The sequence below is a fragment of the Pseudomonas sp. P5_B2 genome, from assembly GCF_056400445.1.
The window spans coordinates 1-48373 of record NZ_JBFULH010000006.1; the positions used below are offsets into that span (position 1 = coordinate 1).

Consider the following 48373-nt stretch of genomic DNA (forward strand, 5'->3'; position numbering starts at 1 on the left):
GCTTTAGCGAGGACTTCGTCCTCSAACGCAGCCTCGCRGGCTCGGCAGCTGCTACAACAAACCCCCAATCAATCCTCTRTTTCAATCCTCTGCAAAAATTCCACCGGATCTGCGCCGCGAYTCCTGATTCACCCCTGTAGCAGCTGCCGAGCCTGCGAGGCTGCGTCCGGCTGCGCAGCAGTCGTCAAGCTTTAGCGAGGACTTCGTCCTCSAACGCAGCCTCGCGGGCTCGGCAGCTGCTACAACAAACCCCCAATCAATCCTCTATTTCAATCCTCTGCAAAAGTTGGAAGGCTTCTTGCAGTAGCCGCTTTGCGCTTGCTTCAGGCGTCAAAAGTTTGCTTTAAAGGAACGGGGAAAACCGGTGGATCGCTCTCAGTTATTCAACAACGCCCGCACAAACGTTGCCGACTTGAGTCGAGGCAATCTGGGTGTGCCGTTGTTGCTGCTGGTCATGCTGGCCATGATGATGCTGCCGGTGCCGCCGTTCCTGCTCGACGTGTTCTTCACGTTCAACATTGCGCTGTCTATCGTCGTGTTGCTAGTTTGCGTCTATGCCTTGCGGCCACTGGATTTTGCGGTGTTTCCGACCATCCTGCTGGTGGCGACGCTGTTGCGACTGGCGCTGAACGTCGCTTCCACGCGGGTGGTGATGCTTCACGGACAGGACGGGCACGCCGCCGCCGGCAAGGTTATCCAAGCCTTCGGTGAGGTGGTGATAGGCGGTAACTATGTCGTCGGTATCGTGGTCTTCGCGATTTTGATGATCATCAACTTCGTCGTGGTGACCAAGGGTGCCGGGCGGATTTCCGAGGTGAGCGCGCGTTTCACCCTCGATGCGATGCCCGGCAAGCAAATGGCAATCGACGCCGATTTGAACGCAGGCCTGATCGATCAGAACCAGGCCAAACTGCGCCGGATGGAAGTCGCCCAGGAAGCCGAGTTCTACGGTTCCATGGACGGTGCCAGCAAATTTGTGCGCGGCGACGCCATTGCCGGCCTGTTGATTTTGTTCATCAACCTGATTGGCGGCATGGCGGTCGGTATCTTCCAGCACAACATGGGCTTCGCCGACGCCGGCAAGGTTTACGCGCTGCTGACGATCGGTGACGGTTTGGTGGCGCAATTGCCATCGCTGCTGTTGTCCACCGCGGCGGCGATCATGGTGACCCGTGCTTCCGGTTCGGAAGACATGGGCAAGCAAATCAACCGTCAGATGTTCGCTTCGCCCAAAGCACTGGCCGTCGCAGCAGGTTTGATGGCGGTGATGGGTCTGGTCCCGGGCATGCCACACTTCTCGTTCCTGAGCATGGCGGCCGTCGCGGCCGGTGGTGCGTACCTGTTCTGGAAGAAGCAGAACGGGGTCAAGGTCCAGGCCGAGCAAGAGGTTAAGCGTCAACAGGAACTGCTGCCTTCGCCGGCTCGTGCCATGGAGACCAAAGAACTTGGCTGGGACGACGTCACGCCAATCGACATGATTGGCCTGGAAGTCGGCTATCGCCTGATTCCGCTGGTGGACCGCAATCAGGGCGGTCAACTGCTGGCGCGGATCAAGGGCGTGCGCAAGAAGCTGTCCCAGGACCTGGGCTTCTTGATGCCGACCGTGCATATCCGTGACAACCTTGACTTGGCACCCAGTGCCTATCGCCTGACCTTGATGGGGGTGATTCTGGCTGAGGCGGAGATTTACCCGGATCGCGAACTGGCGATCAACCCGGGACAGGTCTACGGCACGCTTAATGGCATAACCGCCAAAGATCCGGCTTTTGGGTTGGAAGCGGTCTGGATCGAAATCAGTCAGCGCGCCCAGGCGCAATCCCTCGGTTACACCGTGGTCGATGCCAGTACGGTCGTGGCCACTCACTTGAACCAGATTCTATACAAACACTCCAGCGAGCTGATTGGTCACGAAGAAGTCCAGCAACTCATGCAATTGCTGGCCAAAAGCTCACCTAAATTGGCTGAGGAGTTGGTGCCGGGCGTGGTTTCGCTGTCGCAGTTGCTCAAGGTGTTGCAGGCGCTGCTGGCCGAACAGGTGCCTGTGCGGGACATTCGCAGCATCGCCGAGGCAATCGCCAACAATGCCGCCAAGAGTCAAGATACTGCCGCACTGGTGGCCGCTGTGCGCGTCGGCGTATCCCGCGCAATCGTCCAAAGCATTGTAGGTACTGACTCTGAGCTACCAGTGATTACTCTGGAGCCAAGGTTGGAACAGATATTGCTCAATAGTCTGCAGAAGGCCGGACAAGGCTCGGAAGAGGGCGTTCTGCTGGAGCCAAGCATGGCTGAGAAATTGCAACGTTCGTTGATCGATGCCGCGCAGCGTCAGGAAATGCAAGGTCAACCGGTGATTCTGCTGGTGGCCGGTCCGGTTCGTGCCATGTTGTCGCGATTTGGCCGGCTGGCAGTCCCGGGGTTGCATGTGTTGGCTTATCAGGAAATTCCTGACAACAAGCAAGTGACCATCGTTGCGACTGTAGGGCCCAACGGCTGAGGTAGTGGTGTATGCAAGTTAAGCGTTTTTTTGCCGCCGATATGCGTCAGGCCATGAAACTGGTTCGTGAAGAACTGGGCGCTGATGCCGCCATTATTGGCAATCGCCGGATCGCCGGTGGTGTCGAGTTGACGGCTGCGCTGGATTACAAATTGTCGGCGCTGGCCCCACGTGTTCCGAACATGGAACTCGAGGAAGAGCTGCGCAAGACTCAGTCGCGCATCGTGACTGCCCAGGCCGAGTTGAGCCTGCGTGGCGACGGCGAAACCGAAGGTGACAAGACCAACAATCGCCAGTTGTTCGCCGGCCTGCCACTCACCGCCGCCGAGCCGCTGATCGAACCGACCTACGCCGAACCGCGTCCCGCAGCACCCGCCCCGGCACCTGTCGCCGGTGGCGTTGACCCACGTGCATTCGACTCGATGCGTTTTGAGCTCAACAGCCTGCGCGAACTGATGGAAGTGCAACTCGGTTCGCTGGCCTGGAATCAGCTGCAAGGCAGCCGTCCGGCCCAGGCCAACCTTTGGCGTCGCCTGCAACGCGTCGGCCTGTCCGGCCCGTTGTCCCGCGATTTGTTGGCTATGATTCCTGACATTGATGAGCCCCGTCAGGCTTGGCGCATGTTGCTGGCGCACCTGGCGCAGAAGATCGTCACACCGGAAGTCGAGCCGCTGGAAGAGGGTGGTGTGATCGCCATGGTCGGTCCTGCCGGCATGGGCAAGACCACCACCCTGGCCAAGCTCGCCGCCCGTTACGTGCTCAAGTATGGCGCGCAGAACATCGCGCTGGTGAGCATGGACAGCTTTCGCATTGGCGCACAGGAGCAGCTAAGGACGCTCGGGCGCATTCTCAATGTGTCGGTGATCCACCTCAATCCGGGTCAGTCGCTGGTTCAGGCACTGGAACCGTTGCTGCGCAAACGCGTGGTATTGATTGATACAGCGGGCCTTCAGGCCAGCGATCCGGCACTGCGTATGCAACTCGAAAGTCTGGCCGGGCGTGGCATCAAATCCAAAAATTATCTGGTGTTGGCAACCACTAGCCAGAAACAGGTTCTAACGGCTGCTTATCACAGTTACAAGCGTTGCGGGCTCGCTGGCTGCATCCTGACTAAACTGGATGAAACGGCAAGTCTGGGCGAGGTGTTAAGCCTGGCGATCAGTCACGAATTACCGGTGGCTTACCTGACTGACGGCCCGCGGATTCCGGATGATTTGCATCTGCCGCGTCGTCATCAGTTGGTCAGCCGCGCCGTCAGCGTGCAAATGCAGGAAGAGCCCAGCGAAGAAGCCATGGCTGATATGTTTGCTGATATTTACCACAGCCCGACCAAACAGGTCGGCTAAGGTAGTAATGAACAGTTTTTGTACCTACATCGATGGCCTGCCATGCATTGTTCCTTTAGCGAACGCGCAGCCAGTAATGTGGCCTCCGTCTATGCAAGACAAGGTAAAGAAATAACATGGGCAGCATGCATCCCGTACAGGTGATCGCGGTGACCGGCGGCAAAGGTGGCGTCGGCAAGACTAACGTGTCAGTGAATTTGTCACTGGCCCTGGCCGAGCTCGGCCGTCGCGTCTTGTTGTTGGACGCTGACCTGGGTCTGGCGAATGTCGACGTCCTGTTGGGACTGACACCCAAACGGACCCTGGCCGACGTGATCGAAGGCCGCTGTGAGCTGCGCGACGTTCTGTTGCAGGGGCCAGGCGGTATTCGAATCGTTCCGGCGGCGTCCGGCACACAGAGCATGGTTCACCTGAGCCCGGCTCAACACGCCGGCCTGATTCAGGCCTTCAGCGATATCGGCGACAACCTCGACGTCCTGGTGATCGACACGGCTGCGGGTATTGGTGACTCGGTCGTCAGTTTCGTTCGTGCAGCGCAAGAAGTTTTGCTGGTGGTCTGCGACGAGCCGACTTCGATCACCGACGCCTACGCGCTGATCAAATTGCTTAACCGCGATTACGGCATGAACCGCTTCCGCGTCCTGGCCAACATGGCCCAGAGCCCGCAAGAAGGCCGTAACCTGTTCGCCAAGTTGACCAAGGTCACCGATCGCTTCCTCGACGTCGCCCTGCAGTACGTTGGTGCGGTGCCTTACGACGAAAGCGTGCGCAAGGCGGTGCAGAAGCAACGTGCCGTTTATGAAGCCTTTCCGCGCTCCAAGTGCGCCCTGGCGTTCAAGGCCATCGCGCAGAAAGTCGATACCTGGCCATTGCCTGCCAACCCGCGTGGGCACCTGGAGTTTTTTGTCGAGCGCCTCGTGCAGCAGACCGCGGGACCCGTTTTATGACATCCAGTGGCTACAACCTCTACAAGATGTCGGCACGTGACGCGCAGTACGAGCTGATCGAGCGTTACGCGCCACTGGTCAAACGCATTGCTTACCACTTGCTGGCCCGTCTGCCGGCCAGTGTTCAAGTTGAAGACCTGATTCAGGCCGGGATGATCGGCCTGCTTGAAGTGTCGACCAAATACGACGCCAGCAAAGGCGCCAGTTTCGAGACGTACGCGGGCATACGAATCCGCGGCGCCATGCTCGATGAAGTGCGCAAGGGGGACTGGGCGCCGCGTTCGGTCCACCGAAATACCCGCATGGTCAGCGACGCAATTCGCTCTATTGAAGCTAAAACCGGCCGTGACGCTAAAGATCACGAGGTTGCGGCCGAACTCCAATTGAGTCTCGACGATTATTACGGGATTTTGAACGACACCCTGGGCAGCCGCTTATTCAGTTTCGACGATCTGTTGCAGGACGGCGAACACGAAGGGCTGCACGAGGATGGCGCGAGTGCTCATCTCGAGCCGTCACGCGATCTGGAAGATGAACGCTTCCAGGCGGCGCTGGCGGACGCGATTGCCAATTTGCCGGAGCGTGAGCGACTGGTGTTGGCGCTGTACTACGACGAAGAGTTGAACCTCAAGGAAATCGGTGAGGTCCTGGGGGTCAGCGAATCGCGGGTCAGTCAGTTGCATAGCCAGTGCGCGGCCCGTTTGCGGGGGCGTTTGGGGGAGTGGCGAGCGCGCTGAAGGCAGTGTGGGGACACTGCGAACGAGGCTGGTGCGGTTTTGAACGGCACCGGTCGCGATCTGTTGTGCTCCAGACAGTCATCCAATGCATTGCCGGTTTGAATGAAATGGCGTGTCCAGGTGCTGGGCGCGTTTAAGACTGCTTGGAGGTCGAATTGGACAAGAACATGAAAATCCTCATCGTTGATGACTTCTCAACGATGCGGCGAATCATAAAAAACCTGTTGCGTGACCTTGGGTTCACCAACACGGTCGAAGCCGATGATGGCACTACTGCCATTCCGGTTCTCAACAGTGGAAGCATCGACTTTCTGGTAACGGACTGGAACATGCCTGGCATGTCCGGTATCGACTTGCTGCGCCACGTGCGCGCCAATGAAAAGCTCAAGAACCTGCCGGTGCTGATGGTAACTGCTGAAGCCAAGCGCGAGCAGATCATCGAAGCGGCCCAGGCTGGTGTAAATGGCTATGTCGTCAAACCCTTCACGGCCCAGGCGTTGAAAGAAAAAATCGAGAAGATTTTCGACCGCATCGGTTGATCCACTGCGCCACGGGGGAGCTATGGAGCATAAAGAGTCTTCACTGGGCGATTTCGAATCGACCCTGAAAAAACACGCAGTGGAACTGGTCGAGAGCCTTGAAAAAGGCAGGTTCGGCGACGCTGTGCAATTGATCCATGAGCTCAATCAGACCCGTGACCGCGGCCTGTACCATGAAGTGGGCAAGCTCACTCGCGAGCTGCACAGTGCGATCGTCAATTTCCAGATTGACCCGAACATGCCGCAAGCCGAGGAAGTGTCCCAGATCACGGACGCCACTGAGCGCCTGGGGTACGTGGTCCAGCTGACCGAGGCCGCGGCCAACCGCACCATGGATCTGGTGGAAAACGCCACGCCGCTGGTCAACAGCCTGAGCCAGGAAGCCCTGGCGTTGAGCACGGACTGGAGCCGGTTCATGCGTCGCGAAGTGGGGGCGCAAGAGTTCCGTGAACTGGCCCGCCGGGTCGATGGTTTCCTGACTCGCAGCACCGAAGACAACCGGACGGTGTCGAGCAACCTCAACGACATCCTGCTGGCTCAGGATTACCAGGACCTCACCGGTCAGGTGATCAAGCGCGTGACCCAATTGGTCACCGAAGTCGAAAGCAACTTGCTCAAGCTCGTACTCATGGCCAGCCAGGTAGACCGCTTTGCGGGTATCGAACATGACCGTGCATCGATGCTGGCCGAAAAAGATCCGCAAAAACATCTCTCTCAGGGTGAAGGTCCGCAGATTCATGCCGATAAAAGAGAAGACGTTGTGTCCGGTCAGGACGATGTGGACGATTTGCTATCCAGTCTTGGATTTTAGGTTAGACCTTTAGGAGCACCCCCTTAATGAGCTTCGGCGCCGATGAAGAGATCCTTCAGGATTTCCTGGTTGAGGCCGGCGAGATTCTAGAGCAGCTGTCCGAACAGCTGGTCGAGCTGGAAAGCCGACCGGATGATGCGGACTTGCTCAATGCAATTTTTCGCGGTTTTCACACTGTAAAAGGGGGCGCCGGCTTCCTCCAGCTCAACGAGCTGGTGGAGTGCTGCCACATCGCCGAGAACGTGTTTGACATCCTGCGCAAGGGTGAGCGTCGCGTTGATTCGGAACTGATGGATGTGGTCCTTGAAGCGCTGGACGCGGTGAACAACATGTTCAGCGAAGTCCGCGAGCAAAGCCCGATCACCGCTGCGACACCTGAATTGCTGGCGGCTCTGGCCCGTCTGGCCGAGCCGCAATCGGCTGATGAACAAGCACCGGTGGCTGAAGTGGCACAGGCAACTGCCGCTGACAGTGAATCGGACGACATCACCGACAGCGAGTTCGAACAACTGCTGGACTCGCTGAATGCTATCAAGGCTGAGGCCGAAGCGCCGGTGACTGCGCCAACGCCGCTCAACAATGCCGCTGCCAGCGATGAAATCACTGATGCCGAGTTCGAGTCGTTGCTCGATCAGCTGCACGGTAAAGGCCAGTTCGTTGTTGATGCCGTGGTCGCCGCACCCGCCGCACCCGCCGCACCCGCCGCTCCCGTTGCCCCGAAAGAAGCAGGCGACAGCTGCGACATTACCGACGACGAATTTGAAGCACTGCTCGACCAACTGCACGGCAAAGGCAATTTTGCGGTGGATGCGCTGGAGTCGGCCATTGCTTCCGTGTCGGCACCGGCCGCACCGACAGCAGCCGCAGCGGGCAGCGATCTGATCTCCGATCAGGAGTTCGAAGCGCTGCTCGACGAATTGCACGGCAAAGGCAAGTTCAGCGAAGTCGGGACAGTTTCTGCCATCTCCTCCGTCGCGGCGCCAGTCGCAAAGGCGGTCGCACCGGCAGCGGTTGCCAAGGCGCCAGAGCCAAAAGCGCAAACGCCCAAACCGGTCGCCGCCGCTGCCCCGGCCCGAGCTACGGCCGCGCCGCCACCGGAAAAGCCGGCCAGCGAAGCCGAGACCACCGTTCGGGTCGATACCGCGCGTCTCGATGAAATCATGAACATGGTGGGCGAGTTGGTGCTGGTGCGTAACCGTTTGGTTCGCCTGGGTGCCAACAGCGCTGATGAGGCCATGTCCAAGGCTGTGTCGAACCTTGATGTGGTGACGGCTGACCTGCAAACCGCTGTCATGAAGACCCGGATGCAACCGATCAAGAAGGTGTTCGGGCGCTTCCCGCGTTTGGTCCGTGACCTGGCTCGCCAGCTCAAGAAAGAAATCAACCTGGAACTGGTCGGCGAAGAAACCGACCTCGACAAGAACCTAGTCGAGGCTCTGGCTGACCCGCTGGTCCACTTGGTGCGCAACGCGGTCGACCACGGCATCGAATCGCCGGAAGAACGCGAAGCCTCGGGCAAGTCCCGTGGCGGCAGGGTGGTTCTCGCGGCGGAACAGGAAGGCGACCATATCCTGCTGTCGATCTCCGATGACGGCAAAGGCATGGACCCGCACGTCCTGCGTTCGATCGCGGTAAAACGCGGTGTGATGGACAAGGACGCAGCGGATCGCTTGAGCGACACCGAGTGCTACAACCTGATTTTCGCGCCAGGGTTTTCGACCAAAACCGAAATTTCCGACGTGTCGGGTCGTGGCGTGGGCATGGACGTGGTGAAAACCAAGATTTCCCAGCTCAATGGTTCAATCAACATCTACTCGGCCAAGGGCCAGGGCTCGAAGATCGTCATCAAGGTCCCGTTGACCCTGGCGATCATGCCGACGCTGATGGTCATGCTCGGCAACCAGGCGTTTGCGTTCCCGCTGGTGAACGTCAACGAGATCTTCCACCTCGACCTGTCGACCACCAACGTGGTGGACGGCCAGGAAGTGGTGATCGTGCGCGATAAGGCGCTGCCACTGTTTTATCTCAAGCGCTGGCTGGTCCGCTCCGCCGCTCACGAAGAGCAGCGCGAAGGTCATGTGGTGATCCTTTCGGTGGGCACGCAGCGGGTCGGCTTTGTCGTCGATCAGTTGGTGGGCCAGGAAGAAGTGGTCATCAAGCCATTGGGCAAAATGCTTCAGGGAACCCCGGGCATGTCGGGCGCCACCATCACTGGTGACGGCCGTATTGCGCTGATTCTCGATGTTCCGAGCATGCTCAAGCGTTACGCCACGCGGCGTATTTGATTCTGGTGGAGCGGGGCGACTGAGCCTCGCTCCGTCTAATGGAGAGTTTATGGCTGTCAAAGTCCTGGTGGTGGACGATTCGGGGTTTTTCCGCCGCCGCGTCTCGGAAATTCTTTCAGCGGATTCGAATATCCAGGTCGTCGGTACGGCGACCAACGGAAAAGAGGCGATCGATCAGGCCCTGGCCCTCAAGCCGGACGTGATCACCATGGACTACGAGATGCCCATGATGGACGGCATCACGGCTGTTCGACACATCATGCAGCGCTGCCCGACGCCGGTGTTGATGTTCTCGTCGCTGACCCACGAAGGCGCCCGGGTCACCCTCGATGCACTGGACGCCGGCGCCGTCGATTTCCTGCCGAAGAATTTCGAAGACATCTCCCGTAACCCGGAGAAGGTCAAGCAACTGCTGTGCGAGAAGATTCTGAGCATTTCGCGCAGTAACCGTCGTGCCAACACCTACAGCGCACCGGCCCCTTTCGCCGCGCCAGCGCTAGCCCCGGCACCTTCGCCAGTGCCTTCAAACATCAGCAGTTACGGCAGTAGCGCACCGTCGCGTCCAGCGCCGGCACCGATACCGACGCGCACGCATGCGCCGGTGTCGTCCGGACCATCGTCGCCCGCCCCGAAACGCAAAGCCTACAAGCTGGTGGCCATCGGCACGTCCACTGGCGGTCCGGTTGCGCTGCAACGCGTCTTGACCCAGTTGCCGGCCAACTTCCCGGCACCGCTGGTGTTGATCCAGCACATGCCGGCGGCGTTCACTAAAGCCTTTGCCGAACGCCTGGACAAGCTCTGCCGTATCAGCGTCAAGGAAGCCGAGGATGGCGACATCCTGCGTCCTGGCCTGGCGCTGCTGGCCCCGGGTGGCAAGCAAATGATGATCGACGGCCGTGGCGCGGTGAAAATCCTGCCGGGCGACGAGCGTCTCAATTACAGACCGAGCGTGGATATCACTTTCGGTTCGGCTGCCAAGTCCTACGGCGACAAAGTTCTGGCGGTCGTACTGACCGGGATGGGCGCCGACGGCCGCGAAGGTGCTCGCCTGCTCAAGCAGAGCGGCAGCGCGATCTGGGCACAGGATGAAGCCAGTTGCGTGATCTATGGCATGCCAATGGCCATTGTCAAAGCCGACCTCGCAGATGCGATCTACGGGCTGGAAGATATTGGCAAGCACTTGGTCGAGGCGTGTATCTGATGGATGTTTTAAGCCTGATCGGCATCATCATGGCGTTCGTCGCCATCATTGGCGGCAACTACCTTGAAGGCGGCCACCTCGGTGCGCTGGCCAACGGTCCGGCAGCGCTGATCGTCCTCGGCGGGACCATCGGCGCAGCCTTGCTGCAATCGCCGATGAGCGCTTTCAAACGTGCCATGCAAATTCTCCACTGGATTCTGTTTCCGCCACGCGTTGACCTGGCCGGTGGCATTGATCGCGTGGTGAGCTGGAGCCTGACCGCCCGCAAGGAAGGTTTGCTCGGCCTGGAAGGGGTGGCCGATACCGAACCCGACAGCTACTCGCGCAAAGGCCTGCAACTGCTGGTTGACGGTGCCGAACCGGAAGCGATTCGCAGCATTCTGGAAGTGGATTTCTACACCCAGGAAAGCCGCGACATCGAAGCCGCCAAAGTCTTCGAAAGCATGGGCGGCTACGCGCCGACCATCGGCATTATCGGTGCGGTGATGGGTCTGATTCATGTCATGGGCAACCTCGCCGATCCGACCCAACTGGGCAGCGGTATTGCCGTGGCCTTCGTCGCCACCATTTATGGCGTGGCCAGTGCCAACCTGGTGCTGTTGCCGATTGCCGCCAAGCTCAAGTCCGTCGCCTTGCGCCAGTCGCGGTACCGCGAAATGTTGCTGGAAGGGATCCTGTCGATCGCCGAAGGTGAAAACCCTCGCTCCATTGAGTTGAAGCTTCAGGGCTTCATGGATTGAGGGGGGAAATGAACTATGGCTCGTCGCAGGCGACCTGAAGAACATGTAAACCATGAGCGCTGGCTCGTTTCCTATGCTGACTTCATCACGTTGCTGTTCGCGTTTTTCGTCGTCATGTACTCGATCTCGTCGATCAACGAAGGCAAGTACAAAGTCATCTCGCAAGCGTTGATCGGGGTCTTCACCGACGCTGATCGCTCCCTCAAGCCGATCCCGGTTGGCGAAGAGCGGCCAATGACCGTGACGCCGGCCAAGCCCTTGGTAAAAGACAGTGAGCAGGTCGATGCTGGCGTCGCCGGTGCCAGCGACCCGCTGAAAAGTATCGCTGATGACATTAGCGCTGCGTTCGGCGACCTGATCAGCTCAAACCAGATGACCGTGCGTGGCAACGAGTTGTGGGTCGAGATCGAGCTCAATTCCAGCCTGTTGTTCGGCAGCGGCGATGCCATGCCCAGCGATATTGCGTTCAACATCATCGACAAGGTGGCCGGGATTCTGAAGCCGTTCGACAACCCGATTCACGTCGAAGGCTTTACCGATGATCGGCCGATCCGCACCGCGCAGTACCCGACCAACTGGGAGCTTTCTTCGGCCCGTTCGGCGAGCATCGTGCGCATGCTGGCGATGCAGGGCGTCAATCCTGGGCGTCTGGCCTCCGTGGGTTACGGCGAATTCCAGCCGGTGGCCAACAACGCGACGGCAGAAGGCCGCGCGCGCAACCGTCGTGTAGTGCTGGTGATTTCGCGCAATCTTGATGTACGCCGCAGCCTGACCGGTACGGGTACCGCTCATGCGCAACCGGATGCCGCGTTGAAGCGGGCTGGCACACAAACTGCACCAACCCCGGTCAAGTCGCCGGGACGAGAGAGCGCCGTCAATTCTCCGTCACCCGCATTAACACGTTGAGCTATTTCTCGGTCGACCCTGTCGACCGGGCGGAACCTTCGAATGAGAGTCTGGGCAGTTGCCAATCAAAAGGGTGGTGTTGGTAAAACCACTTCCTCTATCGCTTTAGCCGGTCTGCTGGCCGAGGCGGGCAAACGCGTGGTCGTGGTCGATCTCGATCCGCATGGCTCCATGACCAGCTACTTTGGTTACGACCCTGACAGCCTGGAACACAGCAGCTACGACTTGTTCCTGCACAAGGGCAGCGTGCCGCAAGGTTTGCCCGGGCAGTTGTTGTTGCCCACCAGCCACGAAAGCATTTCGCTATTGCCCTCCAGCACCGCGTTGGCAACGCTTGAGCGTCAGTCGCCGGGGCAGAGTGGTTTGGGCCTCGTCATCGCCAAGAGCCTGGCCCAGTTGTGGCAGGACTTCGATTACGCCGTGATCGACAGCCCGCCATTGCTCGGCGTACTGATGGTCAATGCCTTGGCGGCGAGCCAGCAGTTGGTGATCCCGGTACAGACCGAGCATTTGGCCGTCAAAGGCCTGGAACGCATGGTCAACACCTTGGCGATGATCAACCGCTCACGCAAGCAAGCGCTGCCGTTCATCATCATTCCGACCTTGTTCGACCGCCGCACCCAGGCTTCCCTCGGAACCTTGCGGGTGCTGCGCGACAAGTACCCGGAAGAAATCTGGCAAGGCTACATCCCGGTCGACACTCGCTTGCGGGATGCGAGCAGGGCAGGGCTTACCCCTTCGCAATTCGACGGCAAGAGCCGCGGTGTTCTCGCTTATCGTGCACTGCTCAAGCAGTTGCTGGCGCATCAATCTGTTGCGCAGGTGGCTTGAGATGAACCTTTCTTGCGGGGTGCTGAAATGAATCGCCCGGTGAAAATCACCTCTCGCCCGCAATTGGCGCTCCAGACTTACCTGGACAGCTTGCTGCAGGACGCGACCGAGGAACTGGCGCCGCTCATCGAGGCGCTAGTCGAAGTGGGCGAGCCTGGAAGTATCCTCGACGAGTTTCAGGCGGCGGTGCTCGAAGAGCGGGCTCGCGATGCGCGTCCCGTGGTGGTTGCAGCCCCTGTGATTGCCCCAGTGATTGCGTCCGAGGCCAAAGCGCCAGCGCCTGTCATGGACGTGTCGGCACCTGTCCTCACGCCGGTTTCTACCGTCGCGCCATTGTTGAAAACGTTGGTGCTACCAGTCGTCAACGTTCATTTGCCACCGAGCAACACACCGCCTCCGGTGGACACCGACGGTCGTCCATCGTGGGCCGCCGAGCCCTTCGAATGCCTGTTGTTCGACGTCGCCGGCCTGACACTGGCGGTGCCATTGGTGTGCCTGGGTTCGATTTATTCTTTGGCCGGTCACGAGCTGACACCGCTGTTCGGTCAGCCGCAATGGTTCCTCGGGATTCTGCCAAGCCAGGCCGGCAACCTGAAAGTACTGGATACCGCGCGTTGGGTCATGCCCGACCGCTACCGCGATGACTTCCGTCAGGGCCTGCAATACGTCATTTCGGTTCAGGGTTATGAGTGGGGGCTGGCGGTGCATCAGGTCAGCCGCTCGTTGCGCCTGGACCCCAACGAAATCAAATGGCGCAGCCACCGTGGTCAACGGCCATGGCTGGCGGGCACCGTGATTGAACATATGTGTGCATTGCTCGACGTTTGCGCACTGGCCGAGCTGATCGCCAGTGGCGGCGCAAAGCACCTGGGCAGTATTAAAAAACCAGCTCACAAACCAACATGAAAACACGCAGCGGCATTGACTGCCGACGCACAGAACAGACACCGCCAGGGCGGTTTTTTTGAGGGGTCAGGGTATGAATGATAAGGCGACGGCTGCAAAGGGTTCCGAAGATCCGATCCTGCAATGGGTAACCTTCAAACTGGACAACGAAACATACGGCATCAACGTGATGCGCGTTCAGGAAGTCCTGCGCTACACCGAAATCGCCCCGGTCCCGGGTGCTCCGAGCTACGTGCTGGGCATCATCAACCTGCGCGGTAATGTGGTCACCGTGATCGATACCCGCCAGCGTTTCGGCCTGATGAACGCCGAGATCAGCGACAACACCCGTATCGTCATCATTGAAGCCGACAAGCAAGTGGTCGGGATCATGGTCGATAGCGTTGCCGAAGTGGTTTACCTGCGTCAGTCGGAAATCGAAACCGCACCGAACGTCGGTAACGATGAATCCGCGAAGTTCATTCAAGGCGTGTGCAACAAGAACAACGAATTGCTGATCCTGGTCGAGCTGGACAAGATGATGAGCGAAGAAGAATGGTCGGATCTGGAGAACATCTGATTGATTCTTGAGGTTGCGGTCATTGTCCTGTTCCTCTTCTGGGCAGGCACGCTAGCGATGTTTCTGGCGTACATACGCGGTCAACGATTGATCGCCGCACAACAGGCTCAGGGCAATGCGCTACGGGACCAGCGCATCAAAGACCTGGCCAAACGCGTGGACGACTACCAGAGCGGCAATGTGCGCATGGGTGAAGACCTGTACGAACTGCGCGCGGTGGTCAGCCCGTTGCCGGACAAACTGACTCGACTGGAGCAGCGCGACCCAACGAGCCTGTCGTTTGCCCAGGCGGCGCGATTGGTGGGAATGGGCGCTACGGTTGATGAACTGACTCAGTCCTGCGGGTTGACCCAGGCTGAGGCGGAGTTGATGCGCAAGCTGCACAAGAACTGAAAAAATCCAAACATCGCAGCCTCGTTCCACTCGACAGCTCCTACGAGGCGTACGCCATTCCAATGTAGGAGCTGTCGAGTGAAACGAGGCTGCGATTTTTTGCATTCAACAAAGATTCAATAATCATCCCCGCGATCGGTGACGTCCTTCTCAACCATCACCCCCTCAGAATCATGCCCCGCTGGAAACTTGCCCTTCAAATTCCACGCAAACGCAATAATCTCGGCAATCGTGCGGTACAACTCCTCCGGAATACTTTCGCCCAATTCCATCTTTGCCAGCAGACGCACCAGCTCGGGGTTCTCGTAGATCGGCACTTCATACTCGCGGGCGATCCGTAAAATTTCTTCAGCCAGCGCTTCGTCACCCTTGGCCGTGAGGGTAGGTGCGTGGCTGCCGTCGTATTTGAGGGCAATGGCCTGGCGTGGGGCGTTGGGGTTGCTCATGCGGTTTCGTCGACCCAGCGTTGTTCGAGGCGGGTTTGCGGGCCTTGGGGTGGTTTGCCGAGGTGGCAGTCGAGATCGCCGACATTCAGACCCGATGCGAGCAGGCGTTCGCGCAGTGCCGCCAGATTATTTTCGATCAGGCTCGCGGTGTAGGGGCGTTCGGCCCAGAGCTGGCTGGACAGGCTGCCCTTGATCAGCTGCGCCTGAATCTGCAGCGGGCCCAGCGGTTCCATGTCGAACGCCAGGTCGACGCGCCACAATTGCTGTTTCGGCTCATGTTCGTCGCGACGTTCGTGCGGTTGTTCTTTCTCGGGGGCTTCTTCGCGCTGGAATTTGAGCTGCAACGGCACAATGTCCTGCAGGTTGCGCATCGGGATTTCCAGCTGCCAGGTGCTGAGCAGGCGACCATCGTCTGTCACGCCGGTTTGCTCCAGGCTCGACAGTTGATGGCTTTGCAGGCGCGAAACGGCGGCCGCTGCCAAACGCAGCAAGTGTTCCAGATCACCTTCGCCGTCATGGCTTTGCAGCAGGCGCTCGGGCAGCGGGAAACTGCTCGGCAGCGGTTTGGCGCTGACCTGGCCAAGCATGCCGAGGGCGCTGCGCACAAAGCTCGGCATCGACTGCACCAGCGTATTGGCGGCGATGATTGCGTTCAGGTTGGTATTGGCCGGCAGACCCTGTGTCAGTTGTGCGATCAGTTTGAGCAGGTCGCCCTTCATGTCTGGTGTCAGCGTCGGGTTTTGTCCGTTCAGCAGTTTCGCCTCGAGGAACAGGCCGCAATTGGCCAATGCCTGAGCCAGGCCTTTGGACGTGCTCAGTTGCTGAACGTCTGGCAGGCCTGCGAGCAACTTATCCACGACAACGCGCAGGTCGCGGGAGGTCTGATCCGTCTGCGGCAGGTTTTGCAGGACATTGAGCAAGCCACCCATAGAACCCTGGCGACTTTGTTGATTAACCAATTGCTGCGTCACCGCCAACTGTTCCTGACGGCTGCTCAATGGGACGAATTTCAGCGTCTGGGTGTCCTGCACCAACGCGCTCAGCAAAGTGCCGATGCGCAGAGGCGTCGGGCTGTCGATGCTCAGTGTGCTGCCGCTCAGTACCGTGTTCAGCAAGCTCACCATCGAGCGGAAAACCATCGGTTGCCCCGGCACCTGTGGCAGCACCTGCGAGGTCAGCACTTTGCCTTGCAGCAAGGTGCCGGCCGGCAACTGCGCCGTGTCGATGCGGGTAAGGGTGGCGACGCTTGTGGCGATGGCCTGTTGCACGGTGATTGCCAGATTGCTCGCCGACGGTTGGGTGATTGCCAGACTAGTGCCTTGGGGCAGCGGTTGAGTGCTAGTGGCTTGGACCGTGGTTTGGCGACCACTGTCGAGGGTGATTTTGAGCAACAGTTGAAAGACCCGGTCCGTCTGCTTGAGTGACAGCACTTCAGCCTTGGCGGTCTGGCCGGCAGAGATCAGGCCCTCCATCGGCGTCAGCAACTTCAGCGGGTCGCCACTCACCCCCAACGGCCGCGAAGGGGCGGGCGTGGTCTGCGGCAGAGGGAGGATGTTCATTTCGCCTGTCATACGCGGTCACAACCTGAGGAAATTGCACTCTTTAGAGTAGGGCATGGCATGTATAATGCCGCCCGTCTTCGGGGAGTAGCGAAAACATTGCAATAGTTTGACGCAGCTCTCTAGAACAAGCCGCCAATGTATCTATGCTGCATCTCTTTAGCGGCCGCTTCGCCGCCGACTTGAACCGCAAAAGGCCCGTGATCCCTTGACCAGCCCTGTCCTGCAAACCGTTGCCCTCGCTTGTGAGCGAGACCTTCGGCTGCTCTTCGAAAATCTCGATTTGAGACTGGCCAGTGGCGAAATGGTGCAAATCAGCGGCCCTAACGGCAGTGGCAAGACCAGCTTGTTGCGTCTGCTGTGCGGCCTGATGCAGCCGACCGCCGGTCAAGTGCTGCTTAACGGCCAACCACTGCATGAACAACGTTACGAATTGGCGCGCAATCTGCTGTGGATTGGTCATGCCGCCGGCATCAAGGAACTGCTGACCCCCGAGGAAAATCTCAGCTGGCTCTGCGCCCTGCATCATCCGGCGTCCCATGAAGCCATCTGGCAGGCATTGGCGGCTGTGGGGTTGCGCGGTTTCGAGGATGTTCCTTGCCACACCCTGTCTGCCGGCCAGCATCGTCGTGTGGCGCTGGCGCGGCTGTACCTGGACAGCCCGCCGCTGTGGATTCTCGATGAACCGTTCACTGCGCTCGACAAACAAGGCGTGGCACAACTCGAAGAACACCTGGCCGCACACTGCGAGCAGGGTGGCATGGTCGTGTTGACTACGCACCACACGCTGACCCGGATGCCCGCCAGCTACCGCGACATTGATCTAGGGAATTGGGCCGTATGAGTGTTTTCGGCCTGTTGGTCGCCCGTGAGGCCCGTTTGTTGTTCCGCCGTCCAGCGGAACTGGCCAATCCGCTGGTATTCTTCGCCATCGTGGTCGCGCTGTTCCCGTTGGCGGTCGGCCCCGAGGCTCAATTGTTGCAAACCTTGTCTCCGGGACTGGTGTGGGTTGCGGCGCTTTTATCGGTTTTGCTCTCGCTGGACGGGCTTTTCCGCAGTGATTTCGAAGACGGCTCCCTTGAACAGTGGGTCCTTTCGTCGCACCCTCTGCCTCTTCTGGTTTTGGCCAAGGTACTGGCACACTGGGCTTTCTCTGGTTTGGCACTGGTTTTGCTCGCGCCATTGCTGGCATTGATGCTCGGTCTGCCTGCCGCTTGTCTGCCGGTGTTGCTGCTTTCTTTATTGCTGGGTACACCGGTGTTGAGCCTGCTCGGTGCGGTGGGCGCAGCCCTGACGGTGGGATTGAAGCGCGGTGGCCTGTTACTGGCGCTGCTGATCTTGCCGCTGTACATCCCGGTGTTGATTCTTGGCAGTGGCGCCTTGCAGGCGGCCTTGCAAGGCATGCCGGCGACCGGTTATCTCCTGTGGCTTGGTAGCCTGACCGCCCTGGCGATAACCCTGACACCTTTTGCAATAGCTGCTGGCCTGAAGATCAGCGTCGGCGAATAATGAGGTCTGGTTAAAATTTAACCAGTAAAGACCCAGCTCTTCACAGCGAAGGGCAACCGTGATGGAAACAGTATGAACTGGACGTGGTTTCACAAGCTCGGCTCGCCCAAATGGTTTTACGGCATCAGCGGCAAACTGCTGCCCTGGCTGAGCGTCGCGGCGTTGCTGCTGATTGGCGTGGGTGTCGTTTGGGGCCTGGCCTTCGCGCCGCCTGATTACCAGCAAGGCAACAGCTTTCGCATCATCTATATCCACGTTCCCGCCGCGATGCTGGCGCAGTCCTGCTATGTGATGCTGGCCGTGTGCGGCATCGTCGGGCTGGTCTGGAAGATGAAACTGGCCGACGTCGCCCTGCAATGCGCGGCCCCCATCGGTGCCTGGATGACCGCCGTGGCGCTGGTCACCGGTGCGATCTGGGGCAAACCGACCTGGGGTTCGTGGTGGGTCTGGGATGCACGACTTACGTCGATGCTGATTCTGCTGTTTCTGTACTTCGGTCTTATTGCGCTGGGCAACGCCATCAGCAATCGTGACAGCGCCGCCAAGGCCTGCGCGGTGTTGGCGATTGTCGGCGTGATCAACATCCCAATCATCAAATATTCGGTGGAGTGGTGGAACACCCTGCATCAGGGCGCGACTTTCACCCTCACCGAAAAACCGGCGATGCCGGCCGAGATGTGGCTGCCATTGCTGCTGACGGTGCTGGGCTTCTACTGTTTCTTCGGCGCGGTCTTGTTGCTGCGCATGCGCCTTGAAGTGCTAAAGCGCGAAGCGCGCGCCAGTTGGGTCAAGGCCGAAGTACAAAACAGTCTGGAGGCCGCTCGATGAGTTTTGCTTCATTCGGCGACTTCCTCGCCATGGGCCATCACGCCCTGTATGTCTGGTCAGCCTACGGCATCTGCCTGACGGTGCTGGTCCTCAACGTGGCGGCGCCGATCCTGGCCCGCAAGCGGTATCTGCAACAAGAGGCGCGTCGTTTGCGCCGGGAGAACGGCAAGTGAATCCGCTGCGCAAAAAGCGTCTTATCATCATTCTCGCGATTCTGGTCGGTGTCGGCTCTGCCGTCGGCCTGGCCCTGAGTGCCCTGCAGCAGAACATCAATCTGTTTTACACCCCGACCCAGATCGCCAACGGCGAAGCGCCACTAGACACGCGCATCCGTGCGGGCGGCATGGTCGAGAAAGATTCGCTGAAACGCTCCGGCGACTCGCTGGACGTGAAATTCATCGTCACCGACTTCAATAAATCCGTGACCATCACCTATCGCGGCATCCTTCCGGATCTGTTCCGCGAAGGGCAGGGTATTGTCGCCCTGGGCAAACTCAACGCCGACGGCGTGGTGGTGGCCGACGAAGTGCTGGCCAAGCACGATGAAAAGTACATGCCGCCGGAAGTGACCAAGGCCCTGAAAGACAGTGGCCAGTCGGCGCCTACACAAGCCAAAGAGGGTTAATTGATGACGTCCGGAATCTTTATCCCTGAGCTTGGCCACCTGGCCATGATCCTGGCGCTGTGTTTCGCGCTGGTTCAGGCCGTGGTGCCACTGCTGGGTGCCTGGCGCGGTGACCGCTTGTGGATGAGCCTGGCCCAGCCGGCCGCATGGGGGCAGTGTGCTTTTCTGGTGTTCGCCTTCGGTTGCCTGACGTATGCGTTCATGACCGACGACTTCTCGGTCGCCTACGTCGCCAGCAACTCCAACAGTGCCTTGCCGTGGTACTACAAATTCAGTGCAGTGTGGGGCGCGCACGAAGGTTCGTTGCTGCTCTGGGCATTAATTCTTGGTGGCTGGACCTTCGCGGTATCGGTGTTCTCCCGGCAGTTGCCGCAAGTCATGCTGGCGCGGGTACTGGCCGTGATGGGCATGATCAGCACTGGTTTCCTGCTGTTCCTGATCCTTACCTCCAACCCGTTCAAGCGCATCCTGCCGCAAATGCCGAGCGACGGTGCTGACCTCAATCCGTTGCTGCAAGACATTGGCCTGATCGTTCACCCGCCGATGCTGTACATGGGTTACGTCGGTTTCTCGGTAGCCTTTGCCTTCGCCATCGCGGCGCTGATGGGCGGTCGACTTGATGCCGCATGGGCTCGCTGGTCGCGTCCGTGGACCATCGTTGCCTGGGCGTTCCTCGGCATCGGCATCACCCTCGGTTCGTGGTGGGCCTATTACGAACTGGGCTGGGGCGGCTGGTGGTTCTGGGACCCGGTCGAAAACGCTTCCTTCATGCCTTGGCTGGTGGGCACTGCGTTGATTCACTCGTTGGCGGTCACGGAAAAACGTGGCGTGTTCAAGAGCTGGACCGTGTTGCTGGCCATTGCCGCATTCTCGTTGAGCTTGCTCGGTACGTTCCTTGTGCGTTCCGGCGTGCTGACCTCGGTCCATGCGTTTGCGTCCGACCCTGAGCGCGGTGTGTTCATCCTGATCTTCCTGCTGTTTGTGGTCGGCGGTTCGCTGACGCTGTTCGCCCTGCGCGCACCGGTGGTCAAGAGTCAGGTGGGCTTCAACCTCTGGTCCCGGGAAACCCTGCTGCTGGGCAACAACCTGGTGCTGGTGGTGGCGGCTTCGATGATCCTGCTCGGTACCTTGTACCCATTGATTCTGGATGCGATGACCGGCGCCAAGCTGTCAGTCGGCCCACCATACTTCAACGCGCTGTTCATTCCGTTGATGGCGTTGCTGATGGTGGTGATGGCGGTCGGCATGCTGGTGCGCTGGAAAGACACCCCGGTCAAATGGCTGATGAGCATGCTCACCCCGGTGTTGCTGGGCAGTGCTGCATTGGCTGTGGTTGCTGGTGTCGCTTACGGCGATTTCAACTGGGCAGTCATCGCGACCTTCATGCTCGCGGCCTGGGTGTTGTTGGCCGGAGTGCGTGACATTGTCGACAAGACTCGCCACAAAGGTCTGATCAAAGGCTTGCCGACCCTGACCCGCAGCTATTGGGGCATGCAGATCGCTCACCTCGGCATCGCCGTGTGCGCCCTTGGCGTCGTGCTGTCGAGCCAGAACAGTGCCGAGCGAGACCTGCGCCTGGCGCCAGGCGAGTCGATGGATCTGGGCGGTTATCAGTTTGTGTTCGAAGGCGCCAAGCACTTCGAAGGCCCGAATTTCACCTCCGACAAAGGCACCGTCCGGGTGATCAAGGGCGGTAAGGAAGTCAGCGTGTTGCATCCGGAAAAACGCCTCTACACCGTTCAGAACTCGGTGATGACCGAAGCCGGGATCGATGCCGGTTTCACCCGTGACCTCTACGTCGCCCTCGGCGAACCGCTGGGTGATGGCGCCTGGGCCGTGCGCGTTCACGTCAAACCGTTCGTGCGCTGGATCTGGTTCGGCGGTCTGTTGACCGGCTTCGGCGGGTTGCTGGCGGCGCTGGACCGGCGTTATCGGGTCAAGGTGAAAAGCCGCGTGCGTGAAGCACTGGGCATGACGGGAGCCGCTGCATGAGACGTTGGTTGATGCTGTTGCCTCTGGTGATTTTTCTGGTGGTGGCTGTTTTTCTGTATCGCGGGCTGTATCTGGATCCGGCCGAGTTGCCTTCGGCGATGATCAACAAGCCGTTCCCGGAGTTTTCCCTGCCGAACGTGCAGGGCGACAAGACCCTGAGCAAGGCTGACATTCTGGGTAAACCAGCGCTGGTCAATGTCTGGGGCACCTGGTGCATTTCCTGCCGGGTCGAGCACCCGGTGCTGAACAAACTTGCCCAGCAGGGCGTGGTGATTTACGGCATCAACTACAAGGACGTCAACGCTGATGCCTTGAAGTGGCTGGAGGAGTTTCACAACCCCTACCAGCTGGACATCCGCGACGATGCCGGTTCCCTTGGCCTGAACCTCGGCGTGTACGGCGCGCCGGAAACCTTCTTCATCGATGCAAAAGGTGTCATCCGCGACAAGTTTGTCGGCGTGATCGACGAGCAGGTCTGGCGCGAAAAACTGGCCGCCAAGTATCAGTCGCTGGTCGATGAGGCCAAGCCATGAAGCGCTGGATAGCAGCTGTGGTATTGGGCTTGAGCATGGCCGGCGTGGCGCATGCCGCCATCGACACCTACGAGTTCGCCAAAGAAGGTGATCGCGAGCGTTTTCGCGAGTTGACCAAAGAACTGCGTTGCCCCAAGTGCCAGAATCAGGACATCGCCGATTCCAACGCGCCAATCGCCGCCGACCTGCGCAAAGAGATCTTCCGCATGCTCGGCGAGGGCAAGGACAATCAGCAGATCATCGACTTCATGGTCGACCGTTATGGTGATTTTGTCCGCTACAAACCGGCACTCAACGCCAAGACGGCACTGCTCTGGTTCGGCCCCGCCGGCCTGTTGCTGGGCGGTTTCGTGATCATCGCCGTGATCGTCCGCCGTCGTCGCGTACAACGCGCTGCAACACCGGACGCGCTTTCTGCCGAGGAGCGTGAGCGCCTCGACCACCTGTTGGATAAAAACCAAGAATGATTGATTTCTGGCTCGCTGCAGGTCTGCTACTTCTGGTTGCCCTGAGTTTTCTGTTGATCCCGGTTCTGCGTGGTCGTCGCGCGCAACTTGAAGAGGATCGTACTGCCCTGAACGTCGCGCTGTATCAAGAGCGCGTGGCTGAGTTGCAGACTCAGCAGGAAGAGGGCGTTCTCGATGCCGCGCAAATGGACGCCGGCCGCGCCGAAGCAGCCCGTGAGTTGCTCGCCGACACCGAAGGCGTTGCAGCGCCGCGAGTGACTCGCTTGGGCAAGCCATTGCCATTGCTGGCGGCGGTATTGGTTCCGGTGCTCGGACTTGGCTTGTACCTGCATTTCGGTGCCAGCGACAAAGTCGAACTGACCCGCGAATTCGCCCAGGCGCCACAGTCGATGGAAGAGATGACCCGTCGTCTGGAACGCGCCGTCGCCGCTCAGCCAGACTCGGCTGAGGGCCTGTATTTCCTCGGTCGCACGTACATGGCTCAGGACCGTCCTGGCGACGCCGCGAAGATCTTCGAACGCACGGTTAACGTGGCCGGTCGTGAACCGGAACTGCTCGGCCAATGGGCTCAAGCCCAATACTTCGCCGATGGCAAAAAGTGGTCGGACAAGATTCAGGCGCTGACCGACGAGGCTTTGAAAGCCGATCCGAAAGAAGTCACCAGTCTGGGCCTGCTCGGTATCGCGGCGTTTGAAAGCCAGCGTTATCAGGACGCCATCGACTATTGGAATCGCCTGCTGGCGCAACTGCCGCCCGACGACAGCTCCCGTGGCGCACTGGAAGGCGGTATCGCCAAGGCCACCGAGAAGCTTGAAGCCAGCGGTGGCAAGGTTGCCCAGGCACCCGCGGCCAAACCTGCAGCGTTGCTGAAAGTCACCGTAGACCTGGCGCCCGCGCTCAAAGCCAAGGTCCAACCGGGCGACAGCGTATTCATCTTCGCCCGCGCCACCTCGGGCCCGCCCGCGCCGCTGGCGGCCAAACGCCTGACCGTGGCCGACTTGCCGGTGACTGTCGAACTGGGTGATGCCGATGCCATGATGCCGCAGTTGAAACTGTCGAACTTTCCTGAAGTCCAACTGGTTGCGCGCGTCTCCCGTGCCGGCCAACCGACTGCCGGAGAATGGGTCGGTCGCAGCCAGCCTCTGGCCAGCAGCACCACCGCGCCGCAGACACTGACCATCGACAGCCCGGATAAATAACAGGAAAACGCCACATGACCGCTATTGCTCGTATCACCCTGCTCAGTCTGGTTTTGGGGTTAAGCGCATGTGCGGTCCAACCGCCGGAGCCCACGTCGCCGCCACCGATTCCGCCGTCGCAGCCACGACCTACTCCGTCGCCAACACCCACTCCGGGCAAACCGGGCACCCCAGCCAAGCCCGCCAAACCGATGCCACGCACCTCCGCCAGCTTCGCGCCGCCACCGGGTGGCAACAGCCATTGGGATGCCAAGCTCGGCGTCTATGTGCTGGAGGATCAGACCAACACCTTCTACCGCCAGCGCACCTACTACCGCTGGAACAACGGCTGGAGCCGCTCGATCAGCCCGGACGGTCCGTGGGAAGACACGGATATACATGGCGTGCCGGGTGGGTTGGGGCGGCAATTCGGGCAGTAACTTTCAGCACAGAGTAAGGCGACCCTCGGGTCGCCTTATGTTTATGCGCTGATCTGGCTGTTGCATGACGGTAACGTACTGGCCCCTGTGATAAATGCACTGCGCATCAAACAGCTATGCCTTGTAACCGTCGTAGATATTGTTCCAACACTTTGTCGTTGAATTCGGTTTCGGTGATTCCACTTCGCTTATCCCAGATGTAAGTGTTTTGATAAAGTTCCATAACTGATTTGCCTTCGTACATGTCATCTTTAAATAACCCAAGCAAAGCCTTCTGCAACAAATGGGGGAGGAGGGGTTGGACGTTCCGGCGCCGACATCAGTGAGCACGCATCGGGATCATCCGGAATTTGCAGGCAGAGGATGGGGAATGTTGAAAATTTGATTGAAGCGATTGCCGTTACATTGCATCTCCAGCAGGCGCGCTCCCACAGGTTTGGCGATAACCTGCGAGAGCGAACTGGGTTCTGGGTGGTGTTCCGACGATGTTTTAAAAGCTTAAGCCGTCGCCAACGAAGCCTTCTGCGACACACTCAAAAACCGCAATAACGCCAACAGTGGAAACGCACTGCCGACAATCACGATCCACAGCCAGCCGCCATGTTCATACACCGCGCTGGCCACCGACGAACCGAACGCGCCGCCGATGAAGATGCTGGTCATGTACAGCGCATTGAGGCGACTGCGGCTTTTGGCGTCGAGGGCGTAGACCGCGCGTTGGCCGAGGACCATGTTCATCTGCACGCAGAAGTCGAGAACCACGCCGGTCACGGCAAGGCCGATGACGCTGTAGAGCGGATGGATGAATGCCGGCAAAAAACTAAGACTGGCGAACAGCAGGGCCAGCAAGGACGCGATGCGGGTATGCCCGGCATCGGCCAGTCGCCCGGCAATGGGTGCTGCGATGGCGCCGATGGCACCGACCAGGGCGAAGATCGCGATCTGGGTTTGCGACAGGCCATGATTGCGTGCGAGCTCCAGCGGCACGGCGGTCCAGAACAGGCTGAATGTGGCGAACATGCAACCCTGGTAGAACGCACGCTGACGCAATACCGGTTGTTGGCGCAACAGCGTCCACAGCGAACCCAGCAGCTGCCCATAAGACGCGCTGTGATCAGGCTGGCGCTTGGGGATGGTCAGCGCGAGCACGATACTGATCGCCGCCATCAACGCTGCCGCAATCATAAACATCGCACGCCAGCCGAAGTGGTCAGCTACCACGCTGGACACTGGTCGAGCCAACAGAATGCCTAGCAGCAAGCCGCCCATGATCCCGCCGACCACGCGGCCACGAGATTCTTCCGGTGCGAGGTGCGCGGCCAGGGGAATCAGGATCTGCACTGACACCGAACTGAAACCCACCAGCACGGAGATGAGCAAAAATAAGTTGGGCTGATCGGTGAACGCAGCGCCCAGCAAACTCGCAATCGCCACCACGGTGGTGATGATCATCAGTCGGCGGTTTTCCAGCAAATCGCCCAGCGGCACCAGGAAGAACAACCCCAGTGCATAGCCAATCTGGGTCAGCGAAACAATCAGGCTGGCCATGGTGCTGGACAGGCCGATGTCCGGCGCGATCAGGCCTATTATCGGCTGGGCGTAGTAAATATTGGCCACAATGGCGCCGCAGCAGAAGGCGAAGAGCAACACCATGCCTTTGGTCATTGTCGCCGTGCCGTGGGGCACCTGAGTCGCTGGTTTCATAACGGGTCGCTCTGAACAAAAGGGAATGCGCGAAGGCTAAGCGGTAAGCCCAAACGGCGGAAAAGTGATTGGAATGATAATAATTATTCCATTGCGGAATGGGTGACGTGGGGCGAGAGGAGAGCCTTGCGTCGGGATAAAGAGCTTGGATGATACATTCACTTACATCGTGTTCGATAGCGTGCTTATGTTCTCACTTCACGTTTCACTACCGGAAGGCACTGCCATGAATGCAATGTTCCATCACCTGATTCGCGGCGCTTCAGCCCTGACACTGATGACCTTGTTAACAGCAGGCCTGGCCCAGGCCGCCGACGCGCCGGGCATGCGTATTGGCGTTCGTGGCGAGATCACCGGAGTCAGCCCTGACGTGTTGAAAGTCCACGCCAGCAGTGGCGAAAACGTAGTCATCAACCTGACCAACGACACCAGGATCCGCGCCGTCACACTGGCCAATATCGAAGACATCAAACCTGGCAGCTACATCGGCACGGCCGCCGTTCCTCAGGAAGATGGCACCCTCAAGGCGCTGGAAGTCCACGTCTTTCCACCGGAACTGGCCGGTAGCGGCGACGGGCATCGGCCGTTTGATTTGGTCAAGGGCAGCACCATGACCAATGGCAGCGTCGGCGATCTGGTGGTCAGCAATGGCCGGGTGCTGACGGTTAACTACAAGGGCGGGCAGCAGAAGATTCTGGTGCCGGAGGATGTGCCGATCGTTAACTTGGTACCAGGGGATCGCAGCCTGCTGAAGGTGGGGGTGAAGATCGTGACGTTTGTGACGCAGAGTGCCGACGGGACGCTGACCGCGCAATCGATCTCGGCCGGCAAGGATGGCGTGACACCACCGATGTAAAGGCCAGTCAAAATCCCTGTGGGAGCGAGCCTGCTCGCTCCCACAGGGGGGCTTCGGTGAACATGGGGTTTGTGTTTGGGCATAAAAAAGGCGACCTGCTAAGGTCGCCTTTTTCATTTGGCTCAGGAATTACTGACCGGCGTAGATCTGATCAAAGATCCCACCATCGTTGAAGTGGGTCTTCTGCACCGTGCGCCAGTCACCAAAGGTCTTCTCAACCGACAGGAAATCCACTTTCGGGAATCGATCGGTGTACTTGGCCAACACCGCCGGGTCACGTGGACGCAGGTAGTTTGCCGCCGCAATCTCCTGACCTTCCGGCGACCACAGGTACTTCAAGTATTCCTCGGCTGCTGCGCGAGTGCCTTTCTTGTCGACCACTTTGTCGACCACCGACACTGGAGGCTCGGCTTCGGCGGAAACGCTTGGGTAGATCACTTCAAACTGGTCACGACCAAACTCGCGGGCAATCATTTCCGCTTCGTTTTCGAAGGTCACCAGTACGTCGCCGATCTGGTTGGTCATGAAGGTGGTGGTGGCTGCACGGCCCCCGGTGTCCAGCACCGGGGCTTGTTTGAACAGCTTGCCGACGAAGTCCTTGGCTTTGTTTTCATCCCCGCCATTCTTCAGCACATAACCCCAGGCCGACAGGTAGGTGTAGCGGCCATTGCCGGAGGTTTTCGGGTTCGGCACGATCACCTGAACGCCATCCTTTAGCAGGTCAGGCCAGTCTTTCAGGGCTTTCGGGTTGCCCTTGCGCACGATGAATACAGTAGCGGAGGTGAATGGCGCGCTGTTGTCCGGCAAGCGCGTGACCCAGTTCTCCGGGACCAGTTTGCCGTTGTCCGCCAGGGCGTTGATGTCGGTGGCCATGTTCATGGTGATGACGTCAGCCGGCAGGCCGTCGATCACTGAGCGCGCCTGTTTGCTCGAACCGCCGAAGGACATCTGCAAGGTGATGTTTTCGTTGTGATCGGCTTGCCAGTGTTTCTGGAAAGCCGCGTTGTAGTCCTTGTAGAAGTCGCGCATCACGTCATAGGAAACGTTGAGCAGGGTCGGTGCGGCCTGGGCCATGCTGGTCAATGCCAGGCCGGCGGCCAGAAGTGAGGCGCCAAAGAGTTTTTTCACTGCGCAGTCCTTGTTCTAATTCAAAAGTGAGGCAATTTGCCAGCGACTATATCTGGATGGGCATAGGCCTTTAAAGATTAAAAAGCTCTTTGCTTATTCCATTTTCTTAAATAGTGCATTGCCGCATCGCGAGCAGAATGCCGCGCCGTGTTCATGGTTGTTTTTCCTGCACACGGGGCAGTCATGCTGTAGCTGTTCGCCGCGCATGGCGTTGGCCAGTTCGGCGGTGAAAATACCGGTGGGCACGGCGATGATCGAGTAACCGGTGATCATCACCAGCGACGAAATCACCTGTCCCAACGGCGTCTTCGGCACGATGTCTCCGAAGCCCACGGTAGTCAGTGTGACAATCGCCCAATAGATGCCTTTGGGAATGCTGGTGAAGCCGTGTTCCGGGCCTTCGATTACGTACATCAGCGTGCCGAACACCGTGACCAGGGTGCAGACGGTGACCAGGAACACCACGATTTTCTGTTTGCTGCCGCGCAATGCCGACATCAGATAGTTGGCTTGCTTGAGGTATGGACTGAGCTTGAGTACACGGAAAATCCGCAGCATGCGAATGATCCGGATAATCAGCAGGTACTGTGCATCGGCGTAATACAGCGCGAGGATGCCGGGCACGATGGCCAGCAAATCCACCAACCCATAGAAGCTGAACGCGTAGCGCCATGGCTTGGGGGAGCAATACAGCCGCAGGATGTATTCGACAGCGAAGACGAAGGTAAAACCCCACTCGATATACGCCAGCACATCGGCGTAGTTCTGGTGAATGGAATCGATGCTGTCGAGCATCACGATGATGATGCTGGCAAGAATGATCAACAGCAGGGTGCCATCGAAACGCCGACCCGCCTTGGTGTCACTCTGGAAAATCATGACGTAAAGGTCTTCACGCCAATTTTTGTTGCTGTTCATGGAAAACGCCTGAACCGGGAATCAACGCAGCCTAGGTTGATTCTCCCCAGGAGCGCAAGGCGCACGGGCCCCCGTCGCTTTGCCGAGCACTTGAGCAGCCGTACGGATCAGCCAGCAAGCGAGGATAAAGGGCGCGGTCAGCGTGGGCAGACCGATCGCGGCAAACATTGGCGTCAGCAGCAGCGCAAATGCAATGCCGGCCAGTGGCAGCCATGGCTGCTGGCGCTGCGCGCTGAAGGCGAGGGCGGCGAGCACGGCGTTATAGCTACCGAGGCCAAGCAGGCCGGTGTAGAAATCGTGGTGCAGCAGGCTCCAACCCATGCCCGCAAGAGACGCCAACAACGCCCAGCAGAATGCGCGACGATCAGCGATCAGCAAACCGGCAGCAATCAATGCACCGGCCAGCGGATGACCGAGGAACATCACCTGGCCGAGACCTTTGAGGGGGGCGGCGAGCATGTTCAGCGTGTTGATTTCGATCAAGTGCGCCTGGGTCGAGGGCGTGGCGAAACACAGCAGCAACCAGCTCAGCCCCACGAAGGGCGCGGTGTAGGCGGGCAGGTATTGGCTGACACGGGCACGCTTGAGCCACTGTTGAGTGAGCATCGCGCTCAGCCCGCCGCAGGCAATGATTACCAGCGGCAGCACAGCGGACCACGGGAAATACAGGCTCAGCAACAAGCCGAGCAAAACCCCGTTGTAACTGAACAGCCCGGCCTGGCGATCAGCCTTGGCGTAGCCGCGACGTTGCGCGGTAAGCAACCCGGCGACGCCACCCAGCAGCGCCCCGCCGAGCAACGCCGGCGCGGTAAACAGAATGGCCAGCAGACACAGCAGACCAAACAGCGGATGGCGCTGGAGGAAGATCTGGCTGAAGCCGTTGAGCAGGGCCGTCGCCCAGTCGGGGCAGTGGGTGTTGAAGTKATTGGCAGGCATGGTAGGTCTGGAAGTCAGTGAAACCGGGTCGCCGGCATCGCCAGCAGGCTGGCTCCCACACTGAATCTCTGTTCAGTCCTGATTTCGTGATCGACACAAAACCAATGTGGGAGCCAGCCTGCTGGCGATGAGGCCGGTAGGGGCGCTCTAGATCAACGTCTCGATGCGCAGTGAGTTAGTCGATCCCGGCTGCCCAAACGGCACACCTGCGGTGATCAATAAGGTGTCGCCACGCTTGGCCATGCCCTGGGCCTGGGCAATCTCCAGCGCCGTAGAACACACCTCGTCCACCTGCCGCAGCCGGTCATTGACCACCGAGTGCACGCCCCACGCTACGGTCAGGCGACGAGCGGTTTGCTGGTTCGGGGTCAGGTTGAGAATCGGCACCGTCGGCCGCTCCCGCGCCGCACGCAAACTCGAGGTGCCGGACTCGCTGTAGTTCACCAGCACCGCCACCGGCAGCACATTGCTGATACGACGAATCGCACAGCTGATCGCGTCGGAAACTGTCGCTTCGGCTTTCGGTCGGCTCACGTCCAGTTGCGTCTGATAGTCCGGGCCGTTTTCCACCTGGCGGATGATTTTGCTCATCATCTGCACCGCTTCCAGCGGGTATTCACCGGACGCGGTTTCTGCCGACAGCATCACCGCATCCGCGCCTTCGGCAACGGCGTTGGCTACATCGGTAACCTCGGCGCGGGTCGGGGCCGGGGAGAAGCGCATCGACTCCAGCATCTGCGTTGCCACCACCACCGGTTTGCCGAGCTGACGACAGATGCTGATGATGTTTTTCTGAATCTGCGGCACGCTTTCGGCCGGCACTTCAACACCCAAGTCACCGCGAGCGACCATGATCGCGTCGCTCAATTCTGCGATTTTCCGTAGATGAGTCACCGCCGATGGCTTCTCGATTTTCGCCATCAAAAACGCTTTGTCGCCGATCAGTTCGCGGGCTTCGCGAATGTCTTCCGGACGCTGCACAAACGACAGCGCGACCCAGTCCACACCCAACTCCAGACCGAAGCTCAGATCGCGGCGATCCTTGGCGGTCAGCGGGCTTAGCTCCAACACTGCTTGCGGCACGTTCACACCTTTGCGGTCCGACAATTCGCCGCCATTGAGTACGGTGGTGTCGATGGCGTCGGAGTACTTGGTCACCACGCGAAGACGCAGCTTGCCGTCGTCCAGCAGCAGGTCCATGCCTGGCTCCAGCGCCGCGATGATTTCCGGGTGAGGCAGGTTGACGCGGCGCTCATCGCCGAGTGTCGGGTCCAGGTCCAGACGCAGGGCCTGACCACGATGCAGTTGCACCTTGCCTTCGGCAAACTTGCCGACCCGCAGTTTCGGGCCTTGCAGGTCCATCAGAATGCCCAACGGATAATTCAGCTGGCGCTCGACTTCACGAATCCACTGGTAGCGCTGCGCATGGTCAGCATGATCGCCGTGGCTGAAGTTCAAGCGGAAAATGTTGACCCCGGCCTTCACCAGTTCGCGGATGTCGTCGATGCCTTCGGTGGCAGGGCCGAGGGTGGCGAGGATTTTAACCTTCTTGTCAGGCGTCATGTTTAGGGCTCTCGAGAATCAGGATGGCGCGGAAGTCGTTGACGTTGGTGCGGGTCGGCTCGGTGACGATCAAGGCGTCCAGCGCCTCGAAATAGCCGTAGCCATTGTTGTTGTCGAGTTCATCGCTGGCGCTCAGACCGAGGGCGGCGGCTCGGGCGTAGCTGTCGGGGGTCATGATCGCGCCGGCGTTGTCTTCGGAGCCGTCGATGCCATCGGTGTCACCGGCCAGGGCATAGACGCCGGACAGGCCTTTGAGGCTATCGGTCAGGCTCAGCAGGAACTCGGCGTTGCGCCCGCCACGGCCGTTGCCGCGAACGGTGACCGTGGTTTCACCGCCAGACAAAATCACGCAGGGCGCTGCCAACGGCTGGCCATGCAAGACCACTTGCCGCGCAATGCCGGCGTGAACCTTGGCCACTTCCCGGGACTCGCCTTCCAGATCACCGAGGATCAGCGGACTGAAACCGGCTTGCCGCGCTTTCACTGCGGCCGCTTCAAGCGACTGTTGCGGACGGGCGATCAATTGGAAATGACTGCGCGCCAGGCTCGGATCGCCGGGCTTTACCGTCTCCGAGTCCGGGCTTTGCAGCCAGTTGCGCACCGAGACCGGGACCTCGATGCCATATCGTTTTAGGATCGCCAGCGCTTCAGCCGAAGTGCTGGGGTCGGCCACGGTCGGGCCGGAGGCGATGACCGTGGCGAGGTCGCCCGGCACATCGGAAATCGCATAGGTATAAACAGTCGCGGGCCAGCAGGCTTTGCCGAGGCGCCCGCCCTTGATCGCCGAGAGGTGCTTGCGTACGCAGTTCATCTCGCCGATGGTTGCGCCGGATTTGAGCAGCGCTTTGTTGATCGATTGCTTGTCGGCCAGGGTGATACCCGCCGCAGGCAGCGCCAGCAGGGCAGAGCCGCCGCCCGAGAGCAGGAAGATCACGCGGTCGTCTTCGGTCAGGTTGCTGACCAGTTCAAAGACACGCTTGGCGACAGCCTGACCGGCCGCATCCGGCACCGGATGGGCCGCTTCGACCACTTCGATTTTTTCGCACGGGGCGCCGTGACCGTAACGCGTCACCACCAGACCGCTCACTTCACCCAGCCAGCAACGCTCGACCACCTGAGCCATGGCGGCGGCCGCTTTGCYGGCACCGATGACGATCACCCGACCGCTGCGGTCTTTGGGCAAATGGGCTTCGAGGACTTGCTGCGGATGGGCGGCGTCGATGGCTGTGGCGAACAGCTCGCGCAGGAATTGTTGCGGATCGACCGACATGGCGGGCTCCCGGAATTCTTGTTATTGGGGTTGGAGCAACTCGGGTCCTTGTGGGAGCCAGCCTGCTGGCGATTCAGGCGCTGAGGTCTATCAGACACACCGCGTTGATTTCATCGCCAGCAGGCTGGCTCCCACAGTGGATTGGTGCAGGGCTTACTTATCGCGAATCGAGAAATTCGCCATGTGTTCCAGTCCCTTGATCAGCGCCGAGTGGTCCCAGTTGCTGCCACCGATGGCCGCGCAAGTGCTGAACACTTGCTGGGTGTTGGCGGTGTTCGGCAGGTTGATGTTGAGCTCCTTGGCACCTTGCAGGGCCAGGTTCAAATCCTTCTGGTGCAGGCTAATGCGGAAGCCTGGGTCGAAGGTGCCTTTGATCATGCGCTCGCCGTGCACTTCGAGGATCTTCGAGGAAGCGAAACCGCCCATCAGCGCTTCACGCACCTTGGCGGGATCCGCGCCGTTTTTCGAGGCGAACAGAAGGGCTTCGGCCACTGCCTGAATGTTCAGTGCAACGATGATCTGGTTTGCCACTTTCGCGGTTTGACCGTCACCGTTACCGCCCACCAGAGTGATGTTCTTGCCCATGGCCTGGAACAGCGGCAGGGCGCGTTCGAAGGCATCGGCATCGCCGCCGACCATGATGCTCAGGCTCGCAGCCTTGGCACCCACTTCACCGCCGGACACCGGCGCGTCGAGGTACTGCGCGCCTTTTTCATTGATTTTGGCGGCGAACGCTTTGGTGGCGGTAGGCGAGATCGAGCTCATGTCGATGACGATTTTGCCTTTGCCGACACCAGCTGCAACGCCGTCGGCGCGGAACAGCACGTCATCGACCTGTGGGGTATCCGGCACCATGACGATGATGAATTCGGCTTCTTGCGCGACTTCTTTCGGGTTGGCAAGGGCGACGGCGCCAGCGGCAATAAGGTCAGCAGGCGCGGCGTCGTGGTGAGCCGACAGGAACAGGCTGTGACCGGCTTTCTGCAGGTTCAACGCCATTGGGTGGCCCATGATGCCGGTGCCGATAAATCCGATTTTAGCCATGAGAAATTCCTCTTTTTTTTATTGCTGCTTCAAGCAAATAGGGGGAGTGCTTCTATGTGGGAGCGAGCTCTGTGGCGAGGGGGCTTGCCCCCGTGGGGTTGCGAAGCAGCCCCAAATCTCTGACGCATTAAAGATTTTGTGAGTGCTACGCACTCAAACGGGGGCAAGCCCCCTCGCCACAGTTCGCTCCCATAAGGGATGTTGTGTCAGATCGCGTTGTGGGTTTTCAGCCAGCCAAGACCTGCTTCCGTGGTGGTCAGCGGCTTATATTCGCAACCCACCCAGCCCTGATAACCGATGCGGTCCAGGTGTTCGAACAGGAAGCGGTAGTTGATTTCACCGGTGCCCGGTTCGTTGCGCCCTGGGTTGTCGGCCAACTGGATGTGGTTGATCTCGCCCAGGTGCGCGGCCATGGTGCGGGCCAGGTCGCCCTCCATGATTTGCATGTGGTAGATGTCGTATTGCAAGAACAGGTTGGCGCTGGCGACCTGTTCGCGAATCGACAGGGCTTGCGCCGTGTTGTTCAGGTAAAAGCCAGGGATGTCGCGGGTGTTGATCGCTTCCATCACCAGTTTGGTGCCTGCCGCTTGCAGCTTGTCGGCCGCGTACTTGAGGTTGGCGACGAAGGTATTTTCCACGGTGGCATCGTCGACGCCTTGTGGACGAATACCGGCCAGGCAGTTGATCTGGGTGTTGCCCAGCACTTGTGCGTAAGCAATCGCCAGATCGACACCAGCGCGGAACTCTTCAACCCGGTCCGGCAGGCACGCAATACCGCGCTCGCCCTTGGCCCAGTCACCGGCAGGCAGGTTGAACAGCACTTGAGTCAGACCGTTGGCATCTAGCTTGGCCTTGATCTCGGCGGAGCTGAAGTCGTAGGGGAACAGGTACTCGACACCACTGAAACCGGCCTTGGCGGCCGCTTCGAAACGGGCAAGAAAATCCTGCTCAGTGAACAGCATGGACAGGTTGGCTGCGAAACGCGGCATGGTGGTCTCCCGTTTTAAGTTCTCGTTCCCACGCTCTGCGTGGGAATGCCTCTTTGGACGCTCTGCGTCCGTTTGGGACGCGGAGCGTCCCGGGCTGCATTCCCACGCAGAGCGTGGGAACGATCATCAATCCAGCAACGAAATCGCGGTAGGTGCGTCGTTGCCGACCAGCGCCAGGTCTTCGAATTCGTTGATGGCGTTGATCTCGGTGCCCATGGAAATGTTGGTCACGCGCTCCAGAATAATCTCGACGATCACCGGCACCTTGAACTCTTCGATCAGCTCCTGGGCCTTACGCAGGGCAGGCTGGATCTGACTTGGTTCAAACACACGCAGTGCCTTGCAGCCGAGGCCTTCGGCCACCGCGACGTGATCGACGCCGTAACCGTTGAGTTCCGGAGCGTTCAGGTTGTCGAAGGACAGCTGCACGCAGTAGTCCATGTCGAAACCGCGCTGAGCCTGACGAATCAGCCCCAGGTACGAATTGTTTACCACAACGTGGATGTACGGCAGCTTGAACTGCGCGCCCACTGCCAACTCTTCGATCATGAACTGGAAATCATAGTCGCCCGACAGCGCCACGACCTTGCGAGTCGGATCAGCCTTGACCACGCCCAGTGCCGCCGGAATGGTCCAGCCCAGGGGGCCGGCCTGACCGCAGTTGATCCAGTGCCGCGGTTTGTACACATGCAGGAACTGCGCGCCGGCAATCTGCGACAGACCGATTGTGCTGACGTAGCAGGTGTCTTTGCCGAACACCTGGTTCATCTCTTCATAAACGCGCTGTGGTTTGACCGGCACGTTGTCGAAGTGAGTCTTGCGGTGCAGGCTGGCTTTGCGCTGCTGGCAGTCTTGCAGCCAGGCGCTGCGGTTCTTCAGCTTGCCGGCGGCTTGCCATTCACGAGCGATTTCGATGAACACGGTCAGCGCGGCGGCGGCGTCGGAGACGATGCCCAGGTCCGGGTTGAACACGCGGCCGATCTGGGTCGGTTCGATGTCGACGTGAATGAATTTGCGGCCTTCGGTGTACACATCGATCGAACCAGTGTGGCGGTTGGCCCAACGGTTACCGACACCCAGCACCAGGTCGGACTTGAGCATTGTCGCGTTGCCGTAGCGGTGCGAGGTTTGCAGACCGACCATGCCGACCATCAGCGGGTGATCGTCCGGAATGGTGCCCCAACCCATCAGGGTCGGAATGACTGGAATGCCCGTCAGCTCGGCGAACTCGACCAGCAAGTCGCTTGCGTCGGCATTGATGATGCCGCCACCCGCCACCAGCAACGGACGCTCGGCCTGATCGAGCATGGCCAGGGCCTTCTCGATTTGCACGCGGTTCGCAGTCGGCTTGGCCAGCGGCAGGGGTTGGTAAGCGTCGATATCGAATTCGATTTCCGCCATCTGCACGTCGAATGGCAGGTCGATCAGCACCGGGCCGGGACGGCCGGAGCGCATTTCATAGAAGGCTTTCTGGAACGCGTAAGGCACCTGGCCCGGTTCCATGACGGTGGTTGCCCACTTGGTCACTGGCTTGACGATGGCGGTGATGTCGACGGCCTGGAAATCTTCCTTGTGCATACGGGCGCGGGGAGCCTGGCCGGTAATGCAGAGTATCGGGATCGAGTCCGCCGAGGCGCTGTAGAGCCCGGTGACCATGTCCGTACCGGCAGGGCCGGAAGTGCCGATGCACACGCCAATGTTGCCGGCCTTGGTGCGGGTGTAACCCTCGGCCATGTGCGAGGCGCCTTCAACGTGGCGAGCGAGGACGTGATCGATGCCACCGACCTTCTGCAAGGCGGAGTACAGCGGGTTGATCGCGGCGCCCGGGATGCCAAAAGCGGTATCAACCCCTTCACGGCGCATCACCAGAACGGCGGCTTCGATTGCTCTCATTTTGCTCATTGTTTTGTGCCTCTTACGTTTTGTAATTGTATACAAGTGGCTTTGCGCAGAGTGTATTCACGGCGGACGGCGCAGGTCAATCCATTTTCTCAAGCGCTTGTTTCATTCGTCTGAAGCCCAATCCTGTGTGGCTTTTCGTCGCATGTGGCGCTTTTCGATAATTATTGTATACAAAAAAATAACTCATTGTGTTCTATTTGTTGCATCGGTCTGCGGCACAACGGCGCAGTCCAACGGCTTTCCGAAAAACAAAATGAGGACGGCACCATGAGCGCTTTAACCTTGAAAGTCGCAGTCAACCTGATCAATCAGGCCATCTCTGCAGGGCGTGCAATCTCGGCGGCTCCATTGACCATTGCGGTACTGGATGCCGGTGGGCACCTGATCACCCTGCAACGCGAAGACGGCGCCAGCCTGCTACGCCCGCAAGTCGCCATCGGCAAAGCCTGGGGCGCTATCGCGCTGGGCAAAGGCTCGCGTTTACTGGCACTGGATGCGCAACAACGCCCGGCCTTTATCGCGGCCCTTAATAGTCTGGGGCAGGGGAGCGTAGTGCCGGCACCGGGTGGTGTGCTGATTCGGGATCAGGACGGCAACGTGCTGGGAGCGGTGGGGATTAGCGGTGATCTTTCGGATGTGGATGAGCAATGTGCGATCAATGCGATCGAGGCGTTGGGGCTGACGGCGGATGCTGGGGTGACTGCTTGATTATTGGGTGAATGATTGACCGCTTTCGCGAGCAGGCTCACTCCCACATTTGACCGCGTTCTACACTTGAAACTCGGTCAAATGTGGGAGCGGGCTTGCTCGCGAAGACGACGTGACTGACACATCAAGCTAAAGGTTTACTCCACTCTTATGCACTCACCGGTCTAGCCTTCTCATATCTTACTTATGAGGGGGGCAAAGGAATGCCTGAGCTGTCTGCTTCACATCGCCTGCGGATTGGTCGTTTTGCTGAACAGAACCGGATCTATCATCTGACTGCCAACACACTCAAGCGCGAACCTGTCTTCAGGGACTACGTATTGGGCAGGAAGGTTGTGCTCCAATTCAGGCAAGTTCAGGAGCAAGGCTTCGCCGATACCTTGGCTTTCGTCGTGATGCCTGACCATTTTCACTGGTTAATACAACTGCACCGAGGTTCACTCGGGGAGTTGATGTGCCAAACCAAATCGCTGAGCGCGCGATCAATCAATGTGGCGACAGGTAGAACGGGAAGCCTGTGGCAGCAGGGTTTCCATGATCATTCGCTGCGACAGGAAGAAAGTCTGGTCAGAATTGCGAGGTATGTCGTAGCTAACCCATTGAGGGCGAGACTGGTTGAAAAGTTGGGCGACTATCCGTTGTGGGATGCGATCTGGGTTTGATTTTAAACCGCGTCGCCCCCTTCGCGAGCAAGCCCGCTCCCACATTTAACTGAGTTCCAACCTGAGGACGCGGTCGAGTGTGGGAGCGGGCTTGCTCGCGAATGAAGCGCCGTGGTTTAACGATCCGGCTCACAACCCTTGAGCACCAACCGAATGATCGTCTGCGCCGCCGCCTCGTAATCAGCCTCATCCAGCTTGGTTTTTCCGGTAATGGCTGTGATCTGCCAGTCAAAGTCGGCATAGGTCTGGGTCGCGGCCCAGATGCTGAACATCAGGTGGTTGGGGTCAATGCCGGCGATCTGGCCACGGTCGATCCAGGTCTGGATGCAGTCGATGTTGTGTCTGGCCTGAGCGTTGAGCTGTTCGACCAGGTCAGGGCTCAAGTGTGGGGCGCCGTGCATGATTTCGCTGGCGAACACCTTGGAGGCGAACGGCAGGTCGCGTGAGATGCGGATTTTCGAGCGAATGTAGCCGCTCAGCACTTCGCTGGGTTCACCGTCGGCGTTGAACGGCGTCGAGGCCTGCAGAATCGGCTCGATGATACTTTCCAGGACCTCGCGGTAGAGGTTTTCCTTGGATTTGAAGTAGTAGTAGACGTTGGGCTTGGGCAAACCCGCCTTGGCCGCGATGTCACTGGTTTTGGTCGCAGCGAAGCCCTTGTCGGCAAATTCCTCACTGGCGGCACGCAGGATCAGTTCTTTGTTGCGCTCGCGGATAGTGCTCATAAACCAGGGGGTTCCTTGCCTGTTCTGGCGGTTGCGCATGGTATCACCGGCTTCGCGCGGCGCTCAAGAATGCCCCGTGCGGCGTGCCGGCGCGCTATGCTGCATGGCATTCATTGAAGAAGGACACCTGATTCATGGCAGGAAGCAGTTTGCTGGTGCTGCTCGACGACATCGCCGCGGTACTCGACGATGTGGCGTTGATGACCAAAATGGCCGCCCAAAAGACCGCTGGCGTGCTCGGTGACGATCTGGCGCTCAACGCCCAGCAGGTCAGCGGTGTGCGTGCCGAGCGGGAAATCCCGGTGGTCTGGGCTGTTGCCAAGGGCTCGTTTCGCAACAAACTGATCCTGGTGCCCTCGGCATTGGCGATCAGCGCGTTCATTCCGTGGCTGGTCACGCCGTTGTTGATGGTCGGCGGCGCGTACCTGTGTTTTGAAGGTTTCGAAAAACTCGCGCACAAATTCCTGCACAGCAAGGCTGAAGATCAGGCCGAGCACGCTGAGCTGGTTGAAGCGGTGGCCGATCCAGCGGTCGATCTGGTGGCCTTCGAGAAAGACAAGATCAAGGGTGCGGTGCGTACCGACTTCATCCTGTCGGCAGAAATCATCGCCATCACCCTCGGCATCGTGGCGGATGCGTCGCTGACCCAGCAAGTCATCGTGCTCTCGGGCATTGCCATCGTCATGACCATCGGCGTGTATGGCCTGGTGGCGGGCATCGTCAAACTCGACGACCTCGGTTTGTGGTTGAGCCAAAAGTCGCGCCCGTTGGCCAAAAGCATCGGCGGCGCGATTTTGCGAGCGGCACCGTACTTGATGAAAAGCCTGTCGGTGATTGGGACTGCGGCCATGTTCCTGGTGGGTGGCGGAATCCTGACTCACGGCGTACCGGTGGTTCATCACTGGATCGAAAGCGTCAGTGCCGGGGCGGGCGGTGCCGGGTTTATCGTGCCGACATTGGTGAATGCAGTGGCGGGAATTATCGCGGGGGCGGTGGTATTGGCGGGTGTACTGGCTGCCGGCAAAATCTGGAAAGCACTAAAACACTAGAACCTGGCACTATCAAAAGGTGGGAGCGAGCCTGCTCGCGATGAGGCCCTAACATTCAGCATCTATGTTGACAGTTAAATCGCTACCGCGAGCAGGCTCACTCCCACAAGGGATTTGTGATGTGGCTGGAATGTAAAAAGGCCATCGACTCGCATCGAATGGCCTTTTTTGTTGCCGCCGGATTTACTCGGCGACCTGCAACTTGCGCGCCTCGGTGTACACGAACCGTACTTTCTCGTACTCGAACGGGGAGTTCAGCTGACCATAACGGAAGTTGGTCTGGTTGCGTTTGTCGATGCCGCGCAGGATCCAGACTTCAGGATGGTTGGAGCTGACTTCAGCCACGTTCAGGAAGTTGATCGCCGTGTCTATGGTGAAGTCCACCGCCAATCCGCTGGTGTCACGGATGTTGGACGGCCCGAGGATTGGCAGAACGAAGTAGGCACCGCCCGGCACACCGTAGAACCCAAGCGTCTGACCGAAGTCTTCGTTCTGGCGCGGCAGGCCCATGGCGGTCGCCGGGTCCCACAGGCCGGCGATACCGATGGTGGTGTTGAGTAGCAGACGCGCCGTGGTTTCCAACGAGCGCTTGCCTTTGAACTGCAACAGGCTGTTCACAAGGTTCGGCACATCACCGATGTTATTGAAGAAGTTGCTGACACCGGTGCGCAGGAAGCTTGGCGTGATATAGCGATAACCGTCGACTACAGGCAGGAACACCCATTGATCGAAGCGGTAGTTGAAGTGGTAAACCCGACGGTTCCACTCTTCCAGCGGGTCGTAGACGGCCAGTGCGTTGAGTGTCGAGCGTTCGAACTCGCGCTGATCCAACCCTGGGTTGAATTTGAGTTTGCTCAGCGGCTCCTTGAAGCCGTCACTGTCGACCACAACAGGCGCATTGGCTTTGCTGTTGTCGGCATTGGCAACGCCTGCACAGAGTAACGCAGCGATTAGCAGGAGGTATTTAGCCACGGAAGAACTCCAGCATGGCGTCGCTGTTGACGCGATAGTTAAGGTTGCCGCAATGGCCGCCGTATGGATAAACGGTCAAGCGATTACCGAAAGTCTTGCGCAGGAAGCCGAGGTCGCCAGGGCCAAGGATCACGTCGTCGGCGTTGTGCATCACTGCAATTTTCGGGCTGTTGTGCAGGTAGTCCTTGAGGGCATAGAGGCTCACCTGGTCGATCAGTTGCAGCAGGCTGCCGCCGTCGGTGCGGGCACGCCACATCGGGATAACCTGTTCTGTGATGTAGCAGTCGAAGTCGCACTGCAGTGCACGCTTGAGAAACGGCGTGAGGCTGGTGCCTTCGGTGATCGGGAATTTCGGTGGCGTAATCAGGCCGCGACGGTTGATCAGGTCCGAGGTGAAGGCGATGTCGGCCGCCGAGAAGCGGAACGACGTGCCGATCGCCATGGCCATCTGTTCGTTGGTCAGCTGCTCCTTGGACTGCATGAAGTCATAGAGCAGGGCATCGTTGAGGTCGATGTAGCCTTTCTCCTGGAAGTAGCGGGTCAGTTTGTTCAACACCAGCTCATAGAAAGTGGTGCTGCTGTTGATGCCCTTGACCTCCGTCTGCACCAGCTTGTCCAGGTTGTTGATCGAGGTGTACAAGTTGACCGGCGGGTTGAGCAGCAAGACTTTCTTGAAGTTGAAACTGCGGCGTGTCTCGTCCAGGTGCGCGACAAACGCCGCGTCCAGTGCACCCAGGCTGTAACCGGTCAGGTAGTAATCGGTGACGGGCAGTTTCGGGTTTTGCGCCCGCACGGCCTGCATCACCCGATACAAGTCTTCGGCGTCTTCCTTGGTGACGCCCGGAGTGGCAAAACGTGAAGCGGCGCTGATGAAGTCGAAACTGGTCGGCGATGACAGTTGCACCACATGGTAGCCAGCCTTGTAGTAGAGCTTTTTCAGGTATTCATTGAGGGTGCTGTCAAAACGTGCACCGGTGCCGGCAATCAGGAAGATGAGCGGTGCGGCTTTATCTTGCGTAGCGATGCGGTAAGTCAGCTTCTTCACCGCCCAAAAGTTTTCTGGCAGTTCGAATGCACGCTCCGGGCGTACCGTGAGGCTGCGATCCTCCTGATCGATGTCGGCGTCCAGCGGCAATTCCGGGCGCAGGTTTGGAGGTGTCGTGGCGATGGTCGCCTCGAACGGGTTAGTTAAGGGGTAGCCATAACTGGCGGCGTCGACATCGACCGCCAGTGCGGACGCACTCAATATAAGGCCGCCGAAGAGGGCGGCGAAGCGCAAGGAACGGAGCATGACTAGATCCCTTAGAAGAAGGTGCCGAATGAAGTTCGCAGGCTATGACCATCGGGGTTGCGCCAAAGTGCCACGCATCGGCACCAAAGAGGCTTATTTCCGGTAATAGTAGCTGGACGATACACTTAGCAGTGATTTCGTGACCAGTTTTATGTTGCTCACGTTTGCATACTGTTGTCGGGAGATTAAGCTGGCGGCCGTTTTCGCCTATTGGAGTGCTTCATGTCCCGCCGTCTGCCCGTGGTTTTGTTGCTCGTATTGCTGCCTTTATGGCTGGCCGCCAGTTACGGCGCGCGTTATGGCTTCATGGAGGATGCGCAGTGGGTGGGCCTCTGCGTGGACGAGGCAAGCCGCTGGGAATGTGCGGTTCGTTCAAACCTGGGCTTGATGATTCACTTCAACCTGTTGGGTTGGGCGGCGATTGCGGCAGCCGCGCTTGGCTTCGTGCTGCCGGGCCGGGCAGGGTGGTGGCTGGCGGTGCTGGCGCTGGTGTTCGGATTTCCGGCGTTGGCGTTGTACAACACGACGCTGGCTGTTTTTGCGGTGGTGATTGCGGGGTTGCGACTGGTCCGGGAAAGCCGCGTCGCCTGATAGTCAGCCTTCGCGAGCAAGCCCGCTCCCACATTTRATCTTTGGCGTACACAGATTATGCGTTCACCGAAGATYAAATGTGGGAGCGGGCTTGCTCGCGAAGAGGCCAGCAGCTTCGCCGAAGATTATCCTTTGCGAACCCGCAAACTGCGCCACAACGCCGCCACCATCAGCATACTCACCAACGCCCAACCCCACGCCTGCTGGTTTTGCAATCCTTCACGGTACAGCTGTGGCGCAATGCTTGCGCCAATAATGAAGCTCAGCAACGCAATCTCCCGACGTGGCACGTTCACCGGGCGGCACAGGTAAACCATTGCCGGCAGGATGAATGCCACGCTCGGGAAGCTGCGATAACGCGGATCGAGCACCAGTTCCAGCATCATCACCGCCGCGGCAAAACCCGCTGTCGCGAGCAGCCAGCCAGCCCGGCGCTCCAACGCGTTGAATGCCCGCCCACGCCAACCGGCGCGAGCGCTCAACGTCAGCGCTGCATGAGCCAGCACCAACAGATTCAAAGCTGTCAGCAGCGCCACCCACAACCATTCGCTGGCAAACCGCGTGGTAACTCGGGCCAGATCACCCCAGGCTCCAATCGAGCAAGCCGCCAGCGCGCCGAGCAGTGGCAGCACCAGCGCCGCGCGAGTGCTGCGAACGCGTCCGCCGAGGATCAGCGTGCCGAGGAAAATCAAGCCACCCACCGCCAGCCATTTCGACCAGTACGGCACGTTAGTCACCGGACCTGCCAATACACCCTTGTCCTGACGATCGGCGTCGAACAGTCCCCAGTAACCACCGACCGCACCTTCACTGGCGCGTTTCCATGGCTGGTCGAAGGCTTCGATCAGGTTGTAATGCCAGCCTTGCTGCTCAGCCATGGCGACAAAGCCGCGAATGAATTTGGCTTCATTGACCCGGCTCGGCAGGGCGGTCTCGCGTTGACGGCCTTCGCTCGGCCAGCCGGTTTCCCCGATCATCACGTCTTTGGGCGCGAACTTGTTGCCGAACTCCTGACGCACTTGGGCCACATGTTGCAAGGCCGCGTCGATGTTCGAGGGATCATCTTCCCAGTACGGCAGCAAGTGGATGGTCAGGAAGTCCACCGCCGGAGCGATTTCCGGGTGCTTGAGCCAGAACTCCCAGACGTCGGCGTAAGTGACTGGCTGTTTAACCTGGCTTTTGACCTTGTTGATCAGCTTGGCCAGTTGTGCACCGGTGACCTCTTTGCGCAGCAGGGTTTCGTTGCCGACGATGACCGAGGTCACGACATCGGCGTTGGCATTCGCCGAGGCGATCAGCAGATCAACCTCTTTCTCGGTGTCGATCGGGTTGCTGTTGACCCAGGCGCCGATCATCAGTTTCAGACCGTGCTTGCGTGCCAGATCAGGGATGGCCTCCAGACCGGTCATGGAATAGGTGCGGATGCATTCGAAGCTTTTGGCCAGCAGCGCAAGGTCGGCATCCATACGCTCCGGGCGCAATTTGAACGGCTGATCGAACGGTGATTGGTCCTTGTCGAACGGGGTGTAGGAGGCGCATTGCAGTTTGTGCGTTGCGCTGGCCACGTCCGGCAGAATCACCGGTTGACCGAGGCCGTACCAGAAGCCGCCGAAGGCAAACAGCCCCAGCAGGCAGGCGAACAGATAAGCAAAAAAAGGAAAGCGTGATGTCGCGGGCATGGTCAGGGCGTCTGGGAGCAAAGCCGCGCATGTTACCTGCATTTGCCGCAGATCAGGTGCCCTGCATAACCTTGACATGCAAAGTTCGAGCGGATTGGCCGAGGTGTTGGCGCTGCTCACGAACTATGGCGTTCTGATGTCGTTTCTCGGTGCCTTGAGGTCGCTGGTAGAGCAGGTCGCGGTTGTCGTCCGGTTGATTATCGACGCATCAGTGCTCTCATGGATAAATCACGCTGATGTTCGAGTTTGCGGTGGGCGTGATGGGGGCGCTGTGCACCATAACTATACGTTGACGCGACTCGGCATCCGTCGAGCGCAGCACTTTCGGGGAAGTAACGATGAAGATGCGACGACTTTTAGGCGCAGGTGCCGCTCTGGTGCTTGCGATCGGCTCCACCATGGCCAGTGCCGAGACCAAGACCCTGAGCATTGGTTACGTTGACGGCTGGTCCGACAGTGTCGCGACGACTCACGTAGCGGCAGAAGTGATCAAACAGAAACTGGGTTATGACGTGAAGCTGCAAGCCGTTGCTACCGGGATCATGTGGCAGGGTGTAGCCACTGGCAAACTCGACGCCATGTTGTCGGCCTGGCTGCCGGTGACGCACGGTGATTACTGGACCAAGAACAAGGATCAGGTGGTCGATTACGGTCCGAACTTCAAAGACGCGAAAATCGGTTTGATCGTGCCGGAGTACGTCAAGGCCCAAAGCATCGCCGATCTGAAAACCGACGACAGCTTCAAAAACCGCATTGTCGGCATCGACGCCGGTTCAGGCGTGATGATCAAGTCCGAACAGGCCATCAAGGACTACGACCTGACCGGGTATCAACTCAAAGCCAGTTCCGGCGCCGGCATGATTGCCGAGCTGACCCGTGCCGAGAAGAAAAACGAATCCATCGCGGTGACCGGTTGGGTGCCGCACTGGATGTTTGCGAAGTGGAAACTGCGCTTCCTGGACGATCCGAAAGGCGTTTATGGCGCCGCTGAAACTGTAAATAACATCGGTAGCAAAGAACTCGCCACCAAAGCGCCGGAAGTGGCCAAGTTCCTGAAAAACTTCCAGTGGGCGTCGAAAGACGAAATTGGCGAAGTCATGTTGGCGATTCAGGACGGCGCCAAGCCGGACGCTGCGGCGAAAGATTGGGTGGCCAAACACCCGGAGCGTGTTGCCGACTGGATCAAATGATTTGAACTGACGCGTCTGTTCAGCACCTCTCAAGGCCCCTTCGCACTCAAGCCAAGGGGCCTTTTGCTTTTCTGTAGGAGCCTGGCTTGCCAGCGATCGCGGTCTCAAGATCGCCATCGCCGGCAAGCCGGGCTCCTACAGGGAACAAAACAGTAATGGCGTTCTAAGACTAAGGTCGTCTGGAACCTGTCCCGCAGCCGCATAGAGTGGATAACGTTCCAACATTAATCTGTGCTGCGAGGATAAAAACAATGAACGACAGCATTTACCTCTCGATTCAAAACAGCCCGCGCTTCAAGGAGCTGGTCAGTAAGAGGGAGCGATTCGCCTGGATACTTTCGGCGATCATGCTTGGGCTTTACTCCGGATTCATCCTTTTGATTGCTTACGGGCCGCAAATACTGGGGGCGAAAATCAGCCCTGAGTCTTCGATTACCTGGGGGATACCGATTGGTGTCGGGCTGATTCTCTCGGCCTTTATCCTGACTGCAATCTACGTACGACGCGCCAATGGCGAATTCGACGACCTGAACAATGCGATTCTCAAGGAGGCTCAGCAATGATCCGGCGTCTAATGGCTCTATTGAGCGTTGCAGCATTCGCACCAGGGGCCTGGGCGGCTGACGCCTTGACCGGTGCAGTGACCAAACAACCGCTGAACATCCCTGCGATCTTGATGTTCGTGGCGTTCGTTGGCGCGACTTTGTACATCACTTACTGGGCCTCCAAGAAAAACAACTCGGCCGCCGACTATTATGCGGCGGGCGGCAAGATCACCGGTTTCCAGAACGGTCTGGCGATTGCCGGTGACTACATGTCTGCGGCGTCGTTCCTGGGCATTTCCGCTCTAGTGTTCTCTTCCGGCTACGACGGCCTGATCTACTCGATCGGCTTCCTGGTGGGCTGGCCGATCATTCTGTTCCTGATCGCCGAGCGCCTGCGTAACCTGGGTAAATACACCTTCGCCGACGTGGCGTCCTACCGCCTCGGGCAAACCCAGATCCGCTCGCTGTCCGCTTGCGGCTCGCTGGTGGTGGTGGCGTTCTACCTGATCGCGCAAATGGTCGGTGCCGGCAAGTTGATCCAGCTGTTGTTCGGCCTCGACTACCACGTCGCGGTCATTCTGGTCGGTATCCTGATGTGCATGTATGTGTTGTTCGGCGGCATGCTGGCGACTACATGGGTGCAGATCATCAAGGCTGTGCTGTTGCTGTCCGGTGCTTCGTTCATGGCGCTGATGGTGATGAAGCACGTCAACTTCGACTTCAACACATTGTTCTCCGAGGCGATCAAGGTTCACCCTAAAGCTGAGGCGATCATGAGCCCGGGCGGTCTGGTGAAAGATCCGATCTCCGCGTTCTCCCTTGGCCTGGCACTGATGTTCGGTACTGCTGGCCTGCCGCACATCCTGATGCGCTTCTTCACCGTGAGTGATGCGAAAGAAGCTCGCAAGAGCGTGCTGTATGCAACCGGCTTCATTGGCTACTTCTACATCCTGACCTTCATTATCGGCTTCGGCGCGATCTTGCTGGTCAGCACCAACCCAACTTTCAAAGACGCGGCTGGCGCGCTGTTGGGCGGCAACAACATGGCGGCGGTGCATTTGGCCAACGCGGTGGGTGGCAGTATTTTCCTCGGCTTCATCTCGGCGGTAGCATTTGCGACCATTCTGGCGGTTGTTGCCGGTCTGACCCTGGCCGGTGCATCGGCGGTGTCTCATGACCTGTATGCCAGCGTAATCAAGAAGGGCAAGGCCAACGAGAAAGACGAGATTCGCGTCTCGAAAATCACCACCATCGCTCTGGCGGTGCTGGCGATCGGTCTGGGCATTCTGTTCGAAAGCCAGAACATCGCGTTCATGGTGGGCCTGGCGTTCTCCATCGCGGCAAGTTGCAACTTCCCGGTGCTGCTGCTTTCCATGTACTGGAAGAAGCTGACCACCCGCGGTGCGATGATCGGCGGCTGGCTGGGGCTGATCAGCGCTGTTGGTTTGATGGTGCTTGGTCCAACCATCTGGGTGCAGATCCTGCATCACGAGAAGGCGATCTTCCCGTATGAATACCCAGCACTGTTCTCGATGGCGATTGCCTTTGCCGGTATCTGGTTCTTCTCGATCACTGACAAGTCGGCCGCTGGTGTCAAAGAGCGCGCGCTGTTTTTCCCTCAGTTTGTTCGTTCGCAGACTGGTTTGGGGGCGAGTGGGGCGGTTTCGCACTAAGGCTTCAAGTCTGGTTATGTAAGCTGCCTTAAAACAGAAATGCCCCGGTCGAGAGATCGGGGCATTTTTTATTGGGCGGTTATCGGACGCTGTATGGCGTTTCCTGTATCGGGTGTACATATCCGTTTCTGCGGTAACGGCGATTGGCGGTTTCGCTCTTACAGTGAGTCCCTTTTCCAAACGCCGAAAAGGAACCAAAAGGCTTTGCCCTTCCATTCGGTGCCTCGCTTAGGCTCGGCATGCCCTCACTCCGGCATTGCTCCGGGGGCCCGCCGCCATCGGCCATCCATGGCCGGGGGCGGCTACCGCGGCATCCTTGCGGCGGTGCCCCTCCGCAACGCCTGCGTTCGGCCTCTGGGAAAGGGGCAACAGATCAAGATCAAGATCAAAAGCCGAAGCAACAGCAACGGCAACGGCAAGATCAACAGCTTCGCGAGCAAGCCCGCTCCCACAGTTGGACAGGGTACATCCCTGAGAGATTGGTCGGCTGTCAGGCCGCCTTCGGTGGCAGGCCAGCTCCCACAATGGCCCGGCGTACGCCCTGGCTTCTCACCACTCATCAGGCCGAGTGTTAGCTCGCCTGCAGCTTTTGATGTTGAGGCACCGCCCCCTCGAGAGGCCGAGTGGAGGTTCTGCGCAGTGGGCATCCCGGCAAGAATGCCGGGTTAGCCGCCCCCGGCCATGGATGGCCGATGGCGGCGGGCCC

47 protein-coding genes are annotated in these 48373 nt (G+C 59.1%); 32 read left to right on the forward strand and 15 right to left on the reverse strand.

Annotation, left to right across the window (positions count from 1 at the left end; all coding sequences use genetic code 11):
* The first annotated feature begins 364 nt into the window (after positions 1-364).
* From flhA to AC1DRJ_RS01740, 14 genes are all read left to right on the forward strand, one after another.
* On the forward strand, positions 365-2494 hold the full coding sequence (gene flhA, locus AC1DRJ_RS01675; protein WP_477800516.1) for a flagellar biosynthesis protein FlhA: 2130 nt from the start codon (positions 365-367) through the stop codon (positions 2492-2494).
* 11 nt (positions 2495-2505) lie between these two features.
* On the forward strand, positions 2506-3840 hold the full coding sequence (flhF, locus tag AC1DRJ_RS01680; RefSeq protein ID WP_477800517.1) for a flagellar biosynthesis protein FlhF: 1335 nt from the start codon (positions 2506-2508) through the stop codon (positions 3838-3840).
* Positions 3841-3956: 116 nt separating this feature from the next.
* Positions 3957-4787 (forward strand): flagellar synthesis regulator FleN, encoded by an 831-nt coding sequence (gene fleN, locus AC1DRJ_RS01685; RefSeq protein WP_477800518.1) that lies wholly within the window; start codon positions 3957-3959, stop codon positions 4785-4787.
* Positions 4784-5524 carry an RNA polymerase sigma factor FliA gene (fliA, locus tag AC1DRJ_RS01690; protein ID WP_477800519.1) on the forward strand — a complete coding sequence of 247 codons (741 nt, stop codon included), beginning with the start codon at positions 4784-4786 and terminating at the stop codon, positions 5522-5524. The genes fleN and fliA overlap by 4 nt, the downstream gene beginning before the upstream one ends.
* A 167-nt stretch (positions 5525-5691) precedes the next feature.
* Entirely contained in the window at positions 5692-6063 is a 372-nt protein-coding gene (locus AC1DRJ_RS01695; RefSeq protein WP_477800520.1) for a chemotaxis response regulator CheY, read from the forward strand.
* 22 nt (positions 6064-6085) lie between these two features.
* Positions 6086-6874 carry a protein phosphatase CheZ gene (locus AC1DRJ_RS01700; protein WP_477800521.1) on the forward strand — a complete coding sequence of 263 codons (789 nt, stop codon included), beginning with the start codon at positions 6086-6088 and terminating at the stop codon, positions 6872-6874.
* Positions 6875-6900: 26 nt separating this feature from the next.
* Entirely contained in the window at positions 6901-9159 is a 2259-nt protein-coding gene (locus AC1DRJ_RS01705) for a chemotaxis protein CheA (RefSeq protein WP_477800522.1), read from the forward strand.
* Between the two features lie 49 nt (positions 9160-9208).
* The gene (locus tag AC1DRJ_RS01710) at positions 9209-10360 is read left to right on the forward strand and encodes a protein-glutamate methylesterase/protein-glutamine glutaminase (RefSeq protein ID WP_477800523.1); all 1152 of its coding nucleotides are present in this window, start codon (positions 9209-9211) and stop codon (positions 10358-10360) included.
* A complete protein-coding gene (locus AC1DRJ_RS01715; RefSeq protein WP_477800524.1) occupies positions 10360-11100 on the forward strand; it encodes a flagellar motor protein in 741 nt (246 codons plus the stop codon). Before AC1DRJ_RS01710 ends, AC1DRJ_RS01715 begins: the two co-directional genes overlap by 1 nt.
* Before the next feature lie 15 nt (positions 11101-11115).
* Positions 11116-12006, forward strand: a complete 891-nt coding sequence (gene motD, locus AC1DRJ_RS01720) for a flagellar motor protein MotD (RefSeq protein ID WP_477800525.1) — start codon at positions 11116-11118, stop codon at positions 12004-12006.
* A 42-nt stretch (positions 12007-12048) separates the two neighbouring features.
* Positions 12049-12837 carry a ParA family protein gene (locus AC1DRJ_RS01725; protein WP_477800526.1) on the forward strand — a complete coding sequence of 263 codons (789 nt, stop codon included), beginning with the start codon at positions 12049-12051 and terminating at the stop codon, positions 12835-12837.
* A gap of 27 nt (positions 12838-12864) precedes the next feature.
* On the forward strand, positions 12865-13743 hold the full coding sequence (locus tag AC1DRJ_RS01730; protein WP_477800527.1) for a CheW domain-containing protein: 879 nt from the start codon (positions 12865-12867) through the stop codon (positions 13741-13743).
* Between the two features lie 73 nt (positions 13744-13816).
* A complete protein-coding gene (locus tag AC1DRJ_RS01735; RefSeq protein ID WP_154849665.1) occupies positions 13817-14302 on the forward strand; it encodes a chemotaxis protein CheW in 486 nt (161 codons plus the stop codon).
* Complete coding sequence (locus AC1DRJ_RS01740) at positions 14303-14695, forward strand: DUF2802 domain-containing protein (protein WP_477800528.1); 393 nt, start codon at positions 14303-14305, stop codon at positions 14693-14695. It abuts the gene before it with no gap.
* Between the two features lie 116 nt (positions 14696-14811).
* On the opposite strand, the gene AC1DRJ_RS01745 is transcribed toward AC1DRJ_RS01740, so the two are convergent.
* A complete protein-coding gene (locus AC1DRJ_RS01745) occupies positions 14812-15141 on the reverse strand; it encodes an EscU/YscU/HrcU family type III secretion system export apparatus switch protein (protein WP_477800529.1) in 330 nt (109 codons plus the stop codon).
* Complete coding sequence (gene fliK, locus AC1DRJ_RS01750; RefSeq protein ID WP_477800530.1) at positions 15138-16712, reverse strand: flagellar hook-length control protein FliK; 1575 nt, start codon at positions 16710-16712, stop codon at positions 15138-15140. The genes AC1DRJ_RS01745 and fliK overlap by 4 nt, the downstream gene beginning before the upstream one ends.
* A 196-nt stretch (positions 16713-16908) precedes the next feature.
* Between fliK and ccmA the strand changes: the two genes are divergently transcribed.
* The 10 genes from ccmA to AC1DRJ_RS01800 all read left to right on the forward strand — a co-directional run bounded on the left by ccmA (position 16909) and on the right by AC1DRJ_RS01800 (position 24272).
* On the forward strand, positions 16909-17544 hold the full coding sequence (ccmA, locus tag AC1DRJ_RS01755) for a cytochrome c biogenesis heme-transporting ATPase CcmA (RefSeq protein WP_477800531.1): 636 nt from the start codon (positions 16909-16911) through the stop codon (positions 17542-17544).
* Positions 17541-18209, forward strand: coding sequence for a heme exporter protein CcmB (gene ccmB, locus AC1DRJ_RS01760; protein WP_007946758.1), 669 nt, complete (start codon positions 17541-17543; stop codon positions 18207-18209). Before ccmA ends, ccmB begins: the two co-directional genes overlap by 4 nt.
* A gap of 72 nt (positions 18210-18281) precedes the next feature.
* Entirely contained in the window at positions 18282-19037 is a 756-nt protein-coding gene (locus AC1DRJ_RS01765) for a heme ABC transporter permease (RefSeq protein WP_007946756.1), read from the forward strand.
* A complete protein-coding gene (gene ccmD / locus AC1DRJ_RS01770) occupies positions 19034-19210 on the forward strand; it encodes a heme exporter protein CcmD (protein WP_477800532.1) in 177 nt (58 codons plus the stop codon). The genes AC1DRJ_RS01765 and ccmD overlap by 4 nt, the downstream gene beginning before the upstream one ends.
* The gene (ccmE, locus tag AC1DRJ_RS01775; RefSeq protein ID WP_477800533.1) at positions 19207-19662 is read left to right on the forward strand and encodes a cytochrome c maturation protein CcmE; all 456 of its coding nucleotides are present in this window, start codon (positions 19207-19209) and stop codon (positions 19660-19662) included. The genes ccmD and ccmE overlap by 4 nt, the downstream gene beginning before the upstream one ends.
* Positions 19663-19665: 3 nt before the next feature.
* Positions 19666-21654, forward strand: a complete 1989-nt coding sequence (locus AC1DRJ_RS01780; protein ID WP_477800534.1) for a heme lyase CcmF/NrfE family subunit — start codon at positions 19666-19668, stop codon at positions 21652-21654.
* Positions 21651-22187, forward strand: coding sequence for a DsbE family thiol:disulfide interchange protein (locus AC1DRJ_RS01785; protein ID WP_477800535.1), 537 nt, complete (start codon positions 21651-21653; stop codon positions 22185-22187). The genes AC1DRJ_RS01780 and AC1DRJ_RS01785 overlap by 4 nt, the downstream gene beginning before the upstream one ends.
* Positions 22184-22654 carry a cytochrome c-type biogenesis protein gene (locus tag AC1DRJ_RS01790; RefSeq protein ID WP_477800536.1) on the forward strand — a complete coding sequence of 157 codons (471 nt, stop codon included), beginning with the start codon at positions 22184-22186 and terminating at the stop codon, positions 22652-22654. Before AC1DRJ_RS01785 ends, AC1DRJ_RS01790 begins: the two co-directional genes overlap by 4 nt.
* Positions 22651-23853 (forward strand): c-type cytochrome biogenesis protein CcmI, encoded by a 1203-nt coding sequence (gene ccmI, locus AC1DRJ_RS01795; protein WP_477800537.1) that lies wholly within the window; start codon positions 22651-22653, stop codon positions 23851-23853. Before AC1DRJ_RS01790 ends, ccmI begins: the two co-directional genes overlap by 4 nt.
* 14 nt (positions 23854-23867) lie before the next feature.
* Positions 23868-24272: a hypothetical protein gene (locus AC1DRJ_RS01800; RefSeq protein WP_477800538.1), complete on the forward strand. Its 405-nt coding sequence runs from the start codon at positions 23868-23870 to the stop codon at positions 24270-24272.
* A 498-nt stretch (positions 24273-24770) separates the two neighbouring features.
* Here the strand turns inward: AC1DRJ_RS01800 and AC1DRJ_RS01805 are convergent, their stop codons facing one another.
* The gene (locus tag AC1DRJ_RS01805; RefSeq protein WP_477800539.1) at positions 24771-25976 is read right to left on the reverse strand and encodes an MFS transporter; all 1206 of its coding nucleotides are present in this window, start codon (positions 25974-25976) and stop codon (positions 24771-24773) included.
* A gap of 226 nt (positions 25977-26202) precedes the next feature.
* On the opposite strand from AC1DRJ_RS01805, the gene AC1DRJ_RS01810 reads away from it, so the two are divergent.
* On the forward strand, positions 26203-26832 hold the full coding sequence (locus AC1DRJ_RS01810) for a hypothetical protein (RefSeq protein ID WP_477800540.1): 630 nt from the start codon (positions 26203-26205) through the stop codon (positions 26830-26832).
* Between the two features lie 129 nt (positions 26833-26961).
* Here the strand turns inward: AC1DRJ_RS01810 and AC1DRJ_RS01815 are convergent, their stop codons facing one another.
* From AC1DRJ_RS01815 to gcl, 8 genes are all read right to left on the reverse strand, one after another.
* Complete coding sequence (locus AC1DRJ_RS01815) at positions 26962-27960, reverse strand: sulfate ABC transporter substrate-binding protein (RefSeq protein WP_477800541.1); 999 nt, start codon at positions 27958-27960, stop codon at positions 26962-26964.
* A gap of 93 nt (positions 27961-28053) precedes the next feature.
* Positions 28054-28878 (reverse strand): ion transporter, encoded by an 825-nt coding sequence (locus AC1DRJ_RS01820; RefSeq protein ID WP_477800542.1) that lies wholly within the window; start codon positions 28876-28878, stop codon positions 28054-28056.
* Between the two features lie 21 nt (positions 28879-28899).
* On the reverse strand, positions 28900-29814 hold the full coding sequence (locus AC1DRJ_RS01825; RefSeq protein ID WP_477800543.1) for an urea transporter: 915 nt from the start codon (positions 29812-29814) through the stop codon (positions 28900-28902).
* Between the two features lie 147 nt (positions 29815-29961).
* A complete protein-coding gene (gene pyk, locus AC1DRJ_RS01830; protein WP_477800544.1) occupies positions 29962-31377 on the reverse strand; it encodes a pyruvate kinase in 1416 nt (471 codons plus the stop codon).
* Positions 31367-32647 carry a glycerate kinase type-2 family protein gene (locus tag AC1DRJ_RS01835; RefSeq protein WP_477800545.1) on the reverse strand — a complete coding sequence of 427 codons (1281 nt, stop codon included), beginning with the start codon at positions 32645-32647 and terminating at the stop codon, positions 31367-31369. The genes pyk and AC1DRJ_RS01835 overlap by 11 nt, the downstream gene beginning before the upstream one ends.
* A gap of 153 nt (positions 32648-32800) precedes the next feature.
* Positions 32801-33691, reverse strand: a complete 891-nt coding sequence (locus AC1DRJ_RS01840; protein WP_007946729.1) for a 2-hydroxy-3-oxopropionate reductase — start codon at positions 33689-33691, stop codon at positions 32801-32803.
* Positions 33692-33897: 206 nt separating this feature from the next.
* The gene (hyi, locus tag AC1DRJ_RS01845) at positions 33898-34680 is read right to left on the reverse strand and encodes a hydroxypyruvate isomerase (RefSeq protein WP_477800546.1); all 783 of its coding nucleotides are present in this window, start codon (positions 34678-34680) and stop codon (positions 33898-33900) included.
* A gap of 126 nt (positions 34681-34806) precedes the next feature.
* Positions 34807-36582 carry a glyoxylate carboligase gene (gene gcl, locus AC1DRJ_RS01850; RefSeq protein WP_477800547.1) on the reverse strand — a complete coding sequence of 592 codons (1776 nt, stop codon included), beginning with the start codon at positions 36580-36582 and terminating at the stop codon, positions 34807-34809.
* Positions 36583-36849: 267 nt separating this feature from the next.
* Here gcl and AC1DRJ_RS01855 point away from each other — a divergent pair, with 267 nt between their 5' ends.
* Together AC1DRJ_RS01855 and AC1DRJ_RS01860 are read left to right on the forward strand one after the other, a co-directional pair.
* On the forward strand, positions 36850-37290 hold the full coding sequence (locus AC1DRJ_RS01855; protein ID WP_223514185.1) for a GlcG/HbpS family heme-binding protein: 441 nt from the start codon (positions 36850-36852) through the stop codon (positions 37288-37290).
* A 203-nt stretch (positions 37291-37493) separates the two neighbouring features.
* Positions 37494-37952, forward strand: coding sequence for an REP-associated tyrosine transposase (locus AC1DRJ_RS01860; protein ID WP_477800548.1), 459 nt, complete (start codon positions 37494-37496; stop codon positions 37950-37952).
* A 116-nt stretch (positions 37953-38068) separates the two neighbouring features.
* On the opposite strand, the gene AC1DRJ_RS01865 is transcribed toward AC1DRJ_RS01860, so the two are convergent.
* Positions 38069-38677 (reverse strand): TetR/AcrR family transcriptional regulator, encoded by a 609-nt coding sequence (locus AC1DRJ_RS01865; RefSeq protein ID WP_477800549.1) that lies wholly within the window; start codon positions 38675-38677, stop codon positions 38069-38071.
* A gap of 134 nt (positions 38678-38811) precedes the next feature.
* Here AC1DRJ_RS01865 and AC1DRJ_RS01870 point away from each other — a divergent pair, with 134 nt between their 5' ends.
* Complete coding sequence (locus AC1DRJ_RS01870) at positions 38812-39726, forward strand: DUF808 domain-containing protein (RefSeq protein ID WP_477800550.1); 915 nt, start codon at positions 38812-38814, stop codon at positions 39724-39726.
* Positions 39727-39909: 183 nt separating this feature from the next.
* On the opposite strand, the gene AC1DRJ_RS01875 is transcribed toward AC1DRJ_RS01870, so the two are convergent.
* Both AC1DRJ_RS01875 and AC1DRJ_RS01880 read right to left on the reverse strand, forming a co-directional pair.
* Positions 39910-40698 (reverse strand): MlaA family lipoprotein, encoded by a 789-nt coding sequence (locus tag AC1DRJ_RS01875; RefSeq protein WP_477800551.1) that lies wholly within the window; start codon positions 40696-40698, stop codon positions 39910-39912.
* The gene (locus AC1DRJ_RS01880) at positions 40691-41989 is read right to left on the reverse strand and encodes a serine/threonine protein kinase (protein WP_477800552.1); all 1299 of its coding nucleotides are present in this window, start codon (positions 41987-41989) and stop codon (positions 40691-40693) included. The genes AC1DRJ_RS01875 and AC1DRJ_RS01880 overlap by 8 nt, the downstream gene beginning before the upstream one ends.
* A 222-nt stretch (positions 41990-42211) precedes the next feature.
* Here AC1DRJ_RS01880 and AC1DRJ_RS01885 point away from each other — a divergent pair, with 222 nt between their 5' ends.
* Positions 42212-42580, forward strand: coding sequence for a hypothetical protein (locus tag AC1DRJ_RS01885; protein WP_477800553.1), 369 nt, complete (start codon positions 42212-42214; stop codon positions 42578-42580).
* 125 nt (positions 42581-42705) lie between these two features.
* Here AC1DRJ_RS01885 and AC1DRJ_RS01890 read toward each other — a convergent pair whose 3' ends face one another.
* The gene (locus tag AC1DRJ_RS01890; RefSeq protein ID WP_477800554.1) at positions 42706-44301 is read right to left on the reverse strand and encodes a glycoside hydrolase family 17 protein; all 1596 of its coding nucleotides are present in this window, start codon (positions 44299-44301) and stop codon (positions 42706-42708) included.
* Positions 44302-44597: 296 nt separating this feature from the next.
* On the opposite strand from AC1DRJ_RS01890, the gene AC1DRJ_RS01895 reads away from it, so the two are divergent.
* The 3 genes from AC1DRJ_RS01895 to AC1DRJ_RS01905 all read left to right on the forward strand — a co-directional run bounded on the left by AC1DRJ_RS01895 (position 44598) and on the right by AC1DRJ_RS01905 (position 47667).
* Complete coding sequence (locus tag AC1DRJ_RS01895) at positions 44598-45449, forward strand: glycine betaine ABC transporter substrate-binding protein (protein ID WP_477800555.1); 852 nt, start codon at positions 44598-44600, stop codon at positions 45447-45449.
* Between the two features lie 251 nt (positions 45450-45700).
* Positions 45701-46012, forward strand: coding sequence for a DUF485 domain-containing protein (locus tag AC1DRJ_RS01900; RefSeq protein ID WP_477793977.1), 312 nt, complete (start codon positions 45701-45703; stop codon positions 46010-46012).
* A complete protein-coding gene (locus tag AC1DRJ_RS01905; protein ID WP_477800556.1) occupies positions 46009-47667 on the forward strand; it encodes a cation acetate symporter in 1659 nt (552 codons plus the stop codon). The genes AC1DRJ_RS01900 and AC1DRJ_RS01905 overlap by 4 nt, the downstream gene beginning before the upstream one ends.
* The last annotated feature ends 706 nt before the right edge of the window (positions 47668-48373 follow it).

What these genes read in the sequence shown, in the direction of transcription:
- ccmI (WP_477800537.1), top strand. Translation starts at nt 22,651, where the DNA reads ATGATTGATTTCTGGCTCGCTGCAGGTCTGCTACTTCTGGTTGCCCTG.
- AC1DRJ_RS01840 (WP_007946729.1), bottom strand. Translation starts at nt 33,691, where the DNA reads ATGGCTAAAATCGGATTTATCGGCACCGGCATCATGGGCCACCCAATG.
- ccmD (WP_477800532.1), top strand. Translation starts at nt 19,034, where the DNA reads ATGAGTTTTGCTTCATTCGGCGACTTCCTCGCCATGGGCCATCACGCC.
- AC1DRJ_RS01900 (WP_477793977.1), top strand. Translation starts at nt 45,701, where the DNA reads ATGAACGACAGCATTTACCTCTCGATTCAAAACAGCCCGCGCTTCAAG.
- AC1DRJ_RS01715 (WP_477800524.1), top strand. Translation starts at nt 10,360, where the DNA reads ATGGATGTTTTAAGCCTGATCGGCATCATCATGGCGTTCGTCGCCATC.
- flhF (WP_477800517.1), top strand. Translation starts at nt 2,506, where the DNA reads ATGCAAGTTAAGCGTTTTTTTGCCGCCGATATGCGTCAGGCCATGAAA.
- fliA (WP_477800519.1), top strand. Translation starts at nt 4,784, where the DNA reads ATGACATCCAGTGGCTACAACCTCTACAAGATGTCGGCACGTGACGCG.
- AC1DRJ_RS01700 (WP_477800521.1), top strand. Translation starts at nt 6,086, where the DNA reads ATGGAGCATAAAGAGTCTTCACTGGGCGATTTCGAATCGACCCTGAAA.
- AC1DRJ_RS01865 (WP_477800549.1), bottom strand. Translation starts at nt 38,677, where the DNA reads ATGAGCACTATCCGCGAGCGCAACAAAGAACTGATCCTGCGTGCCGCC.
- AC1DRJ_RS01785 (WP_477800535.1), top strand. Translation starts at nt 21,651, where the DNA reads ATGAGACGTTGGTTGATGCTGTTGCCTCTGGTGATTTTTCTGGTGGTG.
- AC1DRJ_RS01745 (WP_477800529.1), bottom strand. Translation starts at nt 15,141, where the DNA reads ATGAGCAACCCCAACGCCCCACGCCAGGCCATTGCCCTCAAATACGAC.
- AC1DRJ_RS01725 (WP_477800526.1), top strand. Translation starts at nt 12,049, where the DNA reads ATGAGAGTCTGGGCAGTTGCCAATCAAAAGGGTGGTGTTGGTAAAACC.
- AC1DRJ_RS01790 (WP_477800536.1), top strand. Translation starts at nt 22,184, where the DNA reads ATGAAGCGCTGGATAGCAGCTGTGGTATTGGGCTTGAGCATGGCCGGC.
- AC1DRJ_RS01905 (WP_477800556.1), top strand. Translation starts at nt 46,009, where the DNA reads ATGATCCGGCGTCTAATGGCTCTATTGAGCGTTGCAGCATTCGCACCA.
- AC1DRJ_RS01885 (WP_477800553.1), top strand. Translation starts at nt 42,212, where the DNA reads ATGTCCCGCCGTCTGCCCGTGGTTTTGTTGCTCGTATTGCTGCCTTTA.
- AC1DRJ_RS01735 (WP_154849665.1), top strand. Translation starts at nt 13,817, where the DNA reads ATGAATGATAAGGCGACGGCTGCAAAGGGTTCCGAAGATCCGATCCTG.
- AC1DRJ_RS01870 (WP_477800550.1), top strand. Translation starts at nt 38,812, where the DNA reads ATGGCAGGAAGCAGTTTGCTGGTGCTGCTCGACGACATCGCCGCGGTA.
- AC1DRJ_RS01805 (WP_477800539.1), bottom strand. Translation starts at nt 25,976, where the DNA reads ATGAAACCAGCGACTCAGGTGCCCCACGGCACGGCGACAATGACCAAA.
- motD (WP_477800525.1), top strand. Translation starts at nt 11,116, where the DNA reads ATGGCTCGTCGCAGGCGACCTGAAGAACATGTAAACCATGAGCGCTGG.
- AC1DRJ_RS01810 (WP_477800540.1), top strand. Translation starts at nt 26,203, where the DNA reads ATGAATGCAATGTTCCATCACCTGATTCGCGGCGCTTCAGCCCTGACA.
- pyk (WP_477800544.1), bottom strand. Translation starts at nt 31,377, where the DNA reads ATGACGCCTGACAAGAAGGTTAAAATCCTCGCCACCCTCGGCCCTGCC.
- AC1DRJ_RS01710 (WP_477800523.1), top strand. Translation starts at nt 9,209, where the DNA reads ATGGCTGTCAAAGTCCTGGTGGTGGACGATTCGGGGTTTTTCCGCCGC.
- gcl (WP_477800547.1), bottom strand. Translation starts at nt 36,582, where the DNA reads ATGAGCAAAATGAGAGCAATCGAAGCCGCCGTTCTGGTGATGCGCCGT.
- AC1DRJ_RS01695 (WP_477800520.1), top strand. Translation starts at nt 5,692, where the DNA reads ATGAAAATCCTCATCGTTGATGACTTCTCAACGATGCGGCGAATCATA.
- AC1DRJ_RS01860 (WP_477800548.1), top strand. Translation starts at nt 37,494, where the DNA reads ATGCCTGAGCTGTCTGCTTCACATCGCCTGCGGATTGGTCGTTTTGCT.
- AC1DRJ_RS01890 (WP_477800554.1), bottom strand. Translation starts at nt 44,301, where the DNA reads ATGCAGGTAACATGCGCGGCTTTGCTCCCAGACGCCCTGACCATGCCC.
- AC1DRJ_RS01730 (WP_477800527.1), top strand. Translation starts at nt 12,865, where the DNA reads ATGAATCGCCCGGTGAAAATCACCTCTCGCCCGCAATTGGCGCTCCAG.
- fleN (WP_477800518.1), top strand. Translation starts at nt 3,957, where the DNA reads ATGGGCAGCATGCATCCCGTACAGGTGATCGCGGTGACCGGCGGCAAA.
- AC1DRJ_RS01765 (WP_007946756.1), top strand. Translation starts at nt 18,282, where the DNA reads ATGAACTGGACGTGGTTTCACAAGCTCGGCTCGCCCAAATGGTTTTAC.
- fliK (WP_477800530.1), bottom strand. Translation starts at nt 16,712, where the DNA reads ATGACAGGCGAAATGAACATCCTCCCTCTGCCGCAGACCACGCCCGCC.
- hyi (WP_477800546.1), bottom strand. Translation starts at nt 34,680, where the DNA reads ATGCCGCGTTTCGCAGCCAACCTGTCCATGCTGTTCACTGAGCAGGAT.
- AC1DRJ_RS01820 (WP_477800542.1), bottom strand. Translation starts at nt 28,878, where the DNA reads ATGAACAGCAACAAAAATTGGCGTGAAGACCTTTACGTCATGATTTTC.
- AC1DRJ_RS01880 (WP_477800552.1), bottom strand. Translation starts at nt 41,989, where the DNA reads ATGCTCCGTTCCTTGCGCTTCGCCGCCCTCTTCGGCGGCCTTATATTG.
- AC1DRJ_RS01855 (WP_223514185.1), top strand. Translation starts at nt 36,850, where the DNA reads ATGAGCGCTTTAACCTTGAAAGTCGCAGTCAACCTGATCAATCAGGCC.
- AC1DRJ_RS01895 (WP_477800555.1), top strand. Translation starts at nt 44,598, where the DNA reads ATGAAGATGCGACGACTTTTAGGCGCAGGTGCCGCTCTGGTGCTTGCG.
- AC1DRJ_RS01800 (WP_477800538.1), top strand. Translation starts at nt 23,868, where the DNA reads ATGACCGCTATTGCTCGTATCACCCTGCTCAGTCTGGTTTTGGGGTTA.
- AC1DRJ_RS01705 (WP_477800522.1), top strand. Translation starts at nt 6,901, where the DNA reads ATGAGCTTCGGCGCCGATGAAGAGATCCTTCAGGATTTCCTGGTTGAG.
- AC1DRJ_RS01780 (WP_477800534.1), top strand. Translation starts at nt 19,666, where the DNA reads ATGACGTCCGGAATCTTTATCCCTGAGCTTGGCCACCTGGCCATGATC.
- ccmB (WP_007946758.1), top strand. Translation starts at nt 17,541, where the DNA reads ATGAGTGTTTTCGGCCTGTTGGTCGCCCGTGAGGCCCGTTTGTTGTTC.